63 protein-coding genes, 1 tRNA gene and 1 pseudogene (2 of these 65 cut by a window edge) are annotated in these 53,785 nt (G+C 61.3%); 35 read left to right on the forward strand and 30 right to left on the reverse strand.

Annotation, left to right across the window (positions count from 1 at the left end):
* Positions 1–863: the 3' portion of an MBL fold metallo-hydrolase gene (locus ACI5KX_RS09390; RefSeq protein ID WP_406810403.1), read on the forward strand. The gene continues 274 nt to the left of window position 1, outside the view; only the last 863 of its 1,137 coding nucleotides appear in the window; the start codon falls outside the window, past its left edge; the stop codon is at positions 861–863.
* A gap of 153 nt (positions 864–1,016) precedes the next feature.
* Here the strand turns inward: ACI5KX_RS09390 and ACI5KX_RS09395 are convergent, their stop codons facing one another.
* The 7 genes and pseudogenes from ACI5KX_RS09395 to ACI5KX_RS09425 form a co-directional block, all read right to left on the reverse strand.
* Complete coding sequence (locus ACI5KX_RS09395; RefSeq protein ID WP_406810404.1) at positions 1,017–1,334, reverse strand: hypothetical protein; 318 nt, start codon at positions 1,332–1,334, stop codon at positions 1,017–1,019.
* A gap of 62 nt (positions 1,335–1,396) precedes the next feature.
* Positions 1,397–1,534, reverse strand: a complete 138-nt coding sequence (locus ACI5KX_RS09400) for a hypothetical protein (RefSeq protein ID WP_406810405.1) — start codon at positions 1,532–1,534, stop codon at positions 1,397–1,399.
* 120 nt (positions 1,535–1,654) lie between these two features.
* Positions 1,655–2,245 (reverse strand): YdaU family protein, encoded by a 591-nt coding sequence (locus tag ACI5KX_RS09405; RefSeq protein WP_406810406.1) that lies wholly within the window; start codon positions 2,243–2,245, stop codon positions 1,655–1,657.
* 266 nt (positions 2,246–2,511) lie between these two features.
* Positions 2,512–2,706, reverse strand: a complete 195-nt coding sequence (locus tag ACI5KX_RS09410; protein WP_406810407.1) for a helix-turn-helix transcriptional regulator — start codon at positions 2,704–2,706, stop codon at positions 2,512–2,514.
* Positions 2,707–2,783: 77 nt separating this feature from the next.
* The gene (locus ACI5KX_RS09415) at positions 2,784–3,266 is read right to left on the reverse strand and encodes a hypothetical protein (RefSeq protein ID WP_406810408.1); all 483 of its coding nucleotides are present in this window, start codon (positions 3,264–3,266) and stop codon (positions 2,784–2,786) included.
* Positions 3,263–4,012 carry a site-specific integrase gene (locus ACI5KX_RS09420; protein ID WP_406811354.1) on the reverse strand — a complete coding sequence of 250 codons (750 nt, stop codon included), beginning with the start codon at positions 4,010–4,012 and terminating at the stop codon, positions 3,263–3,265. The genes ACI5KX_RS09415 and ACI5KX_RS09420 overlap by 4 nt, the downstream gene beginning before the upstream one ends.
* Before the next feature lie 303 nt (positions 4,013–4,315).
* A pseudogene (locus ACI5KX_RS09425) lies at positions 4,316–4,582 on the reverse strand (Arm DNA-binding domain-containing protein); the annotation flags it as partial.
* 132 nt (positions 4,583–4,714) lie between these two features.
* Here ACI5KX_RS09425 and ACI5KX_RS09430 point away from each other — a divergent pair.
* Positions 4,715–4,812, forward strand: a tRNA-OTHER gene (locus ACI5KX_RS09430).
* A gap of 32 nt (positions 4,813–4,844) precedes the next feature.
* Here the strand turns inward: ACI5KX_RS09430 and ACI5KX_RS09435 are convergent.
* Positions 4,845–5,675: a hypothetical protein gene (locus tag ACI5KX_RS09435; RefSeq protein WP_406810409.1), complete on the reverse strand. Its 831-nt coding sequence runs from the start codon at positions 5,673–5,675 to the stop codon at positions 4,845–4,847.
* Positions 5,676–5,791: 116 nt separating this feature from the next.
* On the opposite strand from ACI5KX_RS09435, the gene ribB reads away from it, so the two are divergent.
* From ribB to ACI5KX_RS09455, 4 genes are all read left to right on the forward strand, one after another.
* Positions 5,792–7,039 carry a 3,4-dihydroxy-2-butanone-4-phosphate synthase gene (gene ribB / locus ACI5KX_RS09440; RefSeq protein ID WP_406810410.1) on the forward strand — a complete coding sequence of 416 codons (1,248 nt, stop codon included), beginning with the start codon at positions 5,792–5,794 and terminating at the stop codon, positions 7,037–7,039.
* Positions 7,040–7,045: 6 nt separating this feature from the next.
* Positions 7,046–7,468, forward strand: a complete 423-nt coding sequence (gene ribH, locus ACI5KX_RS09445) for a 6,7-dimethyl-8-ribityllumazine synthase (protein ID WP_406810411.1) — start codon at positions 7,046–7,048, stop codon at positions 7,466–7,468.
* Positions 7,469–7,611: 143 nt separating this feature from the next.
* On the forward strand, positions 7,612–7,866 hold the full coding sequence (locus tag ACI5KX_RS09450) for a hypothetical protein (RefSeq protein ID WP_406810412.1): 255 nt from the start codon (positions 7,612–7,614) through the stop codon (positions 7,864–7,866).
* A gap of 172 nt (positions 7,867–8,038) precedes the next feature.
* A complete protein-coding gene (locus ACI5KX_RS09455) occupies positions 8,039–8,587 on the forward strand; it encodes a MarR family transcriptional regulator (protein WP_406810413.1) in 549 nt (182 codons plus the stop codon).
* A gap of 27 nt (positions 8,588–8,614) precedes the next feature.
* Here the strand turns inward: ACI5KX_RS09455 and eno are convergent, their stop codons facing one another.
* Positions 8,615–9,904, reverse strand: a complete 1,290-nt coding sequence (gene eno / locus ACI5KX_RS09460) for a phosphopyruvate hydratase (RefSeq protein ID WP_406810414.1) — start codon at positions 9,902–9,904, stop codon at positions 8,615–8,617.
* Positions 9,905–10,098: 194 nt separating this feature from the next.
* On the opposite strand from eno, the gene ACI5KX_RS09465 reads away from it, so the two are divergent.
* The 6 genes from ACI5KX_RS09465 (at position 10,099) to ACI5KX_RS09490 (ending at position 12,941) form a co-directional block, all read left to right on the forward strand.
* The gene (locus ACI5KX_RS09465; RefSeq protein ID WP_406810415.1) at positions 10,099–10,689 is read left to right on the forward strand and encodes a hypothetical protein; all 591 of its coding nucleotides are present in this window, start codon (positions 10,099–10,101) and stop codon (positions 10,687–10,689) included.
* A gap of 25 nt (positions 10,690–10,714) precedes the next feature.
* Positions 10,715–11,164 (forward strand): phage holin family protein, encoded by a 450-nt coding sequence (locus ACI5KX_RS09470; RefSeq protein ID WP_406810416.1) that lies wholly within the window; start codon positions 10,715–10,717, stop codon positions 11,162–11,164.
* A complete protein-coding gene (locus ACI5KX_RS09475) occupies positions 11,161–11,553 on the forward strand; it encodes a hypothetical protein (protein WP_406810417.1) in 393 nt (130 codons plus the stop codon). Before ACI5KX_RS09470 ends, ACI5KX_RS09475 begins: the two co-directional genes overlap by 4 nt.
* Positions 11,546–12,121 (forward strand): hypothetical protein, encoded by a 576-nt coding sequence (locus ACI5KX_RS09480; RefSeq protein ID WP_406810418.1) that lies wholly within the window; start codon positions 11,546–11,548, stop codon positions 12,119–12,121. The genes ACI5KX_RS09475 and ACI5KX_RS09480 overlap by 8 nt, the downstream gene beginning before the upstream one ends.
* A gap of 90 nt (positions 12,122–12,211) precedes the next feature.
* Positions 12,212–12,442, forward strand: a complete 231-nt coding sequence (locus ACI5KX_RS09485) for a DUF4170 domain-containing protein (protein ID WP_406810419.1) — start codon at positions 12,212–12,214, stop codon at positions 12,440–12,442.
* 22 nt (positions 12,443–12,464) lie between these two features.
* Positions 12,465–12,941 carry a GNAT family N-acetyltransferase gene (locus tag ACI5KX_RS09490; protein ID WP_406810420.1) on the forward strand — a complete coding sequence of 159 codons (477 nt, stop codon included), beginning with the start codon at positions 12,465–12,467 and terminating at the stop codon, positions 12,939–12,941.
* 19 nt (positions 12,942–12,960) lie between these two features.
* Here the strand turns inward: ACI5KX_RS09490 and greA are convergent, their stop codons facing one another.
* The 5 genes from greA to carA form a co-directional block, all read right to left on the reverse strand.
* A complete protein-coding gene (gene greA / locus ACI5KX_RS09495; RefSeq protein ID WP_406810421.1) occupies positions 12,961–13,437 on the reverse strand; it encodes a transcription elongation factor GreA in 477 nt (158 codons plus the stop codon).
* Positions 13,438–13,553: 116 nt separating this feature from the next.
* Positions 13,554–16,889 (reverse strand): carbamoyl-phosphate synthase large subunit, encoded by a 3,336-nt coding sequence (gene carB / locus ACI5KX_RS09500; protein ID WP_406810422.1) that lies wholly within the window; start codon positions 16,887–16,889, stop codon positions 13,554–13,556.
* Positions 16,889–17,428 (reverse strand): hypothetical protein, encoded by a 540-nt coding sequence (locus ACI5KX_RS09505; RefSeq protein ID WP_406810423.1) that lies wholly within the window; start codon positions 17,426–17,428, stop codon positions 16,889–16,891. Before ACI5KX_RS09505 ends, carB begins: the two co-directional genes overlap by 1 nt.
* Positions 17,418–17,924, reverse strand: a complete 507-nt coding sequence (locus ACI5KX_RS09510) for a hypothetical protein (protein ID WP_406810424.1) — start codon at positions 17,922–17,924, stop codon at positions 17,418–17,420. Before ACI5KX_RS09510 ends, ACI5KX_RS09505 begins: the two co-directional genes overlap by 11 nt.
* Before the next feature lie 535 nt (positions 17,925–18,459).
* Positions 18,460–19,641, reverse strand: coding sequence for a glutamine-hydrolyzing carbamoyl-phosphate synthase small subunit (gene carA / locus ACI5KX_RS09515; protein ID WP_406810425.1), 1,182 nt, complete (start codon positions 19,639–19,641; stop codon positions 18,460–18,462).
* Between the two features lie 161 nt (positions 19,642–19,802).
* Here carA and ACI5KX_RS09520 point away from each other — a divergent pair, with 161 nt between their 5' ends.
* The 14 genes from ACI5KX_RS09520 (at position 19,803) to ACI5KX_RS09585 (ending at position 32,617) form a co-directional block, all read left to right on the forward strand.
* Complete coding sequence (locus ACI5KX_RS09520; protein ID WP_406810426.1) at positions 19,803–20,255, forward strand: GatB/YqeY domain-containing protein; 453 nt, start codon at positions 19,803–19,805, stop codon at positions 20,253–20,255.
* A 163-nt stretch (positions 20,256–20,418) separates the two neighbouring features.
* Complete coding sequence (dnaG, locus tag ACI5KX_RS09525) at positions 20,419–22,266, forward strand: DNA primase (protein ID WP_406810427.1); 1,848 nt, start codon at positions 20,419–20,421, stop codon at positions 22,264–22,266.
* Between the two features lie 60 nt (positions 22,267–22,326).
* Positions 22,327–24,363, forward strand: coding sequence for an RNA polymerase sigma factor RpoD (rpoD, locus tag ACI5KX_RS09530; RefSeq protein ID WP_406810428.1), 2,037 nt, complete (start codon positions 22,327–22,329; stop codon positions 24,361–24,363).
* Between the two features lie 18 nt (positions 24,364–24,381).
* The gene (locus ACI5KX_RS09535; RefSeq protein WP_406810429.1) at positions 24,382–25,287 is read left to right on the forward strand and encodes a sterol desaturase family protein; all 906 of its coding nucleotides are present in this window, start codon (positions 24,382–24,384) and stop codon (positions 25,285–25,287) included.
* A 97-nt stretch (positions 25,288–25,384) separates the two neighbouring features.
* A complete protein-coding gene (gene parA / locus ACI5KX_RS09540; RefSeq protein ID WP_406810430.1) occupies positions 25,385–26,005 on the forward strand; it encodes a ParA family partition ATPase in 621 nt (206 codons plus the stop codon).
* An 80-nt stretch (positions 26,006–26,085) separates the two neighbouring features.
* On the forward strand, positions 26,086–26,721 hold the full coding sequence (locus ACI5KX_RS09545; protein ID WP_406810431.1) for a DUF2059 domain-containing protein: 636 nt from the start codon (positions 26,086–26,088) through the stop codon (positions 26,719–26,721).
* An 83-nt stretch (positions 26,722–26,804) separates the two neighbouring features.
* On the forward strand, positions 26,805–27,284 hold the full coding sequence (gene rpiB / locus ACI5KX_RS09550; protein ID WP_406810432.1) for a ribose 5-phosphate isomerase B: 480 nt from the start codon (positions 26,805–26,807) through the stop codon (positions 27,282–27,284).
* Entirely contained in the window at positions 27,281–28,591 is a 1,311-nt protein-coding gene (gene glyA / locus ACI5KX_RS09555) for a serine hydroxymethyltransferase (RefSeq protein ID WP_406810433.1), read from the forward strand. The genes rpiB and glyA overlap by 4 nt, the downstream gene beginning before the upstream one ends.
* A gap of 12 nt (positions 28,592–28,603) precedes the next feature.
* The gene (nrdR, locus tag ACI5KX_RS09560; RefSeq protein WP_406810434.1) at positions 28,604–29,065 is read left to right on the forward strand and encodes a transcriptional regulator NrdR; all 462 of its coding nucleotides are present in this window, start codon (positions 28,604–28,606) and stop codon (positions 29,063–29,065) included.
* Between the two features lie 2 nt (positions 29,066–29,067).
* Positions 29,068–29,808: an RNA methyltransferase gene (locus ACI5KX_RS09565; protein WP_406810435.1), complete on the forward strand. Its 741-nt coding sequence runs from the start codon at positions 29,068–29,070 to the stop codon at positions 29,806–29,808.
* A gap of 15 nt (positions 29,809–29,823) precedes the next feature.
* Positions 29,824–30,672, forward strand: a complete 849-nt coding sequence (locus ACI5KX_RS09570) for an FkbM family methyltransferase (protein WP_406810436.1) — start codon at positions 29,824–29,826, stop codon at positions 30,670–30,672.
* 122 nt (positions 30,673–30,794) lie between these two features.
* Entirely contained in the window at positions 30,795–31,088 is a 294-nt protein-coding gene (locus ACI5KX_RS09575; protein WP_406810437.1) for a hypothetical protein, read from the forward strand.
* Positions 31,089–31,266: 178 nt separating this feature from the next.
* The gene (gene rpsD / locus ACI5KX_RS09580; RefSeq protein WP_406810438.1) at positions 31,267–31,881 is read left to right on the forward strand and encodes a 30S ribosomal protein S4; all 615 of its coding nucleotides are present in this window, start codon (positions 31,267–31,269) and stop codon (positions 31,879–31,881) included.
* Positions 31,882–31,981: 100 nt separating this feature from the next.
* Entirely contained in the window at positions 31,982–32,617 is a 636-nt protein-coding gene (locus ACI5KX_RS09585) for an NAD(P)H-dependent oxidoreductase (protein WP_406810439.1), read from the forward strand.
* Here ACI5KX_RS09585 and ACI5KX_RS09590 read toward each other — a convergent pair.
* From ACI5KX_RS09590 to ACI5KX_RS09645, 12 genes are all read right to left on the reverse strand, one after another.
* The gene (locus tag ACI5KX_RS09590) at positions 32,614–32,925 is read right to left on the reverse strand and encodes a chorismate mutase (RefSeq protein WP_406810440.1); all 312 of its coding nucleotides are present in this window, start codon (positions 32,923–32,925) and stop codon (positions 32,614–32,616) included. The two genes, ACI5KX_RS09585 and ACI5KX_RS09590, sit on opposite strands and share 4 nt — an antisense overlap.
* Positions 32,926–32,987: 62 nt before the next feature.
* Entirely contained in the window at positions 32,988–35,018 is a 2,031-nt protein-coding gene (locus ACI5KX_RS09595; protein WP_406810441.1) for an alpha/beta hydrolase family protein, read from the reverse strand.
* A 59-nt stretch (positions 35,019–35,077) separates the two neighbouring features.
* Positions 35,078–36,208: a tRNA guanosine(34) transglycosylase Tgt gene (gene tgt, locus ACI5KX_RS09600; protein ID WP_406810442.1), complete on the reverse strand. Its 1,131-nt coding sequence runs from the start codon at positions 36,206–36,208 to the stop codon at positions 35,078–35,080.
* 101 nt (positions 36,209–36,309) lie between these two features.
* On the reverse strand, positions 36,310–36,873 hold the full coding sequence (locus ACI5KX_RS09605) for a hypothetical protein (RefSeq protein ID WP_406810443.1): 564 nt from the start codon (positions 36,871–36,873) through the stop codon (positions 36,310–36,312).
* 144 nt (positions 36,874–37,017) lie between these two features.
* Positions 37,018–37,785 (reverse strand): ABC transporter permease, encoded by a 768-nt coding sequence (locus ACI5KX_RS09610; RefSeq protein WP_406810444.1) that lies wholly within the window; start codon positions 37,783–37,785, stop codon positions 37,018–37,020.
* Positions 37,782–38,726 (reverse strand): ABC transporter ATP-binding protein, encoded by a 945-nt coding sequence (locus ACI5KX_RS09615; protein ID WP_406810445.1) that lies wholly within the window; start codon positions 38,724–38,726, stop codon positions 37,782–37,784. Before ACI5KX_RS09615 ends, ACI5KX_RS09610 begins: the two co-directional genes overlap by 4 nt.
* Before the next feature lie 10 nt (positions 38,727–38,736).
* A complete protein-coding gene (queA, locus tag ACI5KX_RS09620) occupies positions 38,737–39,774 on the reverse strand; it encodes a tRNA preQ1(34) S-adenosylmethionine ribosyltransferase-isomerase QueA (protein ID WP_406810446.1) in 1,038 nt (345 codons plus the stop codon).
* 82 nt (positions 39,775–39,856) lie between these two features.
* Entirely contained in the window at positions 39,857–40,591 is a 735-nt protein-coding gene (locus ACI5KX_RS09625) for a peptidylprolyl isomerase (protein WP_406810447.1), read from the reverse strand.
* 94 nt (positions 40,592–40,685) lie between these two features.
* Positions 40,686–41,198: a pantetheine-phosphate adenylyltransferase gene (gene coaD, locus ACI5KX_RS09630; RefSeq protein ID WP_406810448.1), complete on the reverse strand. Its 513-nt coding sequence runs from the start codon at positions 41,196–41,198 to the stop codon at positions 40,686–40,688.
* Positions 41,195–41,602 (reverse strand): hypothetical protein, encoded by a 408-nt coding sequence (locus ACI5KX_RS09635; RefSeq protein WP_406810449.1) that lies wholly within the window; start codon positions 41,600–41,602, stop codon positions 41,195–41,197. The genes coaD and ACI5KX_RS09635 overlap by 4 nt, the downstream gene beginning before the upstream one ends.
* Positions 41,599–42,504 carry a polyprenyl synthetase family protein gene (locus ACI5KX_RS09640; RefSeq protein WP_406811355.1) on the reverse strand — a complete coding sequence of 302 codons (906 nt, stop codon included), beginning with the start codon at positions 42,502–42,504 and terminating at the stop codon, positions 41,599–41,601. Before ACI5KX_RS09640 ends, ACI5KX_RS09635 begins: the two co-directional genes overlap by 4 nt.
* A 10-nt stretch (positions 42,505–42,514) precedes the next feature.
* Positions 42,515–42,784, reverse strand: a complete 270-nt coding sequence (locus ACI5KX_RS09645; protein WP_406810450.1) for an exodeoxyribonuclease VII small subunit — start codon at positions 42,782–42,784, stop codon at positions 42,515–42,517.
* Between the two features lie 92 nt (positions 42,785–42,876).
* Here ACI5KX_RS09645 and ACI5KX_RS09650 point away from each other — a divergent pair, with 92 nt between their 5' ends.
* Genes ACI5KX_RS09650 through ACI5KX_RS09670 form a run of 5 tightly spaced genes read left to right on the forward strand, consistent with a single transcriptional unit; the run spans position 42,877 to position 46,977 of the window.
* Positions 42,877–43,281 (forward strand): DUF2177 family protein, encoded by a 405-nt coding sequence (locus ACI5KX_RS09650; protein WP_406810451.1) that lies wholly within the window; start codon positions 42,877–42,879, stop codon positions 43,279–43,281.
* 22 nt (positions 43,282–43,303) lie between these two features.
* Entirely contained in the window at positions 43,304–43,978 is a 675-nt protein-coding gene (locus ACI5KX_RS09655) for a hypothetical protein (protein WP_406810452.1), read from the forward strand.
* Positions 43,979–43,994: 16 nt separating this feature from the next.
* Positions 43,995–46,235 (forward strand): phosphoribosylformylglycinamidine synthase subunit PurL, encoded by a 2,241-nt coding sequence (gene purL, locus ACI5KX_RS09660; RefSeq protein WP_406810453.1) that lies wholly within the window; start codon positions 43,995–43,997, stop codon positions 46,233–46,235.
* 12 nt (positions 46,236–46,247) lie between these two features.
* The gene (locus ACI5KX_RS09665; protein ID WP_406810454.1) at positions 46,248–46,574 is read left to right on the forward strand and encodes a DUF6122 family protein; all 327 of its coding nucleotides are present in this window, start codon (positions 46,248–46,250) and stop codon (positions 46,572–46,574) included.
* Between the two features lies 1 nt (position 46,575).
* Positions 46,576–46,977, forward strand: coding sequence for a hypothetical protein (locus ACI5KX_RS09670; RefSeq protein WP_406810455.1), 402 nt, complete (start codon positions 46,576–46,578; stop codon positions 46,975–46,977).
* Here ACI5KX_RS09670 and ACI5KX_RS09675 read toward each other — a convergent pair.
* Entirely contained in the window at positions 46,974–47,549 is a 576-nt protein-coding gene (locus tag ACI5KX_RS09675) for a hypothetical protein (protein WP_406810456.1), read from the reverse strand. The genes ACI5KX_RS09670 and ACI5KX_RS09675 overlap by 4 nt on opposite strands.
* 57 nt (positions 47,550–47,606) lie before the next feature.
* Between ACI5KX_RS09675 and ACI5KX_RS09680 the strand changes: the two genes are divergently transcribed.
* Positions 47,607–48,137, forward strand: coding sequence for a TetR/AcrR family transcriptional regulator (locus tag ACI5KX_RS09680; RefSeq protein ID WP_406810457.1), 531 nt, complete (start codon positions 47,607–47,609; stop codon positions 48,135–48,137).
* A 5-nt stretch (positions 48,138–48,142) separates the two neighbouring features.
* Here ACI5KX_RS09680 and ACI5KX_RS09685 read toward each other — a convergent pair whose 3' ends face one another.
* A complete protein-coding gene (locus ACI5KX_RS09685) occupies positions 48,143–48,934 on the reverse strand; it encodes a Coq4 family protein (protein WP_406810458.1) in 792 nt (263 codons plus the stop codon).
* Between the two features lie 130 nt (positions 48,935–49,064).
* On the opposite strand from ACI5KX_RS09685, the gene ACI5KX_RS09690 reads away from it, so the two are divergent.
* Positions 49,065–49,751 carry a nitroreductase family protein gene (locus tag ACI5KX_RS09690; protein ID WP_406810459.1) on the forward strand — a complete coding sequence of 229 codons (687 nt, stop codon included), beginning with the start codon at positions 49,065–49,067 and terminating at the stop codon, positions 49,749–49,751.
* Between the two features lie 28 nt (positions 49,752–49,779).
* Here the strand turns inward: ACI5KX_RS09690 and ACI5KX_RS09695 are convergent, their stop codons facing one another.
* Both ACI5KX_RS09695 and serB read right to left on the reverse strand, forming a co-directional pair.
* A complete protein-coding gene (locus ACI5KX_RS09695) occupies positions 49,780–50,607 on the reverse strand; it encodes a Coq4 family protein (protein WP_406811356.1) in 828 nt (275 codons plus the stop codon).
* Positions 50,608–50,737: 130 nt separating this feature from the next.
* Positions 50,738–51,538: a phosphoserine phosphatase SerB gene (serB, locus tag ACI5KX_RS09700; RefSeq protein ID WP_406810460.1), complete on the reverse strand. Its 801-nt coding sequence runs from the start codon at positions 51,536–51,538 to the stop codon at positions 50,738–50,740.
* A gap of 76 nt (positions 51,539–51,614) precedes the next feature.
* Between serB and miaA the strand changes: the two genes are divergently transcribed.
* Positions 51,615–52,559 carry a tRNA (adenosine(37)-N6)-dimethylallyltransferase MiaA gene (gene miaA, locus ACI5KX_RS09705; protein WP_406810461.1) on the forward strand — a complete coding sequence of 315 codons (945 nt, stop codon included), beginning with the start codon at positions 51,615–51,617 and terminating at the stop codon, positions 52,557–52,559.
* A 273-nt stretch (positions 52,560–52,832) separates the two neighbouring features.
* A protein-coding gene (ilvB, locus tag ACI5KX_RS09710; protein ID WP_406810462.1) for a biosynthetic-type acetolactate synthase large subunit crosses the window boundary here: on the forward strand, positions 52,833–53,785 show its 5' portion. 772 nt of this gene lie beyond the right edge of the window; 953 of the gene's 1,725 nt are visible here — the first part of the coding sequence; its start codon is at positions 52,833–52,835; its stop codon lies beyond the right edge, outside the window.

Raw genomic sequence — 53,785 nt, forward strand, 5'->3', positions numbered from 1 at the left:
CGAAAGCGTGCTCGAAAGCGAAAGTCGTTATGTCTCGCGCATTTGTCGAACGAGACTTTCTCGAATTCGTTCAAGCTCACAAGAAGCCGCTGACACGCATGGCGAGGTCAGGCGTTGGAGAGATAGACCACTTGCTCCGTGAGCTAGAGAAATCTGGCCGGACCAATATTATCGCTGCTCAACCCGATCGACGGATCCACACATGGCCTGCTTCGTCGATTGGACACGGCCAGAAGTGCGAGATTTGGACCCTCGCGCCATCCGACTTCGAATATCAAAATTTCTTGGAATGGCTCGCAAGCCAGATGCCGAAAGTAGGGGAAACTCGAAGGACCGCGATTACTCGCAAGCGCAATAACTTATCAGCCGTGATTTACCTCAGGATCGGAGAAGATGCGATATTGCTAGGAGGCGATATCGAGGAACGAAACAAACCTGAGGCCGGCTGGAGCGCGATTTTGGCATCGTCAGGACGACCACAAAATCCGGCTAGCCTGTTCAACCTATCCCATCATGGCGCTGATAGTGGCGATCACCCAAAAGTTTGGAGCGACATGCTGTCTGCGAAGCCGTGGGCGCTAATTTCGTCATTCCGAAACGGAAGCGTTAGCTTGCCGAGCAGTGCTGATGCCAATCGGACGCTGGGCTATACTGAAAACGCTTACGTCTCAACAAATCTGAAGAGCGTTGCAAACCCTCCGATGGACAAGCGAGTTTCGAAAACAATCAAACAGGTTACCAAGCGATATACGACACTAAGTCAGAAGATGGGACTGATCCGCGCGAGGCGGTTAGCAAAAGGCAGCCCTAATTGGGAGGTGAGCCTTCACGGGAATGCAAGCCACCTTTCACATGCGCGTTAGGGCAAGGCTTCCAATCACACATTCCTGAAAAACGCTCTCGAGTTGCCCAGTCGTTGCCCTGTTAGAAGAGCTTTGCAAGTTACTGGATAACACTCGAAATCCACGGGGGTTTTCTGCTCAGATCGTTGATCTCTGATCAGCGCGTCCTTTTATTCAGCCCTTCTCACTGTTTGAGATTTGGCCGAAATCCTCTTCCTCGATCATCCGCTCGATCCGATCGAGCATTACCGAATGATCGCTCCCGCGCGTCGCATCGCTGGCCAGAGGGTGACTGTCGAGATCCGGCACAGCCTCGAGGTCGGCATCAGGAAATTCTTTCTTGGCCTCTGCACCTGTCAATCCGACTCCCTCGAACAGCGCCTTACGGGCCAGTGCCACGGTGCCGTCTTTCCAGACGCCTTCGCTCGACCAGACAGCAGAGGCGTCGCCCGACACGGCGACCAGTCGTAATTCAAGTTCGTAAAAGTTCATGCACTATCTCCGTTCAAAGGAAGTAGCGCCGTCTTCTTCGGACAATCGCAAGGGCATCTGATTCAACCCCCGAAATCCTTCACCGCCTGCTCTGCTTCCTCATTTGTCAGCCCATGCTTCTCCTTCACCGTCTCGGTCAGTCCTTTCTTCAGAGGAATCTCCTCGCCCTGCGTCTTTCCGCTCGCGATCTTCGCGTGCATGGCCGCTTTGCGTTTAATCGCTTTTCGATGAGAGTTCATGCTCTGCTCCACCGGCTCGCTAATGACCGTGACTCATGGAGCGCTGATAAGACGGAGTCGTGGATTCGAGCAAACCTAAGATCATGTGCTTTTTCCGCAAAGATCCTCTTCGAAATCTTGAGCATTGCCGAGACTATCGACGATCTTCGATGCAAGATCTCCGACACGCTGCGGCTCAGTCATTCTAGCTTCAGTCTCGCTGTTTTTGGTGGAAGGTTGGTGTGAGGTTGAAGGTGATGGTGATGGTGATGGTGATGGGCTTGCTTGAGGCAGTTCCCCTCCAGCATTAGGCGCAGTGCGTCGAGCATTGCTGGAAGAATTGCTTGCAGATTCCTTCCCCCACCGCGCTTTGGCGGCTGCGCGCGCCTTGCTCTGTCGCTTCTTTCTGTTCTCCCGGGCTTCCTTAAGCTCTTTATCAAGTTGCTCAGAGAGCCATTGCCCTCTCTCAACCTCAAAAAATCGCTCAATGGTCGGTCGGATTTGTCGCCAGTCCTCAATAGACAACCTCGTAATTCTAGCCAGGATATCGTCGTCATCGGGAGGAGGCCCGTTCTTCCAATAGTCCAGTCGCAACAAGAAATATGCTCCATGTTGGACCGTGGAGAGCCTTTGCGTGCTAGCCAGATAATCTCCCACATAGATTGGCATCCATATTCCGACATCCTTGCTCACTGCGAAGGTGCCCAAATCAAGACGCCGCGCTTCCCGTTGCAGGACCTTGATCGCACAATGAAAGCCCTACCCGTTTCGATCATCAGCGCCTCTGCCAATTCTCCCAACATGTGACGGAGTGCACCTTGTCTTCCTGGATCATCTGGATAGGCCATGAAGGCCTTGCCCGGGGCCAAGCTTCTCATCGTCAGCTCGACTTCCTGGGCGTGAAATTCCCATAAGGGCACGTCTACTGATACGCTTACGAATTCGATGGTCAGCATTGATTAGCCCCAATCCCGCCGACCGTTGAGAAACTCCTGCAGGCAAGAGCTTCGAAGACCAACGCGAGCGGGACTAAGTCTCTCAAACTTTGGGAACTCTCCGCGCTTTTGGGCGCGATAGATTGTGGGTAGGCTTAGATTCACAAGCTGGGAAACGGTTTCGCGATCAACGATCTGATCTAGGTTTAGCTGAGTCATTTGAACCTCCAATTCTCAGGATGGTTCAATCGATCTCATCAAATGCCAAGGCGATCCAGTGACGGAAAACAAGGCTTTTAGTGCCATTCTTTCGGGCGCCTCAACCTGTCCGCAATTGTCTTCGCATCGAGGCCAAACTTCTCTCTGTTGACTACGTGCTCAGCCGCTCTCTTTGCAGCAATGTCGTGTGCCTCGGTTGCTCGAGCACCCTCAGCGATCAGGCGCTCTTTCTCTTGCAAGGCCCAAGTGTAAAGAGACTTTTTTGAAAGTTTTTCATGCGCTGTCCGTCGTGGTTTTCCCCGCCCCCGCCCATATCCTTTCGAAATAGCAAGCAGCACCTCGATATATGGAAGCGGGACTGAGATTTCTTCTTCGCCGGAGGCTATGCCGATCTCGGCTCTTCTGGCGAGATCCAACAGAGCCTCTGCAGTCAATTCCTTCAGGTCTACTTCGTTTTCGCCGACGGGATCGTAACTCAATTTCAATGCCTGCTTCGCAGCCTCAGGACCGCTCTGCTGCAAAGCGATGCGCCTCCATATCGGGTCACGCGCCTTGCTCACTTATGATCTGCCGAATGGGCGGCTAGTGGAGATCCGCTTACTCTCTCTTCGATGAACTTTCCCCAAGCCGCCAACGCAGCTTTTCTTGGCTCGAATAGTTCCGATCGATTATAGATTCGCGCGATTTTCGATCGCGTCGCAGATGCCTGATGATTAAGGCACCTATCGGCAACTTGAGGATCAATTGAAAGCTCGTCGGATGCTAAGGTTGCGAAAGTTGTCCTCAAATCGTGCCAAATCCAAGGCGCCATTGACGAATTGTCGGTCGGACTAGAACCGCGTTTTTCGTCTCTTCGTTTTTGAATCAGCGAGTCCAGCTTTCGTTTAGCCTTGGCAAAGCCAGAGATCGGCGTGGTGCCCGTCGTGCTAAACAAAAACTCAGAGCCGGTTGGCCGCGCTTCGTGGTCGCGGGCCGATATAATGATTTCACGAGCGAGCGGCGATAGCGGGACGCGAAGAGCAAACGCATTCTTGGTTCGATCCGAAGGCAACGTCCAGACTGAATCCCCTGGGTTCAAATCGTCCGAGAAGTCGATTTCAGACAACTGGATGCTAGCAATTTCGTTACGCCGCATGGGGACTGCAATGAGCAGCTTGGTAAAGTGCTCGAAAGGATAACCCAGTCTTTTGGCAGCGGCCCAAATCTCCGCAAGCTCTTCGACGGTATGAAATCTGTCTCTTTCGACCTCGGGCGCTGGTGGCCGAATGTGATTTGCCGGATTCTCTTCGACGATCTCTTCGGCCAAACACCAATTGAAAAAAGCTTTGGTGTAAGCAAGTTGTCGGTTGGCAGAGATTGGTGAGACTTTTGATCTAGATCTCACCGCATCCCTTAGTTCAGTTCGCGTAATGGTTGATGGGTCTCTTCCGGAAAAAGTTCGCAAAAGCCCCTTCGATCCATCTAACGCGCGTCGTATCGCAGCCCCGGTCCGAAGACGGCTCAAGTGTTCTTGCTCGTACTGATCCAACCGATCTTTTAGTGGGCGCGATCGAGCTAACCTCAATTGCTCCTCAGCCCTCTCCAGTCTGATCCTGGTCGCCTCAACTTTTGGGTCTATGCCCCTCGAAATCAGCAACAACCAATCTCTCGCTTGCTCTCGCGCTTCAGCGAGACCAATGGCGCCGACCTTCGCAATCGTTCTACGCGTGGGATTCCGACTACCGGGGAATCGCGCCAGAAGAACGAATGATTTGTGACCAGAGTCAGTTATTCTGACGCCGAAGCCGGGTACGATGGTATCCATCACGTCCAACCTTCGTCCGGTCGACGCTGGCTTGAGGGCATCAATGCCCTTCTGAGTTAGAAGCTTCTTCATTTTCGTTGAATGGGTCGCCGCTTCGGGGCAACAATGGGGCGACGATCAAGTTGAGTTCTGCTGTTGCCCACTGAGTTTTTTTGATACCCGACCAACGGGAAAACTTCAAGAATTTCGGACATAAACCGAAGCGGACGCGATGAGGTGAAGCGAGGTGCAGCATCGTAAGACGCCAGACCGAACGACTCTTAATCAGCGGGTCCTAGGTTCGAACCCTAGTGCGTCCACCATTTTCCGCATGCTTTCGAGGGAAGAAGAGTGGCTACCGCCCAGCCCTGATGGTGGGGCCCGAGTGGCCCCCCGTGAGATGCGGCAGACTGCCCACTCCTATACTCTTCGGCTTGCCGAAGCCGCAGGCGCTGAGGGCTCGTTCTACGTCGGCGATTTTCATCGAGATCTGCGCAAGCTGCCTCTGCGACATAGCGAGGCCGGCGTCGAAGGTCTTGTCCAGATCGCCTTTCTTCCAGTCTTCGTACGCCTTTTTGTAGGCATAGCCGGCCATAATCACATCTACGCCTGCAGAGACGAGCGGAATGGCTTCCTTTCCCCCGGGGCCTTTTGCAACCTTGATTGCCCAATCGGCCAATTGCGCTTGTTGCTCTGCCAAGCTGAACATCACGCCTTCCATGTCCTTGGCTGTGGCATTGATCACGACGTCGGCCTTGAGTTTCTGGCTCGCAGCAAGGTCTGACAGCGGCGAATCGTTGAGGCGATGAGACAGCCCCGCGCCAATCACCGCATTGCCCGTTTTCGCCATGTCAGCTTTGGTTATTGTTTGGCCAGCCCATGCTTTTCCACCCAATTCAGCAGCGGGCTGAGCGGCTCCGTAAACACGCTTTACCAGTTTGCCTGCGCCGGGGAGCTCTCCAGCGACATTGATGATGACGTCACAAGTCGCTTTCACCATCTGCAACCCGAACAGGACGTTGTTGTAGAAAGCGGCGTCGCTCTTCGCCTTCTTCGCTTCGCGCATATTTGCGTAGATCAAGTTCCGGATTTCGTGGAACTTGATAAGTTGCCCCCGCATCAGTGTGATGTTGTCGACGCTGCACGTCTGCTTTGATGCCATCTTTATGATCGTTGGATCGACCACATTACCCCCCTCTCATTGATTGCTCGACGTTTTTGCCAGTGTTGACCGAGTGAGTCACCCGAAACTTACCTAGCCTGCGAGCTTGCTATCACATCATAATGTTATATACTTGATGCATGAGCACATCGACCATCACACGCGTTCGCGACCTCGTCACATCGGGCGAATTCACCAAAGCCGGGCTTGCCCGCGCCGCCGGGCTCCACGCAAATACCCTGCGCGATGCTGCCGAGCCCGACTGGAACCCTACGGCTGAGACCCTCGCCAAGCTCCAGAGCTTCCTCGACGCCAATGACGACACACCGGTGCTCGTCGGGATCGAGGAGATCATCGACGAGGCGAGAAACGGGCGGATGTACATCCTCGTCGACGACGAGGATCGCGAGAACGAGGGCGACCTGATCATCCCCGGCCAGATGGCGACCCCCGCCGCGATCAACTTCATGGCGACCCACGGTCGGGGCCTCATCTGCCTCGCGCTCGACAGGGCGCGCTGCGAGCAGCTCGGGCTCGAACCCATGACCCGCAACAACAACGAAAGCATGCAAACCGCCTTCACCGTCTCGATCGAGGCAAAGGAAGGTGTGACCACCGGAATTTCCGCCGCCGACCGCGCGCGCACCGTTTCCGTGGCGATCGATGCGACCAAGGGCCCGGACGACATCGTCACCCCCGGCCATGTCTTCCCCCTGATGGCGCGCAACGGCGGCACGCTCGTCCGCGCCGGGCACACCGAGGCGGCAGTGGACATTTCGCGCCTTGCCGGGCTCAACCCGTCGGGCGTGATCTGCGAGATCATGAACGAGGACGGGTCGATGGCCCGGCTCGAGGACCTCATTGCCTTTGCCCGCAAACACGATCTCAAGATCGGCACCATCCGTGATCTGATCGCCTACCGCATGCGCAACGATCATCTTGTCGAACGGATCGACGAGAGTAGCTTCGAAAGCGATTACGGCGGTCAATGGCGACTGATCACCTATCGCAACACGGTCGACAACTCGCAGGCCTATGTCCTGCAGAAAGGCCACGTCACGCCCGGCGAGCCCACCCTCGCCCGCGTCCATCCGATTTCGGTGTTCGACGACATTCTCGGCCAGCCGGGGCCGCGCAAGCGCACGCTTCAGCGCGCGATGGGCGCGGTCGGCGAGCACGGATCGGGCGTTATCGTGATCCTCACAAGCCGGATCGGCAAGAGCGAGTGGAGCCAGGACGAGGAAATCCGCAACATCGGCATCGGTTCGCAGATCCTTGCCGATCTCGGCGTGCACGACATGATCCTGCTGTCGAACTCGCGGCCGGACCTCGTCGCGGTCGAAGGCTACGGCCTGACCATTTCCGATTTCAAATCCATCCCGGAGTAAATTTCCATGGCCCGTATCCTGATCGTCGAAGCGCGCTTCTACGCGAAGCTCAATGACATGCTCATCGCCGGAGCCAAGGCGGCGCTCGAAGCCGAAGGGCACGAGGTCGAGGTGCTCACCGTCCCCGGCGCACTGGAAATTCCCGGAGCGATCGCGCTCGCGGCCGAAAGCGGGGATTTCGACGGGTTTGTAGCCATCGGCGTAGTGATACGCGGCGAAACATACCACTTCGAGATCGTCGCCGGCGAAAGCGCCCGCGCGATCATGGCCTTGACGATGGATGGCATCCCGATCGGCAACGGCATCCTGACAGTCGAGAACGAAGCCCAGGCGCTGGCCCGTGCGGACCCCGCCCAGAAGGACAAGGGTGGCGAAGCCGCGAAGGCGGCGCTTGCACTGCTCGAGCTTGGCGAGCGCTTCGGGCGGTAGGAAACACTGCTTCCCCCTCCATCCACATACGTGGTTTCCCGTATATAGAATTCCATAAGGTGCGCTTACACCGCTGAGGCGTGCCGGTGCTCCGCCGCGCGCTCGAAGCATCGGGATCGCACCCAAGGGGATGGGAAAGTTCAATGCCACCACAACCATTGCCGCAGGCGCAAGCAATCTGCTCGGCCATCTTCACTCTCAACAAGGAACTCAGTCGGCTCGACACCATCGGTGCAGGACTGGCGGCGATCCATGTCAACGCAGCGATTGAGCAACTGCGCGTCAATCTCGCGATCGTGAACGATAACGGCGCCAGTCTCTATGATCGCGAACTCCTCTGCCTCGTCAGGGATGGGATTTCCTCGCAGGGACAGTCCGCGCTTCCATATAGGGATTAACCCGTAATGCCTTCGTTCGGCGCCTCGGCTAATCCGGACAGCACGAGGCGCGAGAGCGGGCGATAACAGGGCTATGCTCGCGCCTCGATGGGAGGCGCAGTGAAACCGGTACCGGATCTGGATATGCTGGACTCAGCATGCGGCGCGGCGTTGCCGCACGGGTCGGCATGCCATGGGTGAACGAAGCCGCGCCCACGCCTTGCCTCAGCTTCCCGAGAGCGCTGGAAGCACGATCGACCTTGCCGCCATTGCCGAATTGCTGCGAGCCATCTCGGATCAATTGCGCTTGAGGAACGATTATCTCGCTCCGGAAATCGAAGCAGATGCGAGGCCTCCCCTTCACGCAGTCGAACCGCAGGCAGAAACACCGCTGGAGAAACGGCACCGTTTCGCGAAAATGGCACGCAGTATCTATCGGCTTCGCCGCGAGCGAGCCGTGCTTTTCGGGAACAGCGAACTCTTCGGCGAGCCCGCGTGGGACATCTTGCTCGATCTCTACATCGCCTATGCGGAACGGAAGCAGGTCTCGGTATCGAGCGCCTGCATCGGCTCGGCCGCACCGCCGACCACCGGCCTGCGCTGGCTGGGGGTACTGGCAGGCGAAGGGCTGGTGGTGCGCGAACACGATCCCCAGGATCAGCGCCGCGTTCTCGTGCGACTATCGGAGACAGGGATCGCGGCGATGGAGAGGTTCTTCAAGAGCGTCGGCCACATTCCGTGAGCCGAAGCGTCCAAAGAGAATGAAGGGTTAGCGCGCCAGCGAACCGAAGCAGCCGCGCCCGGCATAGACGGCGCTGGCGCCGAGTTCTTCTTCGATCCGGATCAGCTGGTTGTATTTCGCGAGCCGGTCCGAACGCGCGAGCGAGCCGGTCTTGATCTGCCCGCAATTGGTCGCGACCGCGAGATCGGCGATGGTCGCATCCTCTGTCTCGCCCGAACGATGGCTCATCACGCTGGTGTAGCGCGTGCGGTGGGCCATATCGACCGCAGCAAGCGTTTCGGTCAGCGTGCCGATCTGGTTGACTTTCACCAGCAGCGAATTGGCGAGGCCGCGCTCGATCCCGTCGGAAAGACGCGCCGGATTGGTTACGAAGAGGTCGTCTCCGACCAGTTGCACCTTGTCGCCGATCGCGTCGGTAACCGCCTTCCAGCCTTCGAAATCGTCCTCGCTCATGCCGTCTTCGATCGACATGATCGGATAATCGTCGCACAGCTTGGCGAGGTAATCGGCCATGCCGGCGCCATCGAGGCTGAGGCCCTCGCCCGAAATCTCGTATTTGCCATCCTTGAAGAACTCGGTCGCGGCGCAATCCAGCGCGAGCACGATATCGTCGCCCGGCTTGAATCCGGCCTGTTCGATCGAGGCCATGATGAAATCGAGCGCAGCGCGCGTGCTGGCAAGGTCGGGCGCAAATCCGCCTTCATCGCCCACGCTGGTCGCGAGCCCCTTGTCGTGAAGCCCCTTTTTCAGCGTGTGGAACACTTCCGATCCCCAGCGGACCGCCTCGGCAAGGCTGTCCGCGCCGACCGGCATGATCATGAATTCCTGAATGTCGATCGGGTTGTCGGCGTGCTCCCCGCCATTGATGATGTTCATCATCGGCGCCGGAAGCACATGCGCCGAAACGCCGCCGAGATACGAATAGAGCGGCAGGCCGCGCGCATTCGCAGCGGCCTTGGCCACCGCAAGGCTGGTCCCGAGGATCGCATTCGCGCCCAGACGTCCCTTGTTCGGGGTATCGTCGAGCGCAATCATGGAAAGGTCGATATCGCGCTGGTCCTCTGCATCGAAAGCACCGATCAGCAGGTCGCGGATCTCGGTGTTGACCGCCTCGACCGCCTTGAGCACGCCCTTGCCCTTGTAACGCGTCTTGTCTCCGTCGCGCAGCTCGACCGCTTCATGCGCTCCGGTCGAGGCGCCCGAAGGCACCGCGGCGCGTCCGAAACTGCCGTCGTCGAGCAGAACATCCACTTCGACGGTGGGGTTGCCGCGGCTGTCGAGAATTTCGCGTCCATGCAGGTCGATAATCGCGGTCATGCTTGGCTCCGGTTGAAACGTGTGGTATGAATATAACACACCCTGATCGCTACGGGTCGGGGCGCGTGTCTCGTCCTCTTGACCGGAACCCCTATTCACCGGAACATCGGGGCGCAAGATGCATTGGTATGTAAAGAGCAACCCCGCGTATTCCTCTCGCGAAAAGCACGAAATTGGAGGGCAAGGAGAAAACAATGGCTGAGACGAAAACCACCAAGACCCCCGCGAAAACATCGGCAAAGGGTTCGACCAGTAAGTCGGGTTCGACCAAGAAGGCCGCTCCCAAGAAGACCGGCGCTAGCGATAAACCGGCAGACGAAGCGAAGAGCCGCTTCAATGCCGCTCTCGAAGAGGCTAAGGCTGGCGCGGCAGCACTGCGCGCCGAAGCCGGTTCGCGAGCAGGCGAATATCGCGAGCAAGCGAAGAGCAAGGGAGACGAATTCTTGGACGAAGCACGCGTTTACGGCGAAAAGGCCAAGAATCGCGCAGGCGAATTGGCGACCGAGGCCAAGTCCGCAACCAGTGACGGCATCGCCTCGATCGGCAAAGTCATTGCCGAAACCGCACCGCAGATCGATGAACGTCTCGGCGAGCAGTATGGCGATTATGCTCGCAAGGCATCGCGCAGCCTCGCGGAGACATCCGCAAAGCTCGACTCCAAGAGTGTCGAGGATCTCGGCGAGGATGCCCGCGAATTCGTCCGCAAGAGCCCCGGCGTGGCCGTGGGTATCGCAGCCGTCGCAGGTTTCCTGATCGCGCGGATGTTCCGCGGTTCGCGCGACTGAGCCAGACTATTCCGGGGGGAAGTGAATGCGTGATGACGATCGGCCCACGGGGCGCGAGCAGGATGCTCCCGAACCGTCGGCCTCCGATGATGCAGACGCTTCCTCCGATATTCCGGAGAGCGAGGACGAGGATTTTCTCGACGAGTCGCTGACCGAAGAGCTCGCCGCGCTCTTGGAAGATGGGCGTACTTACGCCGAAGCCGAGCTCGCTTTCCAGAAGACCCGCGCGAAGCTCGCAGGAAAGAATGTCGGCAGCGCGCTCGGCCTGCTCACGGTTGCCATCATCACGCTGCACATCGCAGTGCTGGCGCTCGCCGTGGGCCTCGTGATCGCGCTCGAGCCGCTGGTCACGATCTGGGGTGCGATCGGTATCGTGGTCGGCGTGCTCCTGCTCCTCACCGTAATGTTGGCGCTCGCCGCCAAGAGCCGGATCGGTCGATTGAATATCCTGTTCGGATCGGACGACGACACATGAGCAAGATCGATCAACGCTTCTACGAAGATCGCGCCCTCCGCGATGCGGCCAAGGCCGTGCTGCTGGCGGATATCGAACACGCCAGAACAACGTTTTCAGGCAAGGGCCTTGCCGAACGCGTGACCGGCCGGGTCGGCGAAGGCGCGAAAGACGTATTCGAGGTCGCGAAGACCCACACTCAAGACAATCGCGGCATCATCGCCTTGCTGATGGGCGCCGTGCTGCTTTGGTTCGCTCGCGAACCGATCCTCGATATCCTCGCCGAAGGCCTCGATGAGCCCGAAGATCGGTCTGAAAACCTTGCGGACGAAGTCGAAGGCTCCGCCGACATGGAAACGGCTGAAGATCCAAACCCTAACCCTACCCCGCCCGGAGAATCCGATGACTGACATGCACATTCCAGCAAGCGAAAAGCGCGACGAGCTGCGCGCGAAAATCGAAGCGAGCGAACGTCGCATCGCCGAGCGCACTTTCGCCGACCAGGCCAAGGAAGTCGCCGATTCGGCAGCAAAGTTCACCAAAGACAATCCGCTCACCGTTATTGGCGGCGCAGTGGCGATCGGCCTCCTGCTCGGCCTCGCCACGCCTCCGGGCCGTCGGCTGGCGCGGAGCGCTGCAAGCGGGACGGCGAACGCGGTCGGTAGCGCCGCAAAAGGCACCGCCGACATCGCCCGCAACGCGTCGATGAAGCAGGTCAACCGGTTCGGCTCGCTGATCAGCGATGCCGTGATAGCCTATGGCATCAAGCTGATCGATCAGGCGATGGATACCGCGCGGGCCGGCAAAGACAAAGCCGAAGACCTGAGCGACAGCGCCAGTTCCAAGGCCCGGCAAGTCCGGCGGGACGCCGAATACCACGCCGGAAACGCGCTCGACAAAACCCGCACCATGACCCGCCGCTCACGCCGCCGCGCCGAACGCGCCGTGCGCGACATCAAGGGGCGGGTGACGAACTAGCGCATAGCATTGCGTACACCTTGCCCTTGGCGGAGCTAGCGCTTAGGGGCGCGTGGATTTTCGAAATTCTCCTCCCCAAGGAAACGCATCATGGAAGAAACAACTCCGAAACAGCGGCTCCATCTCGTGATGGGCGGGCGCGTCACCGACCCGCGCGGTCTCGAGTTCCAGGATCCGGAAAGCCTGCACGTGGTCGGCGTTTTCAGCTCCTACGACGACGCAGTCGAGGCATGGCGCGGGCAGGCGCAGCGCACCGTCGACGATGCGGAGATGAAGTACGTGGTCGTCCACATCCACAAATTGCTGACCCCCGACGACTGAGCGAAAGCAGCCCTGGGCCGACGTGGCCTATGCGATTCGCCCTTTTCAGGAAGAAGACGCTCCGGCGCTCGCCGACCTGACGCTCACGGCAATCCGTTCTATCGGCCGCCATCGTTACACTGCCGAGCAGGTCGACAAGTGGGCGGCGCGACACCCCGGACCCGAGCGGTTTGTGCAAAGAGCGCGAAAGGGCGCGCACATTCTGGTCGCCGTTGAAGTCGATGGTCGCGCCGTGGCCTACTCGCTGCTCGAGCCGGACGGCCACCTCGACATGCTCTATTGCCACCCGGACCACACGCGACGACGACTGGCGGACGAGTTACTCGCCGCTTCCGAGCAGCTTGCCCGGTCCAAATCGATGCCGCGACTTTACACCGAGGCGAGCGAACTCGCCCGCCCCGCGTTCGAACGCGCCGGATACGAGGTGAAGCATCGCCGCGATTTCGAAATCGACGGTGTGCCCATCCACAACTATGCGATGGAAAAGCCCCTCGATTGAGGGGTTTTGCCTCGAATGTTCAGACGAATTCGATCTTGCTGACGAGATAGAATTTGTCGCCCGAGGGAACGGTGACCTCGATCTCGTCATCGACCTGCTTGCCGATCATCGCCCGCGCCAGCGGCGAGGTATAGGAGATGCGACCCTTGTTCGCATCCGCCTCGGTCTGGCCGACGATCTGGTACTTGATCGGCTTGTCGTCCTCATCGAGCAGCGTCACGGTCGCACCGAAGATGATCTTGTCGCCCGAAAGCGTCGCCGGATCGATGATCTGCGCGCGGCTGACCTTGTCCTCAAGATCGGATATCTGCGCCTCGACCTGGCCCTGACGCTCCTTCGCGGCATGGTATTCGGCATTTTCCGACAGGTCGCCGTGCGCCCGAGCTTCCTCGATCGCGTCGACGATCTTGGGGCGTTCGGCCCGCAACGCCTTGAGATCGGCGGTCAGACGCTCATACCCTTCGGCGAGCATCGGGACCTTTTCCATCGTTGCCATTCCCGTTTCTTTCCTTCTGGGTCCCACCCGATTGTATTTGCGTCATTTCGAGTGCCTCCGCCTCGCCCGAGGCGGTGAAAAAGCAACGAAATGTCGGGAAGGACGGCGTGTATTGCTCAGCTATAATAGTCTTGCAAACAGCGGACTTCAAGCTGATCCGGCTTAATCGCCGCAATTGCCTGCGCCGCAGCCAGCGAAGCGGCGGCCGTGGTGTAGTACGGCACCTTCTTCTCTAGCGCGCTTGCACGAATCGATTTTGAGTCGAGCAAGGACTGCCAGCCTTCGGTGGTGTTGAAGATCAGCGCGATCTCGCCGTCGATGATCTTGTCGACGATATGCGGCTGCCCTTCGGCGACCTTGTTGATCCGCTCGACGGCGAGGCCCTGTTCGCTCAGATAGGTCTGGGTTCCGCCTGTGGCGACGATAGTGAAGCCCTCTTCGATCAATGTCCGGACTGCGGGCACGATAACCTGCTTGTCAGTGTCCTTGACCGACACGAAGACCGTGCCTTTGCGCGGAAGGGCCATTCCGGCGCCGAGCTGCGACTTGAGGAAGGCAGCGGGGAACGTCTTGTCGATCCCCATGACTTCGCCGGTCGATTTCATCTCCGGTGTCAGCACAGGGTCCGCGCCGGGGAACCGGCTGAAGGGGAAGACCGCCTCCTTGACTGCCATATAGGGCAGGTCGCGCTTGAACGGCTCGAAATCGGCGAGTTTCGTGCCCGCCATCACCCGCGCGGCAATCTTTGCGACCGGCTGGCCGATCGCCTTGGCGACGAATGGCACGGTGCGGCTCGCCCGCGGATTGACCTCGATCAGGTAGACTTCTCCGTCCTTCACCGCGAACTGGACGTTCATCAGCCCGCGCACCTTGAGCGCAGTGGCAAGAGCATCGGCCTGACGCTCCATTTCCTCGACGATTTCGGGCGGAAGCGAATAGGGCGGCAGCGTGCAGGCGCTGTCGCCCGAGTGCACGCCGGCTTCCTCGATGTGCTGCATCACGCCCGCGATCCGCACCTCGTCGCCGTCGCACAGCGCGTCGACATCGCACTCGATCGCGTCGCGCAGATACTGGTCGACCAGCACCGGGCTGTCGCCGGAGACGTTGACCGCCGTCTTGATGTAGTCATCGAGCTGGGCTTCGGAATCGACGATTTCCATCGCGCGTCCGCCGAGCACATAGGAGGGGCGCAGCAGCACCGGGTATCCGATCCGCGCGGCTACGGCGGCAGCCTCGTCGCGGCTGTAGGCGATGCCGTTGTCGGGCTGCTTCAGCTTTAGCTTGTTGACCAGCCGGGCAAACCGCTCGCGATCTTCGGCGAGATCGATGGCGTCGGGCGACGTGCCGAGGATCGGAATGCCCTCGTCCTCGAGTGCCTGCGCAAGCTTGAGCGGGGTTTGCCCGCCGAACTGCACGATGACACCGACGAGCTCTCCCGCCTGCTGTTCGACGCGCAGGATTTCGAGCACGTCCTCCGCCGTCAGCGGCTCGAAATAGAGCCGGTCGGACGTGTCGTAATCGGTCGAAACCGTTTCCGGGTTGCAGTTGACCATGATCGTCTCGAAGGCCGGCCCGTGCCACTCTTCGCCGAGCGCGAAGCAGGCATGAACGCAGCAATAGTCGAACTCGATCCCCTGCCCGATCCGGTTGGGACCGCCTCCGAGGATCACGATCTTCTTGCGGTCGGAGGGCATCGCCTCGTCCTCTGCTTCGCCGAAGCTGGGCGCCTCATAGGTCGAATACATGTAAGGCGTGATCGCCTCGAACTCGGCGGCGCAGCTGTCGATCCGCTTGAAAACGGGGAGCACGCCCAGCTTCTTGCGTAGCGCGCGCACCTCATCCTCGCTGGTCGCGCCCGCCATCGCCTGCAAAGCGTCGTGCAGCAGACCCGAGCGTTTGGCCTGCGTCTCCGCGAGCCCGCCCGCAACCCCGACCGAGCGTACCGCAAGAGTCGCGAGGCGTTTGTCGGAAAAGCCCATCGCCTTGAGGCGGCGCAGCCCTGCGGCATCGGTCGGGAGACCATCGGCCTGGACTTCGCGCTCGGCGGCGATGATGCCTTCGATCTGGCGAAGGAACCACGGATCGTAGCCGGTAACGTTCTGGATTTCCTCGACCGTGAAGCCCTCGCGGAACGCCTGCGCGACCTTGAGCAGCCGGTCGGGCGTGCGACGCGAAATTGCGGCGGTGATGACTTCGCGCGACACGCCTTCGAGCTCGGGGACGCGGTTGAACCCGTCGAGCCCGGTTTCGAGCCCGCGCAGCGCCTTCTGGACCGATTCATGGAAATTGCGCCCGATCGCCATGACCTCGCCCACCGATTTCATCGCGGTGGCGAGCAGCGGCTCGGTGCCCTTGAACTTCTCGAAGGCGAAGCGCGGGATCTTGGTCACGACATAGTCGATCGTCGGCTCGAAGCTCGCGGGCGTCGCGCCGGTGATCTCGTTGGTGATTTCGTCGAGCGTATAGCCGACCGCCAGTTTAGCCGCGACACGCGCGATCGGGAAGCCGGTCGCCTTGGACGCCAGCGCCGAGCTCCGCGAGACGCGCGGATTCATTTCGATCACGATCAGGCGCCCGTCCTCGGGATTGACCGCGAACTGCACGTTCGAACCGCCGGTTTCGACTCCGATCTCGCGCAGCACCTCGATGCTGGCGGTGCGCATGATCTGGTATTCCTTGTCGGTCAGCGTCAGCGCCGGGGCGACGGTTATCGAATCGCCGGTGTGGACGCCCATCGGATCGACGTTTTCGATCGAGCAGATGATGATCGCATTGTCCGCCTTGTCGCGGACGACCTCCATCTCGTATTCCTTCCAGCCGAGCAGCGACTCCTCGATCAGCACCTCTGTGGTGGGAGACGCGTCGAGGCCTTCGCGGACGATCCGCTCGAATTCGTTCTTGTTGTAGGCGATCCCGCCGCCGGTGCCGCCGAGCGTGAAGCTGGGGCGGATGATCGCCGGAAGCCCGGTGCGTTCGAGCACCTCGCGCGCTTCCTCCATCGTGTTGGCGATGCCGCTGCGCGCGCTTTCGAGGCCGATCGAGTCCATCGCCTCGCGGAAGCGCTGGCGGTTTTCCGCCTTGTCGATCGCGTCGGCCTTGGCCCCGATCATTTCCACGCCGTGCTCGGCCAGCACGCCCATTTCATCCAGCTTGAGCGCGCAGTTGAGCGCGGTCTGCCCGCCCATGGTGGGAAGCAGCGCGTCGGGCTTTTCCTTGGCGATAATCTTGGCGACGATCTCGGGCGTGATCGGCTCGACATAGGTCGCGTCGGCGAACTCGGGATCGGTCATGATCGTCGCCGGGTTCGAATTGACGAGGATGACGCGGTACCCGTCCTCCTTCAGCGCCTTGATCGCCTGCGTGCCCGAATAGTCGAACTCGCACGCCTGGCCGATGATGATCGGGCCGGCGCCGATGACGAGGATGGAGGAAATGTCGGTGCGTTTGGGCATCAGTTATCGTTCTCGTTATCGGAATCGGCGGGAGCGCTGTCGGCGGGCGGTGCCGAGGTCAGATCGAGGCTGACGCTGGTAAGGCGCATCCCGTCCTGCTGGCGCTCGCACCCGGCGCGGATAATCTGGTCGAAGCGCTGCGCTTGGCCGCGCACACGGTAAAGCGCCGGATCGCGGCCGAGGAAAAACGCGCCCTTCTCGTCGACCGGTTGCTCCATGAAGCGCGAGACCGCGGTTTCTTCCTCGTTGGTCGAGGCCATGCCGCGCGACCCGGCGGTTTCGTCTCCGCCGCCGCCGGTCAGCGCCTGGATATCCTCGAGCCCCATCTTGGTGATGTCGTAGGTGTAGGTCGGGACATAGGTCGCGGTCGGATCGGTCTCGCCGATCTTGGCGACCGCATCCCAACCGCGCATCCGCTCGGCGCATTGTTCTACGCCTTCTTCGCCCTCACGCGGGTCCGAATTGTCGAACAGCGAGCAGGCAGGGAGCAGCAGCAGGGCGGGTAGTCCAAAGATCATGGCGGAGCGCTTATTTATCATCGCTTGCCTCCTGCATATCATTCCCGAGAAACCCGAAAGTGATCCCTTCGAGCGATCTGCCTTCCCGCATCTCATCGAGCAGGCAGGAAAAACTATCCGCTTCGGTCTGCGCGTCCTCCGGCGTAATCGTGGAGGTCACCTCGCCGGTCGGCAGGACGAAAAGAACGTCGGCTTTGGCGTCACAGCCACTTGCTGCCTGATCGAGCCGTGCCCGCAGGTCGGGAAATGCCTCATTCTCGCTATAGACTTCGAATTCGAGGTCCAGGCCCGAAGCCATCGCCGGGATCATGAACTGCCGTGCCTGCGGAGCGGTGCGCCATTCATAGGCCCAATAGCGGTAAATCCCGCGCTCGGTATCGGCATCGAGCAGCATCCCGCCCTCCCAACGCGCACCGACAGCCGCATCGAAACGGGCGAGTGCTTCTGGCTCGCCGGAGAGGACGTAGATCGTGTGATCGTGTTCGGCACGAGCCGGAGGATCGGTAGACGGCGTCAAAGTAGGATTTTGGGCGGCAGTGGCAGTCGTCAAACAAAAGACTGCGCTCAGGAAAAACACCCCGTTCTGGAAGTTGCTGACCATCAGCGGGGTCGCTCTTGAACGGGAGAATCCACCATATCAGGGAACCCATTCAATTTCTTAGGTGGCCAACGCTCCACTTCGTCAGATCCCGTGCCAACGTTAAAGTGGCGGCTCGTCTTCGCCTTTAAGCACTCCACAATTTCTCTGTCGTTTCGTCCAGACCTCACGACCACATACGACCTGTGAGACCAGCTATTGTCAGTGCGTACAATCTCAGCATCACAGCCTTCAAGCTGTTCGACGAAATTTGCATACCCTGAAATAATGTCGTTGCCGTCGCCTTGTATCCGGCCCCTCCCACCTCGAATGCCGTCAGGAAACTCGAAAATGAGCAACTCGTGATCGGATTGGACAGTCGGTAAGTTGACCTCGTTCGATAGCTCTTCAGAAGTTGCGGCTGGGGCATCAGCGCAGGAGACCAACAAGAGAATTGAGAGAGCGATAAGACTTTTCACCCCAGCCCCCCGACAAACTTCTCGAACAGGTAGAAGCTATCCTGCGGTCCCGGGCTCGCTTCCGGGTGATACTGCACCCCGAACGCCTTCTTGCCCTTGATCGAAATCCCGCAGTTCGAGCCGTCGAACAGGCTCACATGGGTTTGCTCCACTTCGGGCGGGAGCGTGTCGGCGTCGACTGCGAAGCCGTGGTTCATGCTGGTGATCTCGACGAGGCCGGTGGTTTCGCCCCACCCTTCCCCGACGCGCTGCACCGGATGGTTCGCGCCGCGGTGGCCCTGGTGCATCTTGGCGGTCTTCGCGCCCGCGGCCAGAGCGAGCATCTGGTGGCCGAGGCAGATGCCGAACAGCGGCACGTCGGCCTCGAGCAGCGCCTTGATCACCGGCACCGCATATTCGCCGGTAGCCGCCGGATCGCCGGGGCCGTTGGAAAGGAACACGCCATCGGGCTTCAGCGCCATGATCGCGTCGAACGAAGTCTTGGCCGGAACGACAGTCACCTTCGCACCCGCCTTCACGAGGTTGCGGAAGATATTGTCCTTCGCGCCATAATCGACCGCGACCACGTGCGGGGTCGCATCGCGCGCCGCGCGGCCATAGCCGTGACCGAGCCGCCAATATCCGCCTTCCCAGTCCTCCTGGTGCTCGCGGCTGACTCGCACGGCGAGGTCCATGCCCTCGAGCCCCGCCCATTCCTGCGCGCGCTTGAGCAAGGCCGGGATGTCGAAATCGCCAGCGGGCGAATGCGCGATCACGGCGTTGGGCGCACCGGAAAGACGGATCCGGCGCGTGAGCGCGCGAGTATCAACCCCGGCCAGCCCGATCTTGCCATTGTTCTCCATCCACTCGGTGAAGCGCTCGACGCTGCGGAAATTCGAAGGCTCGGTCACATCCTCGCGCACCACGCAGCCGACTGCGCCTTCGACCTTGCTCTCGATATCCTCGGGGTTGGCGCCGACATTGCCGATATGCGGGAAGGTGAAGGTGACGATCTGCGCGGCGTAGGAGGGATCGGTCATCACCTCCTGATACCCCGTCATGGCGGTGTTGAAGCACACCTCGCCAACCGCGCTGCCGGTCGCACCGAAACCCTTGCCCCAGATCACCGTCCCATCGGCCAGAACGAGGACTCCCGTGGCCCCCTTTGGTTGCGCAGGACGAGTGGGAGCAGAAGCCATTTCTTGGCCCTTCCGAGTCAGGTGTTTCCAGCAATGTCGCTAAGTCTCATCCGCTAGGCCCGGTTGCGGGTTCCGTCAACCTAGGCGTGACGCTGGCAATGCGTTAGAGCGCGCCCATATAGCGATCCATCCACAACTATAACGAACGAACGAGCCAGACCATGATCCGTGACGACATCAAAGCCGCCACCATCGCCGCGATGAAAGCCGGCGAGAAGGACCGCACCGCGACGCTCCGCCAGATCGGCGCCAAGATCAAGGACCGCGATATCGAGGAGCGCACCAGCGGCAAGGACATTCCCGACGAAGAACTGGTCACCTCGGTGCTCCAGAAGATGGCCAAGCAGCGCCGCGAATCGATCGAGATGTACCAGCAGGGCGGCCGCGAAGAGCTGGCTGCGAAGGAAGAGGCCGAACTCGCCGTGATCGAGGAATTTTTGCCGCAGATGATGAGCGAGGAAGAAACCAGGGCCGCGATCGAGGCGATAAAGGCCGAAACCGGCGCTTCCTCGATGAAGGACATGGGCCAGGTCATGGGCGCGCTCAAGGCCAGGCACGGCGCGGTGCTCGACGGCAAGCTGGCGAGCGGACTGGTGAAGGCGGCACTTTCCTGAAGGGCCGCTCGCCCTGAGCCTGTCGAAGGGCTGCACTTCGCCTTTGAAGGAAACGACAATGCTTCGACAAGCTCAGCATGAGCGGAAGGGTGTCCACAGCCGGTCCACCGAAACGTGTCTCGACGTCGCTCGACACGAACGGAGAGGGTGGTACCAGTAGTCCATGACCATCACCCCGCAATGGAAGGACGAGCTGCGCGCGCGGATCACGCTTTCGAGCGTCATCATGCGCACCACGAAGCTCGTCAAAAAAGGGCGCGAATGGTCGGCCTGTTGCCCGTTCCACGACGAGAAGACGCCGAGCTTCTACGTCAACGACCAGAAGCAGTTCTACCATTGCTTCGGCTGCGGAGCGCACGGAGACGTGATCAGCTGGATGACCGAACAGCGTGGGCTGTCTTTCATCGATGCGATCAAGGAACTTGCTGCCGAGGCCGGGATGGAAGTCCCTGCCCCCGATCCGGTCGCGGCCAAACGCGCGGAAAAGCGCGCCGAGTTGATCGATGTGACCACCGAAGCGCAGGACTGGTTCGTCGAGCAATTGCGCGGGAGCGCGGGACGCGAGGCGCGTGCCTATCTCAATCGGCGGGGCATGAAGCCCGAGACCCTGCGCGAATTCGGGTTCGGCTATGCGCCCGAAAGCAAGCAGGCGCTCCCATCCGCGCTGCCCCGGTTCGAAGACGACATGCTGGTCGATACCGGCATGCGCATCCGCACCGATGACGGCACTACCTACGACCGATTCCGCGGCCGGATCATGCTGCCGATCCAGGATGCGCGCGGACGGGTGATCGCATTCGGCGGGCGCATCCTCGAGAGCCGGGATGGGGTGGCGAAATACCTCAACTCGCCCGACACGCCTTTGTTCGACAAAGGCCGCACGCTCTACAACCTCCACCGCGCCGCCCCCGCCTCGCGCCAGACAGGCCGTGTGGTGGTGGTCGAAGGCTATATGGACGTGATCGCCTTGGCGCAGGCGGGGGTCACCGATGCGGTCGCCCCGCTCGGCACCGCGCTCACCGAGATGCAGCTCGAAATGCTGTGGCGCATGGTCGAGGTGCCGGTGCTGTGCTTCGATGGCGATGCGGCCGGTCAACGCGCGGCGATGCGCGCCATCACCCGCGCGTTGCCGCTGCTCGCGCCGATGCGCTCGCTTGCAATCGTGCGCCTTCCCGCCGGTCTCGATCCGGACGATCTCATCAATGAACGAGGGGTGGGAGCAATCGAAAAGCTGCTGTCCGAGCCGACATCGTTGCTCGATTTCCTCTGGGCTTACGAACGCGATGCGCAGCCGCTCGAAAGCCCCGAAGCCAAGGCCGGCCTCAAGAAGCGACTGATGGAGCACGTCGACACGATCGAGGATCGCGATATCCAGGCGCTTTATCGCCGCGAATTGCTCGACCGCTTCTCGTCATTTGCCTTTCCTCCGCGCCAGCAGCCCAAGCGCGGCCCGTGGAAGGGCGTTGCCGCAGCGCCTCAAAGGCTTTCGGGCGATGCGCGCGCAACCTTGCAAAAGGCGATGGCGGGGGGCCAGCGATCGGGCCTGCTCAGTGCCGTGATCGCCGGGCTCGTGCGCCATCCGGAAGAGATTACGCGCCATTCAGAAGCGCTGATCCAGCTCGCCCGCCATGACCAAACTGCCGCACCCGCAATTGAATCGCTGATAGAGCTTGCGGAAACGCTTGATTCGAACGGGGCAAACGCCATATCAGCGGAGCAAGGCTATCCTGCCCCACCGGTCGACAGTCGTTATACCTTCCTTCGAGAAGGAACACCCCCCGGTGAAGCGCGCGAGGAACTGGCCGAAGCTGTATCGTTGCTGGCGCATAAGCCGGCGCTCGAAGCCGCAATGGCGGCGACGATTGCCAGGTTTGACGAAGACCCGGAAGGGTCCTTTGCCGAGCAGGCCCGCTTGCGACAACAGCTCATGACAGTTGACGAGCGCCTGAAGGCATTCGGGCGTAAGAAGGCCGCTCCCGCAGCGGTCGGGGATGAAAATTCCCAAGGGTAGAAATTCGGTGTCGTCGGACAACTGACCGTCAGACCCCGCGAGATGGATTGATAGCGATACATGGCCTCGACCGCTAAGAAGAAAAAGAAATCGGAAAACGAAGATGCTCCGCTGATCGACCTCAACGAGGCGGCAGTGAAGAAGCTGATGACCAAGGGCAAAAAGAAGGGCTATCTCACCTACGATGAGCTCAACGAAGCCTTGCCCTCGGGAGAGATGAGCCCCGATCAGATCGAGGACATCCAGACCGCGCTTTCCGAAATGGGCGTGCAGATCGTCGAAAGCGACGAGGAAGCCGAGGCAGAGGCCGAGCAGGAAGCCGAAGTTGCGGAAATGCAGGTCGGCACAGGCGACAAGAAGAAAGACGCCAAGAAAGACACCAAGGCCGCGCCCGTCAAGAAGGCCGCCACCGATGGCCGCACCGATGATCCGGTGCGCATGTATCTGCGCGAAATGGGCGCAGTCGAACTGCTCAGCCGCGAAGGCGAAATCGCCATCGCCAAGCGGATCGAGGCTGGCCGCGACATGATGATCATGGGCCTGTGCGAAAGCCCGATCACCTTCCACGCCATCATCCAGTGGTCCGAGGCGCTCAACAACGAAGACATGCAGCTGCGCGAGATCCTCGATCTCGACGCCATGCTTTCCAAAGAGCCTCCGCCCGACAAGATGGAGGAAGAGAACGAGGACGACGACGGCGAGATCTCCGAGGAGACCGCCGGCCCCACCATCCGCGACGACGACGAGGTCGAAGACCACGAGGACGAAGACGAGGACGGCGATGGAGAAGGCGGCTCGTCCAAGAAGGATGACGACGAAGAGGAAGACAACACCCTCTCGCTCGCGCAGATGGAAGCCGCGCTCAAGCCAGAGGCGATCGAACGCTTCGCGCGCATAACCAAGCTGTTCAAGACTTTCGAGAAGCTACAGGCCGAGCGCGTCGACACGCTCGCTGCAGGAAACGATTTTCCGGCGGCGAAAGAGAAGAAATACGAAAAGCTCGGCGAAGAGCTGACCGGCGAAGTGGAATCGATGCAATTCCACGCGACCAAGATCGAATTCCTGGTCGACAACCTCTACGCCTTCAACCGCCGCCTGACCGCCCTGGGCGGCCAGATGCTCCGCCTTGCCGAGCGTCACAAGATCAAGCGCATCGACTTCCTCAACGGCTATGTCGGCAACGAGCTCGACGATGCCTGGATCAAGGAACGCGCAAAAAAGGACAAGAAATGGGCCGCTTTCCTCGAGAAGGAAGAGGCCGCGATCGACCGCATCCGTGCGGAGATCACCGATATCGCCGCGCAGACCGGCATGGCGCTCCCCGAGTTCCGCCGCATCGTCAACATGGTGCAGAAAGGCGAGCGCGAGGCACGGATCGCCAAGAAGGAAATGGTCGAGGCGAACCTGCGCCTCGTGATTTCCATCGCCAAGAAATACACCAATCGCGGGCTGCAGTTCCTCGACCTGATCCAGGAAGGCAATATCGGCCTGATGAAGGCGGTCGACAAGTTCGAGTACCGCCGTGGCTACAAGTTCTCGACCTACGCCACGTGGTGGATCCGGCAGGCAATCACCCGTTCGATCGCCGACCAGGCGCGCACGATCCGCATACCGGTCCACATGATCGAGACGATCAACAAGCTTGTGCGTACGAGCCGCCAGTTCCTTCACGAGGAAGGCCGTGAGCCGACTCCGGAGGAAATGGCCGCACGCCTGTCGATGCCGCTCGAAAAGGTTCGCAAGGTGATGAAGATCGCCAAGGAGCCGATCAGCCTCGAAACGCCGATCGGCGACGAGGAAGATTCGCATCTCGGCGATTTCATCGAGGACAAGAACGCGGTGATCCCGGTCGACGCCGCGATCCAGTCGAACCTCAAGGAAACCGTCACCCGCGTGCTCGCCTCGCTCACCCCGCGCGAGGAACGCGTGCTGCGCATGCGTTTCGGTATCGGGATGAACACCGACCACACGCTCGAGGAAGTCGGCCAGCAATTCTCGGTCACACGCGAGCGTATCCGCCAGATCGAAGCCAAGGCGCTGAGGAAGCTCAAGCACCCGAGCCGGTCACGCAAGATGCGCTCTTTCCTCGACCAGTAAATGCGCTAGTGTCTGCCGATGGAAAGCTTGCAGAGCGCCATCGACTTCATCGGCGGTCCTGCCGCGTTGTGGATCCTTGCCACGGCTTATTTCGGCAGCGTGATTCTCGAGCGCCTGTGGGCGATCTGGGGCAATCCTGATTACGATAACAAGGATGCACTCTGCTCGATCGGGCTAAACCTGATGTCGAGCATGATCCATTTCGTCATCGGGCTGTTGATCCCGCTTGCGCTTTATGTGCTGGTATTCGACAATTTCCGGCTGATCGAGAGCATTTCTTTGCTACTCGCGATCCCGTTGGCCTTCGTGCTCCATGAATTTGCTTATTACTGGGATCACCGGCTAGCACACCGCGTCGGGCTCCTATGGGCATTCCACGCGATCCACCATTCCTCCAATGAATTCAATCACTCGACGGCAGCGCGCGGGTTCTTCCTCGATGGCCAGCTCAAGGCGTTTTTCGCGCTCATCGCTGCCTTCATCGGCATCGATCCAGTGGTCTACATCGCGGTTAGCGTGTGCACGAACGCGTTCGGCATCTGGAACCACGCCAGCTGGGTCCCGCGCCTTGGCTGGATCGATCGGGTTTTAATGACGCCGAAGATGCACAAGATTCACCACGCCAATCAGCCGCAATACATCGACCGCAATTATGGCCAGGTCACGCTCCTGTTCGACCGCATCTTCGCGAGCACGGCCTATCTCGGGGAAGAGCCCAACCCTGGTCTGGTGAAGCCCGTCCACGACAACAATCCACTCACCGCGCAGTTTGCCGGCCTCAAGCAACTTAAAGATCGGATGGACGCGGCGGACAAGTGGCAGGACAAGCTCGCCTATTTATGGCGGCCTCCGGAGTGGTCGCATGACGGCGTATGTCGGTCGGACTGCCCAAAATACGCAGTTCCCGCTTCGGCTTCGATCTAGCCCGCTTTTCGTCCTACGACTTGTGGGAAACTAGGGTCTCGCCAGAGCGATCTGTCTGCGATAGATATTGTGCAGTGCAGCAATCCGGAATTCCTCTATGCCAACAATAGCCATCGTCAGTCAGAAGGGCGGCTCCGGTAAGACCACGCTCGCGGTTCACATCGCAACGCGCGCTGCGCAGGCGGGGCACGAGGCGTGCGTCGTCGATACGGATCCGCAGGCGACCGCCGCCGCCTGGGGCGATTGGCGCGGGGATTTCCTGCCCGTGGTGGTGACCAGCCCCCCTGCCCGCTTGGGTCGGACCATAGAGAGCGCGAAGAAGAACAAGGTCGATTTCGTCGTCGTCGATACCCCGCCGCATGCCGATGCCGCCGCGCGCGAGGCGATCAAGGTTGCCGACATCGTGCTTATCCCCTCAAAGCCGCGCGCCTTCGATCTCCACGCGCTCGAACCCATCGCCGACCTTGTGAATTTCGCCAAGAAGCCCGCCTGGGTGGTGCTGAACTCGGTTCCGGCGGGCGCGACCCTGCTGACAGAGGACGCAAAAAAGACCGCGAAAGAGATGGGCCTCAAGATCTGTCCGGTGACGCTGGGTGACCGTGCCGCCTTCCATCGCTCCTCGGCCAAGGGCGAAACAGCTGCAGAGGTCGATCCCGAAGGCAAGGCTGCGAAAGAAATCGAGAAATTGTGGAAGTGGATCGGTAAGAAATTGCCATGACGACAGCTTTCCGCGAAGAAAATTAGCGATTTCGTCGATCCACACTTGCGCCTGCAGAGGGTGCGCTTCAGGATCGCGCGATGCCCCTCAATCGCTCAACCACGCTCGCCGCGCTCGCCACTTTGGCATGGAGCGCCCCCATCCCCGCCCTCGCAAACGCCGATGCGAGCCCGCAAGAGGCCACAGCGATTGCGATGTCGGAACCGGTCGAGCAAGCAGCCGATATCGATCCGGCCATGATGCAACTCGCCGCGCAGATCGTCGATGCCGGTTATCCGGAGGAAACACGCGAAGCGCTGTTCTTCGCCTCGATGGACCAGACCATCGCCCAGATGCGGACATCGCTTGGCCCGTACCTGCCTTCGGACGACCCCGAAGCGGTAAAAATCCTCGATGACTGGATCGAGAAATACACCGAAGAATCCAAATCGATCCTGCGCAAGCATATCCCTTCGATCATGGACGGAATGGCCGAAGCCTATGCCGAGCTCTTCACCGAGGAGGAGCTGCGCGACATTCTCGCCTTCGTCGAAACACCGAGCGGCAAGCAGTTCTTCGATCTCATGCCGCAAGTGATCGGTTCGGCCAGCTTTGCCGAGGCCAACCAGGCCTATATCGACGAGAGCATGGAAGTCATGGTCCCGGCGCAGCGCGAACTGCTCGACCAGTTGCAGGATCACCGCGAGAAGAGCGGCGAACCGCTCGAAACGATCTGACAGGCCGCGCGCCTGCTCCCGACCGTAGAAAAGCCGCCGTTCCGGGGTGGAGAGAATCGCCGCGCATCCCTATGTAGGCGCCCATGCGCATCGCCATAGCCTCAGACCACGCCGCAACCGACCTCAAGGCAGAACTCGCCGAATGGTTGATCGATGAAGGACACGAAGTCGCCGATCTCGGCCCGGATGCGGGCGAGAGCGTCGATTATCCCGATTACGGATACAAGCTCGCGAGCGTAGTCGCCGATGGCACTGTCGAATTCGGTATCGCTTTATGCGGCAGCGGCATCGGAATTTCGATGGCCGCCAACCGGCATCCCGCGGTTCGCTGCGCGGTCGTCTCTGAGCCGCTTTCGGCGGCGCTCGCGCGCGAGCACAACAATGCCAATTGCATCGCCATGGGCGCCCGGCTGATCGGCATCGAAATGGCCAAGAGCTGCGTTGCGACTTTCCTCGAAACCGAATTCGCCGATGCCGACGATCCCAATGGCCGCCACCGCCGACGAGTCGGCAAACTCGGCAACCCGCCCCTCTCTCCCGATCATATCGAGACATACCAATGAGCACCCAACCGTCCGACGTCCTCAACTCGATGGACTCCTTCTGGCACGACGATCTCGCGGCCGCCGATCCTGAAATCGCGGACGCGATCGCCAAGGAACTGAAGCGCCAGCAGGACAAGATCGAACTGATCGCGAGCGAGAACATCGCCTCCAAGGCCGTGCTCGAGGCGACCGGCAGCGTCTTCACCAACAAATACGCCGAAGGATATCCGGGCAAGCGCTACTATGGCGGCTGCGACTACGCGGACGTAGTCGAAACGCTGGCAATAGAGCGTGCCAAGCAATTGTTCGGATGCAATTTTGCCAATGTGCAGCCAAACTCCGGCTCGCAGATGAACCAGGCGGTGTTTCTCGCCCTGTTGCAGCCGGGCGACACCTTCATGGGGCTCGATCTGAACTCCGGCGGGCACCTCACCCACGGCTCGCCCGTGAATATGAGCGGCAAGTGGTTCAACCCGGTCAGCTACGGCGTGCGCGAGGGCGACGAACTGATCGACATGGACGCTGTTGCCGCGACTGCACGCGAACACAAGCCCAAGCTGATCATCTGCGGCGGTACCGCGTATTCGCGCACCTGGGACTTCGCCGCCTTCCGCGAGATCGCGGATGAAGTCGGCGCGATCCTGCTATGCGACATGAGCCACATTTCAGGGCTGGTCGCGGGCGGCGCGCACCCCTCGCCCTTCCCGCATTGCGACATCGTTACCTCGACGACGCATAAGAGCCTGCGCGGTCCGCGTTCGGGAATCATCCTGTGGAACGACGAAAAGTTCACCAAGCCGCTCAACATGGCGGTGTTTCCCGGCCTTCAGGGCGGTCCGCTCATGCACGTTATCGCCGCCAAGGCCGTCGCTTTCCGCGAAGCGCTCCAGCCCGAATTCAAGAGCTACGCACACCGCATCGTCGAGAACGCCCGCGCTCTGGCGGCGAGCCTCGAGGAAAACGGCCTGCGGATCGTATCCGGCGGGACCGACAACCACTCGATGCTGGTCGACCTCACCGCCAAGGACGTGACCGGCAAGGACGCCGAGAAGGGCCTCGATCGCGCCTGGCTCACCTGCAACAAGAACGGCATTCCGTTCGACACGCGTAGCCCGTTCGTCACCAGCGGCATCCGTCTGGGCACGCCTGCAGGCACCACCCGCGGCTTTGGCCCGGCCGAATTCCGCACGGTGGGCAAGCTGATCGCAGAAGTCGTCGATGGGCTCTCCAAGAACGGTCCCGAAGGCGACGCGCAGATCGAAGAGAGCGTGCGCGGACGCGTTTCGGAGCTGTGCGCGGCCTTCCCGGTCTATCCCGGCGCCTGAGACCGCTAGCCCATGCGATGCCCCTTCTGCGCCTGCGATGACAGCCAGGTAAAGGATTCCCGCCCGACCGAGGACTCGACTTCGATCCGTCGCAGACGGCAATGCACGTCTTGCGGAGCGCGGTTTACGACCTTCGAGCGCGTGCAGTTGCGCGAGGTGACGGTGGTGAAATCGGGAGACCGCCGCGAAGCCTTCGACCGTGCCAAGATCGAGCAATCGGTCGCGCTCGCCTGCCGCAAGCGCGGGGTCGACCAGGAACGCATCGACCAATTGATCTCGGGGATCCAGCGCCAGGTGGAAACCGCCGGCGAAGCCGAAGTCGCCTCTGCGAAGATCGGCGAGATGGTGATGGACGGTCTCAAGCAGATCGATTCCGTCGCCTATATCCGCTTCGCCAGCGTCTATCGCGACTTCTCTGAAGCGCGCGATTTCGAGGAATTCGCCAGCACGGTGCAGGAAGCGGCAAAGGACTGACGATGGCGGAACCGCCCGTCATCGTCCTCGTTCGCCCGCAACTGGGCGAAAATATCGGCAAGGCGGCGCGCGCGATGCTCAATTTCGGGCTGACCGAAATGCGGCTCGTCAATCCGCGCGACGGCTGGCCCAATCCCTCTGCAGGACCTGCGGCGGCGGGCGCGGACATCGTTCTCGACCGGGCGAAAATCTACGAGACCACCGCCGACGCGGTCGCCGACTGCGAGCACATCTATGCCACCACCGTGCGCAAGCGCGGCGTGACCAAGCCGGTCGTCGGCCCCGACGCAGCCGCTGAGCTGATGCATTCTCAGGAGGGTCGCCACGCGATTCTCTTCGGGCGCGAGGCATCGGGACTGGAGACCGAGGATGTCGCCCTCGCCCGCCATATTCTCACCGTTCCGATCAATCCCGAATTCGGCTCGCTCAATCTTGCCCAGGCGGTGATCCTGACCGCTTACGAATACTCGCGGATCGGGCGTGAAGTGAATGCGGATCAAGGGCTTGTACAGCCGACCGCCGACGATGAAATGCTACCCCCTGCCCCGCAAGCAGAGCTAGACGGGTTGATCGAGCATTTCGAGAAGCTCCTCGGCCCGCGCGGATATTTCTTGCCAGAGAGCCGCGCCGATGCCACGCGCCGGACCCTACGAAGCGTTCTGACCAAGCCGGGTTGGAACCACCTCGAAGTGCGCACGCTGCGGGGTATCCTGAGCACGCTTGAACGGGACCCGCGCGATTAGGCGCGGGATAACACAATGAACCGCCCCGAAGCGGCCAGCGCCTTCCGTCCCGCCTGGCCCGAACACGACAGCAAGGCCATGGCGCGCGATTTCCTCGTGTGGCGGCACCTGCGCGTCGTGCGGGCGCGGACGATGCGGCACGTACGAAAGGCGCTGAGCTCCGGGCGTCCGCAGCGGCCTGTCGACACTGTTTACGGGGTCAAGATGTGGCCAAACTGGGGCGACAAGACCTACGCCTATTGCCACTACGGCACCTATGGCAGCTATCTCGCCGACCTGCTTGGGGCCATGAACGAGCCGTTCTGCTTCCTCGATGTCGGCGCCAACCAGGGCCTTTTCTCATTGATCGCCGGGCGCAATCCGGTTTGCGAAAAGATCGTCGCGCTTGAGCCGGTGGGGACCACCCATGCGCGGCTTGTCTCAAACCTGACCGCCAACGGGTTGGAGGATCGCTCGGAAGCCCTCAATTTCGGCCTGTCGGACAAGGCGGGCGAATTCCAGATCACGCTCAGCACCGGCCACAGCGGAATGGCGACCCTCGGCGACCATGCCGAGAAGTTGCCCGGAGAGCACCCCAAAAGCACCGTGCGGCTCGAAACCATGGAAACGCTTGCAGGTCACCTCCCGCCCGAACTCCCGATCTTCGTCAAGATCGACGTCGAGGGGCACGAAGAGACGGTGATCCGCCAATTGCTCGGATCGCCCGAAGCCGCGCGGATCATTGCGATCTTTTACGAACACGACGACCGCTGGACCGACAAGGCGGCGGTGAACGCGGTGCTCGACGAGGCGGGCTTCGAACATTCACGCATCTATGGTCGCGGAAAGCATTACGACGTTCTCGCCACCCCGACTGCCCCCTAGCGGTCTGCGGAAAAACCCTTCGCTCGATGGCGTTTATGCGACATGCGCAATGCATCGTGGACAGCCGCGTTTCCGCTCGCTAATCGTGCCCTCCCTCTTCAAGAAACCCTGTGAGATCATTGATGAAATCGACCCTTTCGCTCATCGCGGCTCCCGCCGCCCTGTTCGTTGCCGCTCCGCTCTTCGCAGCTTCGGCTCTCTCGCCCGACCCCCAGGACGAAACATCGCAGGAAACCGCTCAGGATCAGACCGACGAAGCCAAGGACGAGAAGGACGCTTCTGCAAGTGTCATGCCCGAGGTGAAAGCCGAGGAAGAGCGCACGTGTCGTTATGTAAAACTCGACATGAGCAGCCGCCGCAAGAGCAAGGTCTGCAAGACAGCCGACGAATGGCGCGAGTTCAACCAGCGCCGCTGACCGGCCGGTTTCACCTGAAACTTGACGGCGCGCGGATTCCTGCTATTCGCGCGCCTTCGCAAATGGACCCCGCATCCCGGTGAAGCGGTGGTCGCACAGGGCATATCGTCCTTGTGGTGCGATGCCGGGTTGAATGCCTGCCGCTGGGGCAGGTCAGCAGATTTGAAGGATACGACTTATGTCGAAGCGCAAGAGCGCCAAGTACAAACTCGACCGCCGGATGGGTGAAAACATCTGGGGTCGCCCGAATTCTCCGGTCAACAAGCGTCAGTACGGCCCCGGTCAGCACGGCCAGCGCCGCAAGAGCAAGATGAGCGACTTCGGTCTTCAGCTGCGCGCCAAGCAGAAGCTCAAGGGCTATTATGGCGACGTGACCGAGAAGCAGTTCCGTTCGACCTACAAGGACGCCACCCGCATGAAGGGTGACACCGGCCAGAACCTGATCGGCCTGCTCGAGCGTCGTCTCGACATGATCGTGTACCGCGCCAAGTTCGCGCCGACGATCTTCGCCGCGCGCCAGATCGTGAACCACGGCCACATCTATGTGAACGGCGTGAAGTGCAACATCCCGTCGCGTCGCTGCGATGTCGGCGATGTCATCAGCCTCGGCAAGAAGGCGCAGGAAATGGCGCTCGTCATCGAAGCCCAGAGCCTGCCCGAGCGCGACATTCCCGATTACGTCGCTCCCGATGGCAACGACAAGGTGAGCTTCACCCGCGTCCCGAAGCTCGACGAAGTGCCCTACCCGGTGACGATGGAACCGAACCTCGTGGTCGAGTTCTACTCGCGCTGATCGGTACTACCGGCTGAAAGAATTGGGGCGGTCCTGCGGGGCCGCCCTTTTCTTTTTTGGCAAACGCAGGCACTTTCCGCACGAAGCGAGGGACCAGGCGATGAACGTGCTGCTGATCGACGGGCATCCGGACGCAGGACGCTTTTCTGCGCACTTGCTCGACCTTTATGAGCATGCACTACCGCCAGGTTGCGAGGTCACGCGTGTCGCAGTGCGCGATCTCGAGTTCACGCCCATTCTCAAGCACGGTTACAAAAAGCGCACCGAGTGGGAGCCCGACATTGCGGCGCTGGCCGGGAAGCTGGATGCCTGTGACCACGTGTGCTTCGTCTTTCCGATGTGGTGGGGCGCGGAGCCCGCGCTGCTCAAGGGCCTGATCGACCGGCTGTTCCTGCCCGGTTTCACCTTCGCCTATCACGACGATGACACATGGTGGGACCGCAACATGGAAGGGCGCTCGGCCGATGCAATCATCACCATGGACACCCCGCCCATCTTCCTGCTTCTCTTCTATTGGAACTCGATCATCCGCCGCTGGAAAGGGCAAATATTGGGCTTCTGCGGGTTCAAGCCGGTTCGTATCCTGCCGCTCGGCCAGGTCAAATTCGGCGGGGCTGAAAAGAACGCCGCGAAATGGACCGCGAAGATCCAGAAGCTAGCCCGCACCATCACGCAGGCCGAGGCCAGCAAGAAGAAGCCGAGACTGGAGCGGTTCCTCAACCGAAAGAAGGATTAGGCCCGCGTCCGGTCCCATTCCTCGAATTCGTAGGCGATCGAGCCTTCGACAAGGCGCTCCCACAGATCGGCTACGACTTGGCCCGGAATGCCGCGCTCCTCGGCATCCTTGACGGCAGCCGCGATCACCGACGCCTTGCGCTCCTCGTCGCGCACAGCGTCGCGGGTCGGTTTGATCCGCGCGGCGGCGCGCATATAGCCGAAGCGGCGATCGAGCAGAGCGACCAGTTCGCGATCGGTGGCGTCGACGCCCGCGCGGACATCGAGCATCGTTTCGCAGTCGTCGGGAGCTTTGAAGTCAGCTGGCATGCGGGGGCGTTTGGCCTGTCGAACCGGTTTTGTCGAGAGGCTTCCGGCCCCCGATGCACGCTTCATTTCCCCAGCGCGCTGGAGAGAAAGGTGTCAATCTTTTCGAGCATTTCCGCACGGGCATTGCTGTCGCCGAGATCGTGCTGGAGTCCCTCGTATTCGCTATAGCTGACCCGCTTGCCCGCATCTTCGAGCGCATCGGCCATTTCGCGCGAGTGGCGCACATCGACATTGAGGTCGAGCGTGCCGTGGAACATCGCCACCGGAGCCATGAAGCGTTCCGGATGGCGGCGCGGGCTGCCCGCTTCGATATGCGCTCCTGCTCCGATGAAGTCCTCCACAATCTCGGAGCTGGTGTATTTGCGGGAATCGTTCCGCAAGTATCCGAGGTCGGTTACGGGTGCGATGGCGACAACCGCCTTGTACAAATCGGGTGCGACCACTTGCGACTGCAGGGCGGCATACCCGCCATATGACCATCCGGCGATGGCGAGCTTGTCCGGATCGGCGATCCCTTCGCTGACCAGCCAGCGCCCGGCATCGTTGACGTCTCCGATCGCGACATCCCACGATTGAAACCCGTTCTTGCCATACCATGCCTCGCCATAGCCCGACGAGCCGCGGTAATTGGGCTGGAGCACCGCATATCCGCGCGCGGTGAAGAACTGCACGATCCAGTCAAAACCCCAATAATCGCGCGCCGAAGGTCCGCCATGCGGCAGAACGATCGCGGGCAGGTTCTTGCCCTCGGAACCGGGGGGAAGCGTCAGGTATCCGGGAATGGCGGTCCCGTCGCTGGCTGGAAATGAGACGGGTGTCATTCGGCCCATTTGCCGATCGACAAGATACTCCCGCATTGCCAGCAATTGTTCGAGCTGGCGCGTCGACTTGTCATAGAGGTAGACAGTGCCCGGGTCGGTGTCGGAGGATGCGATAATCAGCAGCCTGCTTTCATCAGCGCTCGCCCCGACCACGTTGATCAATGGCTGATTGGGCAGTGCCGCTCCTAAATCCTTGGCGAGCTTGGCAAGCTCGGTGTCGAAATAGGCAATCGCGCGCTTTTCGGTCGCATAACTCGCTCCCACGACCCGGCGCTGGCGTCCGATGCGGATCAGCCCATCGACATCGACATCGTCGCGCGCCAGCAGCATCTTGCCCGCTCCCGGATCGGACAGCGGCACTTCGGCGAGTGCCTCGAAACCGTTCTTGTCGGCAAAGCCGAACGCGGTGCCGCGTTCAGCGTCGACCGCGATCGGTTCGAAATCCTCGACTGGCTCCCCGTCGATCCGGATGTTTTCGAATTCGCGCCAGCGATCGCTTTCGGCATCGCGATAGAGATAGGTGTAGTCTCCCGTCAGCCGGTAATTGGCATCGTATTGGGCCCGCACCTTTAGCCGCAGGCGTCCGGTTTCGTCGGCCACGTAATGAATCGCGCCGACATCGGGCTGTTCCTCGACCCGGCGACGGCCATTCCTGATGTCGATCTCATCGACACCCAGCCCTTCTTTCTCGTTGGCAAGCCTGGTTCCGGTGGAAAATTCTTTCACGTAATTCTTGGTCATCAGGATGCGACCGTCTTCGCCCGCTACATCGAGCGCAACGATATTGCCGCCATCCTGGTTGAAGCCGAGTGCGCGATAGCTGCGCCTGTCCGAAATCTGTTGCGGATCGCTGCCGTCGGCATTCATCGCAAACAGACGCGAATAAGGGATCAGCGTGCCGGTGCCATCGCTGCCCATTCCGTAGATCTGGCAGATCAATCGCTCGTCGGTGGCCCACTCGCAGGACGAGACATCACCGCTCTTTTCGGTGTTGCTGACGACGGTCTGCACGCCCGCACCGCTAGTCATGTCATACACCTTTACCACCTCGGTGTGTTCGGGACCCGGCGCGATCCAGGCGATCTTCGTTCCCGAAGGGGAAAGGCTGATGTCGAGCACGGAAGCACGCACGCCGAACCGCGCGGCGGTGTCTGCCACGCTCTCGCCAGACGCGCTTTCCTGGGCGAGCAGTGGCTGAGTGAAACCGTTGCCGGCAAGCGACAGGCCGAGTGCGAGCGTGCTGGCAAGCAGCGCTTTCGAACGAATTTTCATGAATACCCCATTAGTCTGCGACGTCGGCACGATAGCGCCCTGCCGCACCCATGCAAGGGTCAATTGCCGAGATATTCTCGCCTGAAATCAATCTCAAAAGCTGCGAACCGCTGTGCGGCGATCGCATCGCGCATGGCCTGCATCAAGGCCTGATAAAACCAAAGATTGTGCTCGGTCACCAGCATCGCGCCGAGGATTTCGCCGGACTTCTGGAGATGGTGGAGGTAGGCGCGCGAATAATTCGCGCAGGTCGGACACGCGCAGCGTTCGTCGAGCGGCGCGGTGTCCTCCGCGTGGCGGGCGTTACGCAGGTTGAGCGGGCCGCCCCAGGTGAAGGCCTGCCCATTGCGGCCCGACCGGGTCGGCAGCACGCAATCGAACATGTCGATCCCGCGCTCGACGGCGCCGACGAGATCGTCGGGCTTGCCCACCCCCATCAGGTAGCGCGGTCGATTCCGGGGAAGCATTTCGGGCGCATAGTCGAGCACGCCGAACATCGCCTCTTGCCCCTCACCCACGGCGAGACCGCCGACCGCGTATCCGTCGAAACCGATATCGACCAGCTTGTCGGCGCTGATCTTTCGCAGATCCTCGTCGAGCGCGCCCTGCTGGATGCCGAACAGCGCCGAGCGGGCCGCGTGCTCCTCACCGGAGTCGAATCCGTCGCGGCTGCGCTTCGCCCATCGCATCGAGAGTTCCATGCTTGCCGCGATCTCGTCGCGCGGGCGGTCGGCACGCGGGCACTCGTCGAAAGCCATGACGATGTCGGAGCCGAGCAGCCGTTGGATCTCCATCGAACGCTCGGGCGTGAGCATGTGCTTGGAACCATCGATATGGCTGCGAAATTCGACCCCCTGTTCGGTCAGCTTGCGCAGGTCCGAAAGGCTCATCACCTGGTATCCACCGCTGTCGGTGAGGATCGGCCGGTCCCAGTTCATGAATTTGTGCAGCCCGCCGAGCTTGGCCACCCGCTCCGCGCCGGGGCGCAGCATCAGGTGATAGGTGTTGCCAAGGATGATGTCCGCTCCGGTCGCGCGCACCGCCTCGGGCTTCATCGCCTTGACCGTGGCCGCGGTTCCCACGGGCATGAAGGCTGGGGTACGAATTTCGCCGCGCTGCATGGTGATCGTCCCGGTACGCGCGCGGCCATCGGTCGCCTGAATGGCAAAGCGGAATCGTTCTGAATGCATGGCCCGAGGGCGCTAGCGGCCCATCGATTCCTTGTCACCCGCAAACAAACGGGCCGACCGTCGGTCTGACAGTCGGCCCGCCGATTTTCGATCGGGTAGGATCAGAATTTGAATCCCACGCCGGCCGTCGCGCGGAAGCTATCGAACGCAATCGTATCGACATTGGCCCGCACGACCAATTGGCCGACCGGCACATCCACGCCTGCACCGACCAGATAATCGCCAGCACCGACATCCGGTAGGAAACCAATCTCGTCGATGATAACCTGTTCGTCGACACCAATCACCTGAGCCAGGTCGACATCGACTTCCTGATATCCTCCGCGAAGATAGACTTTGGTGCCATTGTCTGCGCGATAGCCAAGCCGCGCAGAGGCACCGATATCGGAATCGATAGCATCGGTTCCGAAGGCCGCGTTGGCCTCGACGCCGACGAAGAAATTTTCCGAAATTGGGAAATCGACCGCAACGAAGCCGCCAAGGATGACTCCGTTATCGGTCAATTCGAAACCTTCGAGTTCGGTGTCTCCATCGACCAGACCCAGATCATGGTATCCTGCGATGGCGCCGACTGTGACTTCTGTTCCGCTTTCCTGTGCGAGCGCTGCCTGGGGAAAGGCAATGCCTGCAGCGGCGACGACGGTCAGAAATGCGATCCTGTTCATAATTTTCCCTTTGGTATCGGCTGCTCGGATGTGAGCCAGCAAGGGGAATTGTTGGATCGCCCGCCTTTCAGTCAGATGAACAGTTGCTGCAACAACTCTTATTGTGCCAAGTTTTGGCGATGCAGTGGCAGAATTGCACCGTTTTCATTCGCGAAGTCGCCATCCGGTCTTGAAGATATACGCGATGATCGCGACGCAGACCGAGAGGAAGCCGAGCGTCAGGCCGAGCGAAACGCCGATCGACACATCGGACTGGCCATAGAACGTCCAGCGCAATCCGCTGACGAGAAAGGCGATCGGGTTTGCCAACGCGATCTTGTCCCAGGGCTCGGGCAGCATGTCGATCGAATAGAACGTCCCGCCCAGGAAAGTCAGCGGGGTTAGAATCAGCACCGGGATAATCCCGAGCTTCTCGAAACTGTCCGCCCAGATGCCGAGGATGAACCCGAACAGCGAAAAGCTCGCCGCCACCAGCATGATGAAGCCGATAGCGTAGATCGGATGCTTGATTTCATAATCGACGAACAGCGTCGCCGTCGCGAGGATCACGGCTGCGAGGATCAGACTCTTGGTCGCCGCCGCACCGACGAAGCCGATCAGCGTCTCGGCGACCCCGACAGGCGCCGAAAGCAATTCGTAGATCGTCCCGGTGAAGCGCGGCATGTAGATGCCGAAACTGGAGTTGCTGGTGGTCTCGCCCAGCAGGGTGAGCATCAGCAGGCCGGGGATGATGAACGCCGCATAATCGACACCGCCGAGATCGGGCATGCGCCCGCCGATCGCAGCGCCGAACACGATGAAATAGAGCGAAGTGGTGATCACCGGCGCGATCAGCGATTGGAATGCGGTGCGAAACGCGCGCATCAACTCGCGCTGGTAGATCGACCATGCTCCCCGGGCGTTGAAGCTCATTCCGCCGCCTCCCGCTCGGTCACGAGGCCGACGAATATATCCTCGAGCGAGCTGTCATGGATGTCGATGCCGGTGTAGTCGATGCCGGCGGTGATCAATGCCTTTGTCAGGTCGGCGACTTCTTGCCTGCCCTTCCCCGATCCATCGCCGCCGCGATAGCAGAGCTCGGTTCCGCTCTCTCGCAGCTCGACAGGGAAACCGGCCAGCGACGAGGGGAGTTCCGCGAGTGGCGCGGCGAGCGTAATAATCGCCTCGGTGCGACCAAGGCGCTGCATCATCGCCTCCTTATCATCGACCATCAGGATCCGACCCTTGCGAATGATCCCGACGCGGTCGGCCATCTCCTCGGCCTCTTCGATATAGTGCGTGGTGAGGATAATCGTGACGCCGCGTTCGCGCAGCGCGCTGATCTGCTTCCACATATCCTTGCGCAGCTCGACATCGACGCCGGCCGTGGGTTCATCGAGGAAAAGCAGGTCGGGATCGTGTGCCAGCGCCTTGGCGATCAAAACGCGCCGCTTCATGCCACCCGAAAGCTCGCGGATCTGGTTGTCCTTCTTGTCCCACAGGCTCAGGCTCTTGAGCACTTCTTCGATCCGCGCCTTGTCCGGCGGATGCCCGAACAGCCCGCGCGAATAGGAAACAGCGCGCCAGACCGTCTCGAACATGTCGGTCGAAAGTTCCTGCGGAACGAGCCCGATGCGCCCCCTCGCCTCGCGCCAGTTTTGCGCGAGGTCCTTGCCGAAAGCCGTGATCGTGCCGCCGCTCGGTCGCACCAGCCCGCAAACCGCACCGATCAAGGTCGTCTTGCCTGCGCCATTGGGGCCCAGTAGCGCGAAGATCTCTCCCTTGCGGATCTCGAGATCGACATCGTCGAGCGCTTTCGTGCCGCCCTTGTAGACCTTGGTCAGGCCGGAAATGGAGAGGATCGGTTCGGACATCCCTCGCCGCTTAGGGAAGCAGGAGCGAGGAGTCACCATAGGAATAGAAACGGTATTCCTGTTCGATGGCATGCCGGTATGCCGCCATCATCCGTTCGCGCCCCATCAATGCGCTCACCAGCATCATCAGCGTGGACTTGGGCAGGTGGAAATTGGTCATCAGCCCGTCGACCCCTTTGAAGGTGTATCCCGGCGTGATGAAGATATCGGTGTCGCCCGCGAAAGGCCGGATCGACCGATCCTCGTCCGCCGCGCTTTCGAGCAGGCGCAGCGCGGTGGTGCCGACAGCGATGATCCGCCCGCCGGCAGCGCGCGCTGCATTGAGGCGTTCGGCGGTCTCTGCCGTGATCCGCCCGAATTCCGAATGCATCGCATGGTCTTCGGTGTCGTCCGCCTTGACCGGCAGGAACGTCCCGGCGCCGACATGCAGCGTAAGCGTCTCGCGTCGAATGCCGCGCGCGTCGATCGCCTCGATCAGCTCGGGCGTGAAATGCAGCGAGGCGGTGGGAGCGGCGACCGCGCCGTCCTCCCTGGCAAACATGGTCTGATAATCGGTGAGGTCTTGCTCGTCGACGCCGCGTTTCTGCGCGATATAAGGTGGGAGCGGCATCGTCCCTGCGCGGTCGAGCAGCACTTCGACCGGCTCCTCGCCTTCGAAAAACAGCGTCATGCTGCCATCGGGCAGGCGCTGTTCGGCAATCGCGCTCACGCCGCCTCCAAACACCAGTTGGTCGCCCTCCTTCACCCGCTTGGCGTTGCGGACAAAGGCCTGCCAACGCCTCAGATCGACGCGTTTGTGCAGGGTTGCGCCGATTTTCGCCTCACCATGGGCGCGGCGCCCTTCAAGCTGCGCCGGGATCACCCGCGTGTCGTTGAAGACCAGCACATCGCCGGGCTCGAGCAGGTCGGGCAGATCGCGCACGCCGCGGTCCTCGAACGGTGCATCGGCACCGCGCACGACCAGCATCCGCGCCGCATCGCGCGGGCGGACAGGACGCAGGGCGATGCGCTCCGGCGGGAGTTCGAAATCGAACAGATCAACGCGCACCGGCCATCATCCGATCATTCTGAGCTTGTCGAAGGACACGCATGGCCGCGCGCTTAGCGGCGCGCGCCGCAAGTGGGAAGCGCTACTGGCTTTCGAGCGGCGCGCTCAGCATGTCCGAGGTGACTTCCTCGTCCGCCGTCGCGGGCGCGGAGGGCATGACCGGACGCGGCTTGTTGTCGCTCGCGAGCGAGGCTTGCAGGATCCGCGTCGGGTTCTGCGGCGGCTCGCCGCGATTGATATCGTCCACTGCGCCCATGTTTTCGATCACGCGGCCGAAATTGGTATAGCGCTTGTCGAGGCTGAAACGCGGGTAGAAGACGATGAAGAACTGGCTGTTCGCGCTGTTCTCTTCGGTCGCGCGCGCCATCGATACCGTGCCGCGGACGTGCGGCATCGGGTTGAATTCCTCTGCGAGATCGGGAAGCTCGCTGCCGCCCTGGCCCGTGCCGGTCGGATCGCCGCCCTGCGCCATGAAGCCGTCGATCACGCGGTGGAAGATGATCCCGTCGTAAAAGCCCTGACGGGTCAAGGTCTTGATCCGTTCGACATGCTCGGGCGCCCATTCGGGCATCAAACGGATTTTCACCCGCTCGCCGTTCGACAGGTCGAGGACCCAGATGTTCTCGAGGTCTTCGGTCGCGTCGTAATTGATCGGCGCAAACGTGCGTCGGCCGGTCAGTTGCTCCTGCTCCGACAGCTCCTCCTGCATGTCGTCGGCAGCGGCGACGGTTGCATCGTTATTGTCCTGCGCCGCGACGGCAGAGGGGATGGCGAGGAGCGAGAGCGCGCCGAAAGCGGCCAGGGTTTGCTTGATCATCACATTCTTCATGAATTGGTCCAATTGCTGCGCGTCTAGCCGTGCCCGGCTGACACTTCAATGAATGAAGCGCGCCAATCGACAGCCCAAGTGCCTAAAGGTCGCCCTTGCGCCCGATCTTGGCCACCCGGGCGTTCACCTCTTCGCGCACCGGAGCGCTCACAAAGGGCGTGATGTCGCCGCCATACAGCGCGATTTCCTTGACCAGCTTGCTGGCAATCGGTTGCAGCGAGACGTCGGCCATCAGGAAGACGGTCTCGATGTCATCGTCGAGCTGCTGGTTCATCCCCGCCATTTGGTATTCGTATTCGAAATCGGCCACTGCGCGCAGGCCGCGAATGATGATGCTGGCGCCTTGCGACTGAGCGAATTTCACCAGCAATGCGTTGAATCCGACCACCTCGACATTGTCGAGACCGAGGCCCGCAACCTCTCGCTCGACCATCGCAAAGCGCTCTTCGGTCGAAAACATCGGGTCTTTCGAAGGGTTGGTCGTGACCCCGAGGATCAGCTTGTCGACCAGCTTGGCGCCGCGCCGGATAATGTCGGCGTGGCCGAGCGTGATCGGGTCGAACGTGCCCGGATAGATGCCTATGCGAGTGGTCATTCTCGTTCTATCTCCCATTCGACCGCTCCAACCGACCGGTCGTCGGACAGCTCAACTCTGATTTTCTCCATTGTCCCGCCGTATAGCTCGGTTTCATACTTGCCATCGCCAGATGCGGAAAAACCGACGGTCTCAAAAGACGAAGACAGAGCTTCGATACAGCTTGGCGGAGCAGTGAAAGCGCGAACGAAGTAGTCTTTGCCCTCTTCGGATCGATGCATTGCGCCAACGAGGTCTGCATCCAGACAAGCGGGAGCGTCAAAGCGATCCACGAGGGAATTCACCAGCAAGTGCTTTTCCGGCGTGGAGGCGGGCGCGCGATCTTCCTCCGCCACAGTGCTTTCGTCGCCGCAAGCTCCAAGTGTCACGACGACTACCAGAGCCGCGGATAGACTGATCCTCATCGATCCCGCTCCACAATGAAACGCGCCAGTGCACGCAAGAGATCGGCTTCGCTTCCGTGCGAGCCCAGGTGGCCGATCGCCTGATCGACCAGCATGCGTGCCTGATCGCGCGCCTGATCGACGCCCATCAGCGTCACGAAAGTCTGCTTGCCCTGTTCCTCGTCCTTGCGCAGCGCCTTGCCCGCCTTTTCCTGATCCCCGGTTACGTCGAGCAGGTCGTCGGCGATCTGGAAAGCAAGGCCGATATCGCGGGCATAGGCGCGCAAATGCGTGCGACCTTCGGGCGGGACCTTGCCCAGGATCGCCCCCATCTCGACCGACGCGGCGAGCAGCGCTCCGGTCTTCAGCTGTTGCAGCCGGGTGATGGTGCGCAGATCGTATTCGACACCGGCTTCGTCGGCGACCATGTCCATGATCTGGCCGCCTGCCATTCCGTTCATGCCGCTCGCCTTGCCAAGTGTCGCGATCAATTCGCTGCGCACGAACGGATCGGAACTGGTGCCGCCATCGGCGAGAATTTCGAACGCCAGCGCATGGAGGGCATCGCCTGTCAGAACAGCGGTGGCCTCGTCGTAAACCTTGTGCAACGTCGGCTTGCCGTGGCGCAGATCGTCATCGTCCATGCATGGCAAGTCGTCGTGGATCAGCGAATAGACGTGGATGGCCTCCACCGCCGCTCCCGCACGCAAAGCTGCGGTGCGGTCGACACCATAGAGTTCCGCGGTGCTCACCAGCAGCAACGGTCTGACCCGTTTGCCACCGCCTATCGTGGCATAGCGCATCGCTTCGACCAGCCGCGCGCTCGTATCGTCGGGCACGGGCAGGAAGGCATCGAACACCGAATCGATCTCCGCCTGCACTCGCTTCAACCCGGTGCCGAGCAGGTCGCCTTCGATCCCCACGACGTTCACCTCAGTTGTCCCCGTCCAGCGGGGTGGTGCCGGTGGGCTTGCCGTCCGCGCCGGTCACGATCTTTTCGATCCGGGCCTGCGCCGCGTCGAGCCGCTTCTGGCACGCTGCGCGCAATTGCTCGCCGCGTTCATAAAGCGTGATCGATTCGTCCAGCGGCACGTCGCCGCGCTCAAGCTGCTGCACGATCTGTTCAAGCGCGCTAAGCGCCTGCTCGAAACTCATCTGCGTGATATCGTCCGCTTCGGTCGCGGAACCTTTTGCCTCGTCCATGCGCTTGAGCATTGGCCGCGCGAGACTGCCCGGTCAAGGCCGCCCGACTACAAACGGCCGCCTAATTCGCCTGGCTCAACGGGGACCCGCACATGATCAAATTCGTCATCGCCTATTTCTGCGCCGCCATCGTGTTTGGCCTGCTCGATTCGGTTTGGCTGCGCTGGGCCGGACCCAACCTCTACCGCCCCGTCATCGGCGAAATCATGGCGAAGGAGTTCAATGTCGGCGCTGCAGCGGCGTTCTATTTCATCTACCTTGCGGGGATGGTGTGGTTCGCGATCAAGCCGGGCCTCGAAAGCGGATCTGTGGCAACGGCGCTGCTCAACGGCGTCCTGCTCGGCGCGCTTTGTTACGCAACATTCGACCTCACCAGCCAGGCGGTGTTCAAAGTGTGGGCAACCAAGATATCGGTGATGGACATCATGTGGGGCGCGTTTGCTACGGGCACCACCAGCGCGATCACCACGTGGGCGGTGCTGCGCTTCAGCAACTGACCGAGCGTCAGGGGGGCAAAACATGTTTATCGGACATTTCGCTCCGGCCTTCGCAGCGGCTGCGATCGGCCCGCGTTCGCCGAAGCTCGGGACGCTTTTCGTCGCCGCACAGCTTGTCGACTGGGGCTTTTTCGGGCTCGCCATGCTCGGCGTCGAGAAAATGCGGATCGAACCCGGAGCGACTGCCATGGTGCCGTTCGATCTATATCACATGCCCTACACCCACAGCCTGGCGGGCACAGGCGCGTGGGCTCTCGCTTTTGCGCTGATCGTGATGGTTTGGCAGCGCAACGTCACGGGCGGCCTGTTGGCAGGACTGGTCGTGACCTCCCACTGGGCGCTCGACTGGCTGACCCACCGCCCCGACCTTACCCTTATGGGCGGCGAGAAGGCGTACGGTCTTGGCCTGTGGAATCACCCGGCGGTCGCGATGCCGCTGGAAATCGGAATTACCCTGGCAGCATTCGCGTTTTACGTACTCCGTACGCGCGGACCGATCGCTCCGCCGCTGGTCCTGCTCACGGCGTTGCTTGCCCTGCAGGCCGTCAACTGGTTCGGGCCGGAGCCGGAAACCGCCGGACCCGCGCTCTATGCGCAGGCGCTTCTGGCCTTCGGAATCCTGACTGCTCTCGCCATGTGGGTCGGGGAGAATCGCTATTTCGTGCGCCGTGGAGGCTTGGCGACTCCGAGCGTCTAATCTATCGGGTGCGCGCATGAGCGAAATCACCCCCGAGATTGTCGAACAGCACGGCCTTTCCGCAGAGGAATACGAGCGTGTGCTGCATGCGCTGGGCCGCGAGCCGAACCTTGTCGAACTCGGCATCTTTTCGGTCATGTGGTCGGAGCATTGCTCGTACAAGTCGAGCCGCCTTCATCTCAAGAAGCTTCCGACCGAAGCGCCATGGGTGATTTGCGGCCCCGGCGAGAACGCCGGCGTGATCGATATCGGTGACGGTCAGGCGGCGATCTTCAAGATGGAGAGCCACAACCACCCGTCCTACATCGAACCCTATCAGGGCGCGGCGACCGGCGTCGGCGGGATCCTGCGCGATGTCTTCACCATGGGCGCGCGGCCCGTGGCGAACGCCAATGCGCTGCGCTTCGGACGGCCCGAGCACCCCAAGATGAAGCACCTCGTGCAGGGCGTGGTCGCGGGCATCGGCGGCTACGGGAATTGCGTCGGCGTGCCGACCGTGTGCGGCGAAACCAACTTCCATCCCGCCTATGACGGCAACATCCTCGTCAACGCGATGACAGTGGGCGTCGCCGATGCCGACAAGATCTTCTACTCCGCGGCAACCGGCGTCGGAAATCCGATCGTCTATGTCGGCTCGAAGACCGGCCGCGACGGCATCCACGGCGCGACCATGGCCAGCGCCGATTTCGAGGAAGACGCGGAGGCCAAGCGCCCGACCGTGCAAGTCGGCGATCCCTTCACCGAAAAGCTGTTGATCGAAGCCTGCCTCGAGCTGATGGCGACCGATGCGATCGTCGCGATCCAGGACATGGGCGCGGCGGGTCTCACCTCGTCCAGCGTCGAAATGGCGACCAACGGCAAGGCGGGCATCCGGCTCGACATGGACAAGGTGCCGTGCCGCGAAGAAGGCATGACGCCGTATGAAATGATGCTGAGCGAGAGCCAGGAGCGCATGCTCATGGTGCTCAAGCCCGGCAAGGAAGAAATGGCTGCGGCGATCTTCGAGAAGTGGGAGCTCGATTTCGCGATCATCGGCGAAGTCACCGACACGCAGCACATGGTGCTCGAATTCAGCGGCGAGGTGGTCTGCGACATTCCGCTCGGTCCGCTGGCGGCCGACGCACCGCTCTACGACCGGCCGTACCTCTCGAAAGAGGAATACACGGCGTGGGCAGGCATCGCCCCGATGCAGGACGTGCCCGATTCCGCCGATCCGGGTGCCGACCTGCTCAAGCTGGTCGCTTCCCCCAACCTCGCCTCGCGCCGCTGGATTTCCGAGCAATACGACAGCCAGGTCATGGCAGACACGCTCCAGACCGGCGGAGACGCCGGCGTGGTGCGGGTCCACGGCACGAAGAAGGCACTGGCGATCAGCACCGATTGCACCCCGCGCTATGTCTATGCCGACCCGTATGAGGGCGGGAAGCAGGCGATTGCCGAAGCCTATCGCAATCTCTGCGCGGTCGGTGCGCGACCACTGGCGGTGACCAACTGCCTCAACTTTGCCAACCCGCAGCGGCCCGAGATCATGGCTCAGTTCGTCCACGCGCTCGAAGGCATGGGCGACGCCTGCCGCGCGCTCGATTTCCCGATCGTTAGCGGCAACGTCTCGCTCTACAACGAGAGCAAGGCGACCGGCGGCGGGTCTGCGATCCTTCCCACCCCCGCCATCGGCGGTGTGGGCATCATCGACGACGCTTCGAAAATGATGACGATAGCCTTCAGGAACGAAGGCGACGCGATCTACATGATCGCTCCCGAATTCTGGGCCAGGCCCGATCCGACCCGCTCGCATCTCGGCAAGTCGCTGTGGCTCGCCGAAGTCCATGGCCGCGACGAAGGCCGCGCGCCGCCGGTCGACCTCTCTGCCGAGCGCGGCGCCGGGCACATTGTCCGCCGCCTGATCGAGATGGACCTGCTGTCGGCAGTTCACGACATATCCGATGGCGGTCTCGCCGTGGCGCTCGCCGAAATGGCGATGGCGGGCGGAATTGGTGCCGAGTTGCAGGCGCACGATGCTTATAGCGCCGCGCAATGGTGGTTCGGCGAGGACCAGGCACGCTACGTGCTGACCGTCCCCGCCGACAAGATCGAGGCGTTCAATCGCGAACTCGCAGCGGGCCCGGAGATTCCCGAGGCGGAAATGGTCGGCTTCCACCGTATCGGAACGGTCGGGGGAGACAGCGTGCTCGGCGTTTCGCTGGCGGACCTGAAGGACGCGCATCTCAGCTTTTTCCGCGACTGGATGGAAGTCTAGGCGACGGCAGCCGTGGAGCTGCTCCAACCGATCCTGCACTATGGCGGGCACTGGCTGGTGCCCTTCGCGCTCGGCTGGCTGATCTGGCGCGAGAATTGGCTGCGCGCAGGCGCGGTCATCGCGGCGGGCAACCTGATCGATCTCGATCACCTGCTGGCCGATCCGATCTTCGATCCGAACCGCTGCTCGATCGGGTTCCACCTGCTCCACGGCTGGGAAGCCGCGATTGCCTATGTCGCCCTGCTCGCCATCCCGCGCTGGTGGGCGCGAGCCTTTGCACTCGGGGCGCTGTGGCATCTTGTGGTCGACTATGGCGATTGCGTGATGCAGACTGCCTGACATGACCGCAGGCTATTCCGGAACCCCGCTCGCCAAGAAGCTTTCGCTGAAGCCGGGGTTGCAGGCTTGGTTTCACGCCATGCCCGAAACGGTGCGGGTGGAAATAGGCGATATCGGGATCATCGAACTTCCGGGACCGGTAAAGGGCCTCGACGTCGCGCATGTTTTCACCAAGGAACGTTCGGAGCTCGAGCACCTGCTCACCGAGCTGCGCCACACCATCGCTCCTGACGGCTTCGTCTGGGCCAGCTGGCCCAAGAAAGCCTCGAAGGTCGAAACCGACATCACCGAAGACACGATCCGCGAGATTAGCCTGCCGCTCGGCTTCGTCGATGTGAAAGTGTGCGCGGTCGACCACGTCTGGTCGGGTCTCAAACTGATGATCCGCAAGGAATTGCGCTAGCCGCTTCGCCAGCACGTCCATCCCAGGGCGATCACCCATGCGAGCTGGATGCCGTAGGCCGCCATCGCGCCGTGCAGGTCCATTCCCATGTGACCCGATAGCAGCGCGACTACAGGCGCAAGCCCGGCAATCCATCCGAACCCGGCCAATAGCCGCTCGCCAGATTTCCAGATTCCGACCGACCAGATGGCGAACGCGATGCCGATCCCGATAACGCCGAGTTCGGCGAGCATCTGGTTCGACCACCAGATAAAATCGAAGATGTCGTGCCCGATCTCGCCCTCGCCATAGGCACGCATCGCCGGGAAAACGAACCCGTTGAGCGTGCCGGCAGCCATCGTGGCGATTACGCCTGCCGCGTAGAAGACGGTGGCGATCATCTCGCGAAGCGTGCCCGCGCCAAGCGTCCAGAAGACCGATGCAGCCTGAGCCAGCAGCACAATCATCAGGCTTCCATGCACGCCGGCTATCATCATGTCCGAGGAATCGCCTGTGGGATGCATCGCCATCAGTCCCATCGCCGCGATCCCGCTCGCGATCAGTATGGCGCCTGCAGCCTTGTTGCTTGTCATCGTGCCGTTCCCCTGCCTAATCTCGACGCCTTCGACCATGGAGCGGGATGGGCGGCAATGAACAATGTCGAGCAAAAGTCCGGTGAGCGTGCGAAAACGCGCGCCATGCTGCTCGATGTTTTCAACGAGCTGCTCCTGTCGGGAGAGACCGGGCGCCCCAAGGTCGCCGAAGTGATTGCCGGTGCGGGCGTGGCGCGGTCGACCTTTTACGATCACTTCGACGGGATCGAGGCGCTGCTGAACGAAAGCCTGTCCGGATTGTTCGCCGGTTTTGCGCAAGCGATCGTGACCAGGCGCGATCCGGAATTCCTCGTCTCGCTGATCGAACACATCGGCGAAAACCGGGCGATGGCGCGCGAGTTCCTGTCGGGAGAACGCGGCGATCGGGCTCAGGCCTTGTTTGCCCAGGTGATAGAACGCGAGCTGGATGGCCGACCGGACGCCCGCCTGACCGGTATTCTCATTGCAGGTACGACCCTCACCGCTCTCAAAAACTGGGTTTCGGGCCGGATCAGCGATGATCCGCGATCGCTAAGCGAAAGATTGATGGCGACCGCGGGAGCGATCCTGTCGCAACAGGAAAGCTGAGCGCGTCAAGCCGCTTGCGGCTCCGACAGCCCCACATCCGAGATGATGTTGCCCTCTTCTTCGAGGATGCGAAGGCACTCGCGATAGATCTTGGGTTCGGCGATGTTCAGCCGCTTGCGGGCTTCATCGATATCTTCACGCATGACCGCTTCGACATCCATATGGGCGAGCTTGGCCGCAGCTTTCCCGTTACGCTTGCCCTCGCGCACTGCTGCGTAGATCGGCGCCTTCGTTCCGCTTACCTTCTTGATTTGCCGCGCGCCCGCAAAGGCGATGAACAGCACTCCGCCATTGCGGTTCTGCGAATAGGAGAAGCCCAGCAGGGTCGCCTCGCCCAGCGCGTCGCGCCCGTATCCGGTCAGCACGTGGAACAGGTCATGCGTGTCGCGCAGACGGTCGAAATACCATTGCGTCAGGTCCTGCGGGAGGCTTTCGGGCGGTGCCCACTTGTGGCTTTCCGCCACCAGCCCCGCAGCACTCAGCCCTTCGCGCTTCATGAACGCCATGTAGTGCTTGCCGACCGAGTTTTCGGGGAGGTCTGCCCAGCGATCGTGATCGTCCAGCATCGCCGGAATATCGACTTCTTCGCGCAGGAAGCGCTGGCCTTCTTCGGACTGGATGAAGTCCCACGCGCGCCGGTGGCTGCTCCTGCCCTTGGTCGCCTCGATAATGTGAAACACCTGCTCGGTGTCTTCCTTGTCCTCGACCAGCTTGCCGAAGTGATGCAGCACCTTGAGCGGCTGAAAGCCCGAGACCTTGCGATCCGGAGCAACGAGCGGACGATCCATGAGGGCCATGACTATCTCCAACACACGACTCGAATTAGGTTCGTTATTTGCAACCTACATTCCTGTCAGTTGCTTGTCCATATGCCTATGACGCTACGCCACCCTTTCCTTGCGGCGGATGCCACGCCAAAAGGAAAGAATGCGTGAACACGAAACCGTCCCCTACTCGCTCGAAGCCCTGTCCGATAACGAGGCCATTTCTCGCGCCCGAGCGATCCGCGACAGGCTGAAGCGGCGACGCACATGCCGGTATTTCACCGATGCCCCGGTACCGAGAGACGTGATCGAAGCTGCGATCGAAGCGGCCGGATCCGCGCCCAACGGTGCGAATCACCAGCCCTGGCATTTCGCGGTCGTCTCCTCTCCCGAGAAAAAACGCGCGATCCGCGAAGCAGCAGAAGCCGAGGAGCGGCGCTTCTACGGCGCCGATGGCGCAGATCCGAAAGCGAGCGATGAATGGCTCGGCGCGCTGAAGGAGCTTGGCACCGACGAAGACAAGCCGTTCCTGGAGACTGCGCCCTACCTCATCGTCGTTTTCGCCCAGCGCAAGGGCGGGATCGAAGAGGACGGGAAGACGCAGAATTACTACGTCAACGAAAGCGTCGGGATCGCCTGCGGCATGCTGATCGCGACCTTGCACGAAGCCGGGCTGGCAACGCTCACCCATACACCCTCGCCCATGGGATTCCTGCGCGACGCGTGCGGGCGCCCCGAATGGGAAAAGCCGCTGATGATCGTGGTTGTCGGCCACCCGACCGACGATGCGACGGTGCCTGCCCACGCGCTAAGAAAAAAGCCGCTGAGCCAGATTGCGAGCTGGCTCTAGCGGCTTTCTTGTTCGGCTCGGCAGTCGATTACGCCGAGGCGAGATTTTCGTCCGGCGTGTTCTCGCTGGCGAGCAGGTTGTAGGGGTCGATCCCTTCCTCGCGCCAAATGCGATGGCATTCGCGGTACTTGGTCGGCTCGGGTATGTTGAGCACCTCGCGCACGGTCTCGAGCGGTTGCTTGAGCAATTCGCGGATCGGCTGTTCGATCAGCCTCGGCGCGCCCTTGCCGGTCTTCTTCGCCTGGCGGACCGCACCCATCACCGGGGCTTTGCTGCCCCAAATCATCTTCTTGATGTTCGCCGCTCCGGCATAGCCGATCAGCAGGTGGCCCTGCGTCGGTGACTGGCCGTGGGTGAACAGCAGCACGCACTGTTCGCCCAAGGCATCGCGGCCATAACCGGTAAGAACGTGGAAAAGATCGTGCGTGTCGCGCGAACGCTCGGCGAACCACTGCACCAAGTCCGGATATTTCGGACGACCGAGTTTTTCGGCTTCGGCAACGAGGCCCGCAGCCGTCAGCCCTTCGGTCTCCATGAAATCGCAATACGCGTGCGCAAGGCTTCCCTTGGGCGTCTTGCGCAGCTCGGCGTGGTCATCGAGGATTTCGGGCAGGCTCGGCTCGGTCTCGCGCAGGTATTCGCCGCGTTCCGAGAGAGCCAGTTGCTCGACCCGCGGCATGAAATTGCGTGCAGGCAGCGATTCGTAAATCTTGAAGACAAGGCTGGTATCTTCCTTGTCCTTCATCAGCAGGCGGAAGTTCTTGATCGCGCGCGGCAGCGAATATCGCGGCTCCGGGCGGTCCGGGTGGCGGAGCACGGTGCCGTCGGCGGCGTGGAGAGCGGTGTAGTCGGTCATCATTCTGGGCCTTGTCGATTCATGCTCACGACCATAGCAGCCGCTTACTTACACGAATGTTAATAGCAGAATTGGGTTCCCGATCAAAACGCTTTTTGCGCGGCCGATCGAAAACGCTGCTCGGCTGGTCTCAATCCAACGTCCATTCGCTCTTCGGTATCCCGAGCAGTGAGAGGACAGAGGTGAGGTCCCCCCGATCGATCCTCCCGCTCGCGGCTTCCCTCGCTTTCGGCTTGGCGCGGTAGGCGAAGCCGTAAGTCGAGGCCTCGATCATCGGAATGTCGTTCGCACCGTCGCCGGCAGCGAGCGAATGCGCTTCGGGTCCGAGCTGTTCGAGTTCCTCCAGCAACGTCGCCTTCTTGGTGGAGGCATCGCTGATGGGCCCGGCAAGCCCACCGGTCAGCTTGCCGCCGGACACTTCAAGCCGGTTGCCGACCACGCGGTGGAATCCGAGCTCTTCCCCTATCCTGTCCGCGAAATGGTGGAAGCCCCCGGTCACCAGCACACAGCGCGCGCCTTTGGCTGCCAGAGTGCCCACCAACGTCCTCGCCCCCGGCGTCGCGCTGATGCGCTCTTCGAGGCATTGCGCGATCGCGCCTTCATCCAGCCCAGCGAGCAGCCCTACCCGTTCGCGCAATGCGCTTTCGAAATCCAGCTCGCCCTGCATCGCACGCTCGGTGATCGCGGCGATCTGGTCCTTGATCCCGGCGTAATCGGCAAGCTCGTCGATGCACTCCTGCCCGATCATGGTCGAATCCATGTCGGACACGAACAGGTGCGGTACCTGGATCTCGCTCGCGCTCACCAGCGCATCGCTCGGCGCGAAGAACCGATCGATCCCGGCCAGCACCTTTGCCGGATCGCCATCGGCAAAGCTCAACTGCAGCACATCCCCGCAGAAATCGAGCATAACGGCCGAAGCGAGCGGCATGCCTTCGCCCGCAAAAGCATCGGCCGCGGCATCAAGCCGTGTTTCCAGATCGGAACTGTCTGCTATCAGGCGGGCAATGAGCACCAAATCATCTCCAGCGAAACGTGTCGCGCTCATCGCAGGGCCGACCGCCAGCGGCAAGAGTGCAGTTGCGCTCGAACTCGCCGAAGCGCGCCGCAAGGCGAAGCTCGATACGTGGATCGTCAACGCCGACAGCATGCAGGTCTATGCCGACATCCCGATCCTCTCTGCTGCCCCCAGCGAGAAGGAGCAAAAGGCGCATCCGCACCGACTCTATGGCGAATGGGACGGGGCGGAAAGCTGCTCGGCGGCGGACTGGGCGAAGCGCGCGCGCGAGGTGATCGCCGAAGCGCATGAAGCGCATGCCCTCCCCGTCCTCGTCGGCGGAACGGGCATGTATATGAAAGTGCTGACCGAAGGCATCGCCCCGATCCCGGAGATCGATCCGGAAATCCGCAGCGTCGTGCGCGCGATGGACACTCCCACCGCCTACGCCGCGCTTCAGATCGAAGACCCCGAGCGCGCCAGCGAATTGCAACCCGGCGACAGCCAGCGCATCGCCCGGGCCCTGGAGGTCAAGAAATCGACTGGCGTCACCCTCGGCGATTGGCAGCGCGCCAAGACCGGCGGGATCGGCGAAGAGGTGGAACTGCATGCGGTGGTGCACATGCCCGAGCGCCAATGGGTCTACGACCGCTGCGACACCCGCTTCGCCGCGATGCTCAAGGCCGGAGCGATCGCCGAGGTCGAAGCGCTGCTCAAACGCGATCTCGATCCCGCCCTCCCCGTCATGCGTGCGATCGGCGTGCAGGAAATCGCCGCCCATCTCGCCGGAGAGATCGGCAAAGAGGAACTTGTGGAGCGCGGCAGCCAGTCGACCCGCAACTATGCCAAGCGCCAATTCACGTGGTTCCGCAACCAGTCGCCCGAAGGATGGACCCGCGTCGAATCCGAAAATGTCGATATCAAAGACGTTTTCGCATCATTATTGCGGAATTAACCGTTGACACGTTAGAATGTGCCTTATAGCGCGGCGTGACACGCAGCCCGGCGACTTGGCTTGGCTTCGCAACCAAACGCCGTTACACATTTGAAGGCAACGCACAGGTGAAGGTATCCAGTCGATGATTATCGTACTTATCGTGAAGGAAACGGGTTGATAGGATACTTTTCGAAGTGAACATCCTGATCGGCCCGATGCGAATATCCGCTTCGGGCCTTTTTAATATCTGGGAGAAGTGAGTTGGCGCAGCGCTCCGGAGCCGCCTTGTTGATGGAATGCCTGGTCGAGCAGGGTGTCGAATTCGTGTTCGGCTACCCAGGCGGCGCGGTGCTGCCCATCTATGACGAATTGTTCGGCGACGAGCGCATCCGCCACATCCTCGTCCGCCACGAAGCAGGCGCCGCGCATGCTGCCGAAGGCTATGCCCGCTCGACCGGCAAGCCGGGCGTCGTGCTCGTCACCTCCGGCCCCGGAGCGACCAATGCGGTCACTGGCATTGCAGACGCGTTTCTCGATTCCATCCCGCTGGTCGTCATCACCGGACAGGTCCCGACCGCGCTGATCGGCACCGATGCGTTCCAGGAAGCCGATACGGTCGGCATCACCCGCCACTGCACCAAGCACAATTACCTCGTGAAGGACCCGGCGGACCTCGTCGCGACCGTCGAAGAGGCATTCCGCATCGCCACCACCGGCCGCCCCGGTCCGGTCGTGATCGACATTCCAAAGGACGTGCAGATCGCCGTTCCTTCCGAAAGTCGTTCCTACGTCGCGCCGGGCTCGCACCGCTACGCGCCGCAAATGGCCGCTTCGCCCGAACATATCGTCGAAGCGATCGAGATGATCCGGCAGGCTGAGCGCCCGATCTTCTACACCGGCGGGGGCGTGATCAATTCGGGCCCCGAAGCGAGCGAGCTTCTGCGGAAGTTCCAGGATATCACCGGCGCGCCCGTGACCTCGACGCTGATGGGACTTGGCGCATTCCCCAACACGCACCCCGACTGGCTCGGCATGCTCGGCATGCACGGCACGTTCGAGGCGAACATGGCGATGAACCGCTGCGACGTGATGGTCTGCATCGGCGCGCGGTTCGACGACCGCGTGACTGGGCGCCTCGATGCGTTTTCACCCGATAGCAAGAAAATCCACATCGACATTGACAGATCTTCGATAAACAAGAATGTGCCCGTCGACCTCGGCATTGTCGGTGACTGCGCTACCGT

The sequence above is a fragment of the Erythrobacter sp. GH1-10 genome, from assembly GCF_045363165.1.
Taxonomy (GTDB): Bacteria; Pseudomonadota; Alphaproteobacteria; order Sphingomonadales; family Sphingomonadaceae; genus Erythrobacter.

What these genes read in the sequence shown, in the direction of transcription:
- ACI5KX_RS09395 (WP_406810404.1), bottom strand. Translation starts at nt 1,334, where the DNA reads ATGAACTTTTACGAACTTGAATTACGACTGGTCGCCGTGTCGGGCGAC.
- ACI5KX_RS09400 (WP_406810405.1), bottom strand. Translation starts at nt 1,534, where the DNA reads ATGCACGCGAAGATCGCGAGCGGAAAGACGCAGGGCGAGGAGATTCCT.
- ACI5KX_RS09410 (WP_406810407.1), bottom strand. Translation starts at nt 2,706, where the DNA reads ATGACTCAGCTAAACCTAGATCAGATCGTTGATCGCGAAACCGTTTCC.
- ribB (WP_406810410.1), top strand. Translation starts at nt 5,792, where the DNA reads ATGAGCACATCGACCATCACACGCGTTCGCGACCTCGTCACATCGGGC.
- ribH (WP_406810411.1), top strand. Translation starts at nt 7,046, where the DNA reads ATGGCCCGTATCCTGATCGTCGAAGCGCGCTTCTACGCGAAGCTCAAT.
- ACI5KX_RS09450 (WP_406810412.1), top strand. Translation starts at nt 7,612, where the DNA reads ATGCCACCACAACCATTGCCGCAGGCGCAAGCAATCTGCTCGGCCATC.
- ACI5KX_RS09455 (WP_406810413.1), top strand. Translation starts at nt 8,039, where the DNA reads ATGGGTGAACGAAGCCGCGCCCACGCCTTGCCTCAGCTTCCCGAGAGC.
- eno (WP_406810414.1), bottom strand. Translation starts at nt 9,904, where the DNA reads ATGACCGCGATTATCGACCTGCATGGACGCGAAATTCTCGACAGCCGC.
- ACI5KX_RS09465 (WP_406810415.1), top strand. Translation starts at nt 10,099, where the DNA reads ATGGCTGAGACGAAAACCACCAAGACCCCCGCGAAAACATCGGCAAAG.
- ACI5KX_RS09470 (WP_406810416.1), top strand. Translation starts at nt 10,715, where the DNA reads ATGCGTGATGACGATCGGCCCACGGGGCGCGAGCAGGATGCTCCCGAA.
- ACI5KX_RS09475 (WP_406810417.1), top strand. Translation starts at nt 11,161, where the DNA reads ATGAGCAAGATCGATCAACGCTTCTACGAAGATCGCGCCCTCCGCGAT.
- ACI5KX_RS09480 (WP_406810418.1), top strand. Translation starts at nt 11,546, where the DNA reads ATGACTGACATGCACATTCCAGCAAGCGAAAAGCGCGACGAGCTGCGC.
- ACI5KX_RS09485 (WP_406810419.1), top strand. Translation starts at nt 12,212, where the DNA reads ATGGAAGAAACAACTCCGAAACAGCGGCTCCATCTCGTGATGGGCGGG.
- greA (WP_406810421.1), bottom strand. Translation starts at nt 13,437, where the DNA reads ATGGCAACGATGGAAAAGGTCCCGATGCTCGCCGAAGGGTATGAGCGT.
- carB (WP_406810422.1), bottom strand. Translation starts at nt 16,889, where the DNA reads ATGCCCAAACGCACCGACATTTCCTCCATCCTCGTCATCGGCGCCGGC.
- ACI5KX_RS09505 (WP_406810423.1), bottom strand. Translation starts at nt 17,428, where the DNA reads ATGATAAATAAGCGCTCCGCCATGATCTTTGGACTACCCGCCCTGCTG.
- carA (WP_406810425.1), bottom strand. Translation starts at nt 19,641, where the DNA reads ATGGCTTCTGCTCCCACTCGTCCTGCGCAACCAAAGGGGGCCACGGGA.
- ACI5KX_RS09520 (WP_406810426.1), top strand. Translation starts at nt 19,803, where the DNA reads ATGATCCGTGACGACATCAAAGCCGCCACCATCGCCGCGATGAAAGCC.
- dnaG (WP_406810427.1), top strand. Translation starts at nt 20,419, where the DNA reads ATGACCATCACCCCGCAATGGAAGGACGAGCTGCGCGCGCGGATCACG.
- rpoD (WP_406810428.1), top strand. Translation starts at nt 22,327, where the DNA reads ATGGCCTCGACCGCTAAGAAGAAAAAGAAATCGGAAAACGAAGATGCT.
- ACI5KX_RS09535 (WP_406810429.1), top strand. Translation starts at nt 24,382, where the DNA reads ATGGAAAGCTTGCAGAGCGCCATCGACTTCATCGGCGGTCCTGCCGCG.
- parA (WP_406810430.1), top strand. Translation starts at nt 25,385, where the DNA reads ATGCCAACAATAGCCATCGTCAGTCAGAAGGGCGGCTCCGGTAAGACC.
- ACI5KX_RS09545 (WP_406810431.1), top strand. Translation starts at nt 26,086, where the DNA reads ATGCCCCTCAATCGCTCAACCACGCTCGCCGCGCTCGCCACTTTGGCA.
- rpiB (WP_406810432.1), top strand. Translation starts at nt 26,805, where the DNA reads ATGCGCATCGCCATAGCCTCAGACCACGCCGCAACCGACCTCAAGGCA.
- glyA (WP_406810433.1), top strand. Translation starts at nt 27,281, where the DNA reads ATGAGCACCCAACCGTCCGACGTCCTCAACTCGATGGACTCCTTCTGG.
- nrdR (WP_406810434.1), top strand. Translation starts at nt 28,604, where the DNA reads ATGCGATGCCCCTTCTGCGCCTGCGATGACAGCCAGGTAAAGGATTCC.
- ACI5KX_RS09565 (WP_406810435.1), top strand. Translation starts at nt 29,068, where the DNA reads ATGGCGGAACCGCCCGTCATCGTCCTCGTTCGCCCGCAACTGGGCGAA.
- ACI5KX_RS09570 (WP_406810436.1), top strand. Translation starts at nt 29,824, where the DNA reads ATGAACCGCCCCGAAGCGGCCAGCGCCTTCCGTCCCGCCTGGCCCGAA.
- ACI5KX_RS09575 (WP_406810437.1), top strand. Translation starts at nt 30,795, where the DNA reads ATGAAATCGACCCTTTCGCTCATCGCGGCTCCCGCCGCCCTGTTCGTT.
- rpsD (WP_406810438.1), top strand. Translation starts at nt 31,267, where the DNA reads ATGTCGAAGCGCAAGAGCGCCAAGTACAAACTCGACCGCCGGATGGGT.
- ACI5KX_RS09585 (WP_406810439.1), top strand. Translation starts at nt 31,982, where the DNA reads ATGAACGTGCTGCTGATCGACGGGCATCCGGACGCAGGACGCTTTTCT.
- ACI5KX_RS09590 (WP_406810440.1), bottom strand. Translation starts at nt 32,925, where the DNA reads ATGCCAGCTGACTTCAAAGCTCCCGACGACTGCGAAACGATGCTCGAT.
- ACI5KX_RS09595 (WP_406810441.1), bottom strand. Translation starts at nt 35,018, where the DNA reads ATGAAAATTCGTTCGAAAGCGCTGCTTGCCAGCACGCTCGCACTCGGC.
- tgt (WP_406810442.1), bottom strand. Translation starts at nt 36,208, where the DNA reads ATGCATTCAGAACGATTCCGCTTTGCCATTCAGGCGACCGATGGCCGC.
- ACI5KX_RS09605 (WP_406810443.1), bottom strand. Translation starts at nt 36,873, where the DNA reads ATGAACAGGATCGCATTTCTGACCGTCGTCGCCGCTGCAGGCATTGCC.
- ACI5KX_RS09610 (WP_406810444.1), bottom strand. Translation starts at nt 37,785, where the DNA reads ATGAGCTTCAACGCCCGGGGAGCATGGTCGATCTACCAGCGCGAGTTG.
- ACI5KX_RS09615 (WP_406810445.1), bottom strand. Translation starts at nt 38,726, where the DNA reads ATGTCCGAACCGATCCTCTCCATTTCCGGCCTGACCAAGGTCTACAAG.
- ACI5KX_RS09625 (WP_406810447.1), bottom strand. Translation starts at nt 40,591, where the DNA reads ATGATCAAGCAAACCCTGGCCGCTTTCGGCGCGCTCTCGCTCCTCGCC.
- coaD (WP_406810448.1), bottom strand. Translation starts at nt 41,198, where the DNA reads ATGACCACTCGCATAGGCATCTATCCGGGCACGTTCGACCCGATCACG.
- ACI5KX_RS09635 (WP_406810449.1), bottom strand. Translation starts at nt 41,602, where the DNA reads ATGAGGATCAGTCTATCCGCGGCTCTGGTAGTCGTCGTGACACTTGGA.
- ACI5KX_RS09645 (WP_406810450.1), bottom strand. Translation starts at nt 42,784, where the DNA reads ATGGACGAGGCAAAAGGTTCCGCGACCGAAGCGGACGATATCACGCAG.
- ACI5KX_RS09650 (WP_406810451.1), top strand. Translation starts at nt 42,877, where the DNA reads ATGATCAAATTCGTCATCGCCTATTTCTGCGCCGCCATCGTGTTTGGC.
- ACI5KX_RS09655 (WP_406810452.1), top strand. Translation starts at nt 43,304, where the DNA reads ATGTTTATCGGACATTTCGCTCCGGCCTTCGCAGCGGCTGCGATCGGC.
- purL (WP_406810453.1), top strand. Translation starts at nt 43,995, where the DNA reads ATGAGCGAAATCACCCCCGAGATTGTCGAACAGCACGGCCTTTCCGCA.
- ACI5KX_RS09670 (WP_406810455.1), top strand. Translation starts at nt 46,576, where the DNA reads ATGACCGCAGGCTATTCCGGAACCCCGCTCGCCAAGAAGCTTTCGCTG.
- ACI5KX_RS09675 (WP_406810456.1), bottom strand. Translation starts at nt 47,549, where the DNA reads ATGACAAGCAACAAGGCTGCAGGCGCCATACTGATCGCGAGCGGGATC.
- ACI5KX_RS09680 (WP_406810457.1), top strand. Translation starts at nt 47,607, where the DNA reads ATGAACAATGTCGAGCAAAAGTCCGGTGAGCGTGCGAAAACGCGCGCC.
- ACI5KX_RS09685 (WP_406810458.1), bottom strand. Translation starts at nt 48,934, where the DNA reads ATGGCCCTCATGGATCGTCCGCTCGTTGCTCCGGATCGCAAGGTCTCG.
- ACI5KX_RS09690 (WP_406810459.1), top strand. Translation starts at nt 49,065, where the DNA reads ATGCGTGAACACGAAACCGTCCCCTACTCGCTCGAAGCCCTGTCCGAT.
- ACI5KX_RS09695 (WP_406811356.1), bottom strand. Translation starts at nt 50,607, where the DNA reads ATGACCGACTACACCGCTCTCCACGCCGCCGACGGCACCGTGCTCCGC.
- serB (WP_406810460.1), bottom strand. Translation starts at nt 51,538, where the DNA reads ATGCCGCTCGCTTCGGCCGTTATGCTCGATTTCTGCGGGGATGTGCTG.
- miaA (WP_406810461.1), top strand. Translation starts at nt 51,615, where the DNA reads ATGAGCACCAAATCATCTCCAGCGAAACGTGTCGCGCTCATCGCAGGG.